This is a genomic window from Streptomyces griseochromogenes (assembly GCF_001542625.1).
Lineage (GTDB): Bacteria > Actinomycetota > Actinomycetes > Streptomycetales > Streptomycetaceae > Streptomyces > Streptomyces griseochromogenes.
In genome coordinates, this window is sequence record NZ_CP016279.1 from 10,159,575 (window position 1) to 10,214,787 (window position 55,213).

Genomic DNA, 55,213 nt, shown 5'->3' on the forward strand with positions numbered 1-55,213 from the left:
CCGGGTACGGCCCTCGACCACCGCCTCGGTGTCCGCGTACCGCTCGGCCGACCATCGCACCAGGCCCGGGATGGTGTCCCAGTCACTCATAGCAGCCCCCTACGCCGTAGCTGACTGACCGTCAGATTAGCTGTAACCTGACGGCCTGTCAGCACAGGAGGGGTGGGTTCGCCATGGCAGGAACCGGGTTGAAAGACGCCACCGCCATCGTCGGGATCGGGCAGACCGCCTTCGCCAAACGCCTTGCGGAGGACGAGAGGACACTCGCCTGCCGGGCCGTTCTCGCCGCGCTCGACGACGCCGGGATCGCCCCCGGCGAGGTCGACGCCCTCGCCTCCTACACCATGGAGGAGACCGACGAGGTGGAGCTCGCGAAGGCCGTGGGGTTCGGGGACCTCACCTTCTTCAGCAAGGTGGGGTACGGAGGTGGTGGTTCCTGTGCCACCGTGGCCCACCTCGCCGCCGCCATCGCCTCGGGGCAGGCCACCGTCGGTGTCGCCTGGCGGTCGCGCAAGCGGGGCAGCGGGGCCCGGCCCTGGAGCAACACCGCCGTCCAGCTGCCCACTCCCGGCCAGTGGACCCGGCCCTTCGGGCTGCTGAGGCCCGCCGACGAGATCGCCATGCTCACGCGCCGGTACATGCACGAGTACGGGGCCACCCGGGACCATCTGTTCAACGTCGCCCTCGCCTGCCGCAACCGGGCCAACCAGAACCCCGCCGCCGTGATGTACGAACGGCCGCTCACCCGCGAGATGTACATGACGTCGCGGTGGATCAGCGAGCCGCTGTGCCTCTTCGACAACTGCCTGGAGACGGACGGCGCGCTGGCCTGCGTGGTCGTCAGCAGGGAACGCGCCCGGGACTGCCGCCGGACCCCGGTCTACGTCCACTCCGCAGCCCAGGGGCTGCCCGCCCAGCACCACGGCATGGTCAACTACTGGAACGACGACCCGCTCACCGGCCCGGCCTGGACCGCAGCCCGGCACCTGTGGAAGCACGCCGACTTCACGCCCGAGGACGTGGACGTGGCGCAGATCTACGACGCGTTCACCGCGTTGATACCCCTCTCCCTGGAGGGATACGGCTTCTGCGGGAGGGGCGAGGGCGGGGCCTTCACCGAGCAAGGTGCCCTGGAGATCGGGGGGCGGCTGCCCGTCAACACCGGTGGCGGCGGGCTCTCCGAGGCCTATGTGCACGGCTTCAACCTCATCAACGAAGGGGTGAGGCAGCTGCGCGGCAGCAGTACCGCGCAGGTCCCCGGGGCCGCCACCTGTCTGGTCACGGCAGGCGAGGGCGTGCCCACCTCCGCTCTCCTGCTGAGGAGTTGATCCAGCATGCTGAATCCGGTCACGGACACCGACGGCGCGCCCTTCTGGGAGTACGCCGCCCAGGGCGAGCTGCGGGTCCAGGCCTGCGCCGACTGCGGCGAGGCCCGCTTCCCGCCGCGGCCCTGCTGTCCGCACTGCCAGTCCTTCGCGAGCGAGTGGCGGCCGGTCTCGGGGCGCGGGCGCGTGTGGTCGTACGTGGTGCCGCATCCGCCGCTGCTGCCCGACTACGCGGAGCAGGCGCCGTACAACGTCGTCGTCGTGGAGCTGGAGGAGCTGCCCCGGATACGGCTCGTCGGGAACGTGGTGAGCCGCGCCGGGGCGCCGCTCGGCTCCCTCGACCCGCGGCGCGTCAGGATCGGCGCCCGGGTTCAGGTGGTGTTCTGCGACGGACTTCCGCAGTGGGTGCTGTCGTGAGCGCGGTCCGGTTCTGCGCCGACAAGGACACCGGCGTCGCCGTCGTCACCCTGAACCGGCCCGAGCGGCTCAACGCCGTCGACGGGGACATGGCCAGGGAACTCGCCGGGATCTGGGGCGAGTTGCGGTTCGACGACTCCGTGCGGGCCGTCGTCCTCACGGGAGCCGGGGAGCGGGCCTTCTGCACCGGCATCGACCGGGACTTCGCCGTGCCGCAGCCGTCGTCGCCGTACATGCAGGACGATCCGCTGCTGACGGTCGGGCCGAAGGCGAACGACCTGTGGAAGCCGGTGGTGGCCGCCGTGCGGGGGATGGCCTGCGGGGGCGCCTTCTATCTGCTCGGGGAGAGCGAGTTCGTCGTCGCCGACACGACTGCGGCCTTCTTCGACCCGCATACGACGTACGGCATGGTCAGCGCGTACGAGTCCGTGCTCATGGCCCAGCGGATGCCGTACGGGGAGGTCGCGCGGATGATGCTCATGGGGAGCGCGGAACGGATCTCCGCCGAGCGCGCCCACGCCATCGGGCTGGTCTCCGAACTCACCGAACCCGGCGAGGCGTTGGACGCGGCCGTGCGCTGTGCCGCCGTCATCGCCGGATATCCGGCCGAGGGGGTGCAGGGGACCGTGCGGGCGCTGTGGGCGGCCAAGGAGGCGGCACGGGCGCAGGCGTTCGCGCAGGCACCGCATCTCATCGCGCTCGGGAATCTGCCCGCCGAGCGGCAGGCGGAGCTGTTCGCGGGGAGGCGGTCCGGGCAGTTCCGGGTGCGGTGAGCCGTCAGCTCGCGAGGGGGCGAACCGGTCGAAGCGGTGCACCTCGCGGAACGGCGCCCTGAACGTCATCTTTGCGTTCGCGGGCACCGTGACATGCGGATACACCGTAGCGGCCGGTGGCACCGCCTGGCGGGCGTTCGGCGGCGGGGGTAGCGTCAGGCGTGAGACGGCCGCCGTCTGGAGCCCTTCCGTTACAACCGGTACGACGGCCGTCACGTGTTCATGCCGTGCGGGCCGTGCCCGTTCCCTTCTCCGCGTCCAGCGCGTACACACACCGGTCCTTGCTGCACGCGTACACCACCCCGTCCTTGACGACCGGCGAGCCGGTGATCTCGCCTCCCGTGGCCAGCTTCCACCTGAGCCGGCCGTCGTCGGCCTTCAGCGTGTACAGCAGATGGTCGGTGGAGCCGAAGTGGATGCGGCCCTCGGCGACCGAGGGGGCGCCGACCACGTCGCCGCCGGCCTGGAAGCGCCACTTCGGGGTGCCGGTGACCGCGTCCAGGGTGTAGAGGCCCTTGCCGCTGCCCACGTGGACGTGTCCGGCCGCCACCAGGACCGGCTCGATGGAGGAGCGGGCCTCGGTGGCGATGCGCCAGCGGTCGCGGCCGTCGGTGGCGTCCAGGGCGTAGACCGTGCCGAGGTAGTCGGACAGGTAGACGCCGCCGCCGGTGACGGCCGGGCCCGGGGCGTAGGCCGGCGGGCACAGGAACACCGCGGGAGCCTCGAAGTGCCAGCGGACCAGGCCGCTCGCCACCTCGATCGCGAGGACCCGGGTGCCGGCGCAGACGTAGACGTAGCCGTCGGGGGCCGGGGTGATGCGGACCGGGACGCCGCCGCAGGAGGCCGCGTCGCCGATGGGGTACGACCAGCGCTCCTCGCCGGTGCGGGCCTCCAGGGCGCGCAGCCGGGCGTCCTGCCAGACGTAGACCGTGCCGTCGTGCACGGCGGGGCCCGCCTCAGGGGACTCGAAGTCGGTCTGGCAGCCGCTGATCTCCCACAGCTTCTGGCCGTTCGCGGCCTCCCAGGCCTGGACGCCGCCGCCGCGGGTGCCGGTGACGACCGTGCCGTGGTCGGCCTTCAGGGAGTACACCCAGGCGTCGGTGGACAGCCGCCACAGATCGGCGCCCCCGCGGGCGTCCAGGGCGAAGAGGGTGGGGCCGTCGGAGGCGTGGATACGGCCGTCCGCCACGGCCATCGACCAGGCGACGTCCCGCGTCTTGAAGCGGCGGCGGCCGGTGCCCACGTCCAGGGCGTGCACCTCGAAGGAGGTGACGTAGACCAGGTCGCCGTCGACGGACGGGGTGCCCCAGACGTCGTTGGACATGCGGAAGCGCCAGGGACGCCAGCCGGAGGCCGTCTCCGGGGGCAGCGCGGGTACGGGCGGTACGGCGGGGTCGGCGCCGTTGACGCCGGGGCGGGGGCGGGACCAGCTGGCGACCAGGCCGGCCTCCGGAGGGGGTGCCTTGACGGCGGCGGCGCGGGCGTCGGCGACGCGCGGGCCGGGGCCGATGGGCACCTGGGCGCCGGCCAGCCGGACCGGGCCGGTGTCGGGGGCGCCCACCGCGCCGACCGGTGCGGGGACCGGGACCGCGGGGTCGTAGGACGGCGGCGGGGGTACGGCCGCTCGGCCGCCGCTGCGCGGTCCTGGCGCGCTGGGGGCGGGCTTGGCGGCGGGGCGGCCGCCGCGGCGGGACTCGATGAGGGCGACCGCCTTCTCCGGCAGCCAGGCGGAAGCGGTGCCGCTGTCGTCGGATCCGGAGCCGAACAGGTGCGGGGCGAGCTGGGACTGGAGGTCGGCGGGGTTGGGCCTGCCGGTGGCCTCCATCTGCATGCAGGACTCGATCAGCGGGCGCAGTTCGTCCGGCAGGCCGGTGAGGTCCGGGCCCTCGCGGAGCAGCATGAAGACGGTCTCGACGGGATTGGCGCCGTGGAAGGGCGGGTGGCCGGTGGCGGCGAAGACCAGCATGGAGCCGAGCGAGAAGACGTCGCTGGCGCCGGTGACGCTGCGGGAGTCCTTGGCCTGCTCGGGAGACATGTAGGCGGGGGTGCCGACGGCCACGTTCGTCATCGTCAAACGGGTGTTCGAAACGCCGGAGGCGATACCGAAGTCGATCACCCGGGGACCGTCCTCGACCACCAGGACGTTGGACGGCTTCAGGTCACGGTGGACCAGCCCCGCACCGTGGATGGACTGCAGGGCTTCCGCGACGCCCGCCGCCAGCCAGCGCACGGCCTGGGCCGGGAGCGGCCCGCAGTCGTTCACTATTTCCTCGAGGGAGGGCGCGGGCACGTAGGCGGTGGCCAGCCAGGGCACGGCGGCGCGAGGATCGGCGTCGACGACGGCCGCCGTGTAGAAGCCGGAGACCGCGCGGGCCGCCTCCACCTCACGAGTGAAGCGGACACGGAAGAGCTGGTCCTCGGCCAGCTCGGTGCGGACCGTCTTGATCGCCACGCGCCGGCCGGATGCCGAGCGTGCCAGATAGACCAGCCCCATGCCGCCGGCACCCAGCCGGCCCAGCACCTCGAACGGCCCGATCCGCCGCGGATCGTGCTGCGTCAGCTGATCCACCACTTGCCTGCCACCTCCCCGTACGAGCCGCGCCACCCACATATGTACGCGACCGAAGTGCAGCGTCTCACCACCGCACCGCCTTGGCGGCACGCACCCTGATTCTTCCTGGCCGGGCGGCCGGTGGCGAACCCAGTGATAAATCGGGGTGTCTCATGCCAAATAGGTACGAATTTGTCCGAACAAGATTATTTCGTCATCGCGTCATCGCGCCCATCGCGCTCATCGCCGCAGCAGCGCGAACGACGCCCCCTGATTGTCGGTGACGACGGCCACTCGTCCGTACGACGTCTCAAAGGGTGGCACCTGGACCCGTCCGCCGAGCCGCCGCACGGCCCCGAGGGAGTCGTCGAGGTCCATGACCTGGAAGTGCGTGAGGAAGTGCGGGGGCATCTCGGCCGGGAAGACCTCGGAGACGACCGCGCGGCCGAAGTCGGGCTCGGCGTCGCGGCCGAACAGGGCCTCGTGGAAGAGGTCGCCGTAGAAGGCGTTGGCCCCGGCCGTGTCGCGGGTGTACAGCTCGACCCAGGCGAACGTGCCCGGCTCGTGCCACCGGCCGAATCCGGCGTGGCCGCCCGCCTGCCACAGGCCGAACACCGCGCCCTCGGGGTCGGCGGCCAGAGCGTGGACACCGAAGTCGTCCAGGGGCAGCGGGGCCGTGATGAGCTGCCCGCCGGCCGCGATGATCCGCCGGCCCAGCGCCTCGGCGTCCGGGGTCGCGAAGTACACCGTCCAGACGGTGGGCATCCGGCCGTCCGCCTTGCGGGCGAGCGTGGCGACGGGCTCGTCGTCCAGCCGGGCCCATACGGCCAAGCCGTAGGCCTCCCCCGGTTCGGAGAAGGTCCACCCGAAGAGCTCACCGTAGAACCGCTTGCCCGCCTCGACGTCGGGAAGCTGGGCGTCCACCCAGCACGGGACGCCCTCTCCGTACACCGATGCCCTGTTTTCGGCCATGCCGTCAAAGTAACCGCGCCGCCCGCACCCCGCAGACCAGCCACACCACCCCCGATGCACCCATGCACCCCATTTGCAGTCGGCCGAATCGCGCTCCGATCACCCGTCGGTAAGCTGACGGCATGACAGGACAAGTGCGTACCGTCGACGGCCGCGTGGCCGGCAGGCGTGGGCAGGCGACCCGGCAGAAGCTGCTCGACTGCCTCAGCGAGATGCTCAGCTCCTCCCCGTACCGGGACGTCAAGGTCATCGATGTCGCCCGGAAAGCGGGCACTTCGCCCGCGACCTTCTACCAGTACTTCCCGGACGTCGAGGGCGCCGTCCTGGAGGTCGCCGAGCAAATGGCCACCGAGGGCGCCGGTTTGACCGAGCTGCTCGAAGGGCGCAGCTGGGCCGGCAAGTCGGGCTGGCAGACCGCTCAGGAACTCGTGGACGGCTTCCTGGAGTTCTGGCGGAGGAACGACGCGATCCTGCGCGTGGTCGACCTCGGCGCGGCCGAGGGGGACAAACGGTTCTACAAGATCCGCATGAAGATCCTCAACTCGGTGAACAACTCCCTCGCCGACGCCATCGCGGAACTGCAGGCCAAGGGCAGGGTCGACAAGGACGTGAACCCGGCCGCGATCGCGGGCTCGCTGGTCGCGATGCTGGCGGCGGTGGCGGCGCACCAGAAGGGCTTCTCCTCCTGGGGCGTCAAGCAGGCCGAACTGAAGCCGAACCTGGCACTGTTGGTCCATCTGGGCGTGACCGGCAAGAAGCCTGCCAAGTAGCGGTAGCCGGCCTCTTCCGGCCCCAAGTCCTGTCTGGCAGGCGGTGGTTCACCAGTGGTGAGCCACCGCCTGCGCCGCTATGCGGGCAGCGGCCGGTCCCGCACCACATGCTTCATCACCAGCGTCGAGTTCAGCCGCTGCACCCCGGGCAGGGCCGCGAGCCGCTCGTCGTACAGCCGCTGGAAGGCGGCGAGGTCGGCGGTGGCCACCCGCAGCAGGTAGTCGGGCTCGCCGAACAGCCGCTGGGCGTCCAGGACGTGCTCCAGCTCGCTGACGGCCCGCTCGAACTCGACGACCGTGTCCCGGTCCTCCTGCCGCATGGAGACGAAGACCAGCGCCTCGAAGTTCAGCCCGAGCGCGGCCGCGTCCACCACCGCCCGGTAGCCCTGGATGGCTCCGGAGCGCTCCAGCTCACGCAGCCGCCGGTGGCAGGGCGAGACGCTCAGCCGCACGCGGGCGGCCAGCTCGGTGACGGTCAGCCGCCCGTCCTGCTGCAGCTCCGCAAGGATTTTTCTGTCTACGTCATCCATGAAGAAGATATTTGCTCAGAAACCGAGATCATGGGCAAACTTCGGGAACACTTTCGGGCCAATCACACCTAATGTCCCCACCATGGACTCGGGACTGCTCTTCTCCTTCCTCGCCGTGGACCTGCTGCTGGTGTGCGTGCCGGGCGCCGACTGGGCGTATGTGATCGCGACCGCCCTGCGCGGCCGCTCGGTGCCGCGCGCGGTGGCGGGTCTGGTCTCGGGGTACGCCCTGCACACGGCTCTGGCCACGGCGGGCCTGGCCGTGCTGGTGGCGGGCTCGCCCCGGCTGCTGACGGCGCTGACGGTGGCGGGCGCCGGGTATCTGCTGTGGCTGGGCTGGGGCGTGCTGCGCAGTCCGGCCGTCCCGGGGGCGGCGGACGAGACCCCGGACGCCGATCGCCGGCTCTTCCTGCGGGGCGCCACGATCAGCGGCCTGAACCCCAAGGGCCTGCTCCTCTACCTCTCGGTGCTCCCCCAGTTCCTCACCCTCAAGGGCGCCCACCTCCCCGTACCGGCCCAGACGGCGGCCATGGGCCTGCTCCACATGGCATGCTGCGCGGCCGTGTACCTCACCGTCGGCGCCCTCTCCCGCGCCCTGTTGTCGGCCCGCCCGGTGGCGGCCCGGGCGGTCACCCGCACCTCGGGCGCGGCGATGCTCGGAATCGGCGCGTTCTTGCTGGTGGAGCGGCTGGCTACGCTTTAGCTTCGCCGGGGCCGTCAATCGTCCGCGGGTCCGTTGTGGCTGGTCGCGCAGTTCCCCGCGCCCCTAGGGAGTCGCAGTGCCGTCGGCTTCGAGGAGCCGACGGCACTGCGACTCACGCCGAGGGTTACCTGCGCGTCAGCCGGAACACCCTGATCTCCCGCTCCACCCGGCCCTGATACGTGGCGTACGGCGGCCAGAACCTCAGGAGGGTCTTCCAGGCGGCGGAGCGTTCCCCGCCCTCCAGCAGGCGGGCCGTGACGGGGATGTCCCGGCCCTTCCAGTTGATCGAGGCGTCCGGCTGGGTGAGCAGGTTGCGGGTCCAGGCGGGATGGTCGGTGCGGCCGAAGTTGGAGCCGACGAGGAGCCAGGTGCGGCCCTCCTCTTCCGGCATGCAGGCGAGCGGGGTCCGGCGGGGCAGACCGCTGCGGGCGCCGGTGGAGGTGAGGATCACTCCGGGCAGCAGCTGGGCGCTGAGCAGCACCCTGCCCCGGGTGAGCCGGTGCACGGCGCGGTCCAGGGCCGGGATCGCGTGCGGGGCGACCTTCGCGAAGGCCCGGGTGGCGGACACCTTCTGCACGAACCGCACGCCGACGCCGGCCATCAGACCGCCACTTCCCCGCGCGTGAACAGCCGGGCGGTCTCGGCGGCCCGGTCCCTGAGCCGGTGCACCGGCCCGAACAGCAGCTCGTCCCCGGCCGCCCGCTTGAAGTACAGATGGGCCTCGTGCTCCCAGGTGAACCCGATCCCGCCGTGCAGCTGGATCGCCTCCCCCGCCGCACACCGCAGCGCCTGCAGCGCCTGCGCGAGCGCGAGCCCGCCCACCCTTTCGCCCTGTGTGGTCGCCCAGGCGGCGTAGTAGGCGGCCGAGCGAGCGGACTGCACCGCCACGTACACATCCGCGAGCCGGTGCTTCACCGCCTGGAAGGACCCGATGGCCCGCCCGAACTGCTCCCGCTGTCCGACGTACTCGACGGTCCGCTCCAGCGCCCGGTCCGCGGCCCCCACGGCCTCGGCGGCGAGCACGGCGGCGGCGGTGTCCCCGAGTGCGGTGAGGGCGGGAAGCACGTCCGTGTCGGCGGTGCCCAGCAACTCGGCGGGCACGTCCCTCAGTTGGACCCGTCCCTGCGGGCGGGTGGCGTCGAGGGCCGTCTGCCGGGTCCGTACGACCCCCTCGGCGTCCCCCGCGACCAGGAACAGCAGGGTCCGGGACCGCGCGTACCCGCCGGTGTGCGCGGCGACGAGGAGCAGCCCGGCACTGTGCCCGTCCAGCACCTGGTCGACCTGCCCGTACAGGCGCCACCCCGCCGTGGTGTGCCGGGCCTGCACGCCCCCGGCCCGGCCCCCGCCGGCCCACTGCCCGCCGTTGCCGCCGGTCAGCGCGAGGGCGGTGGCGAGGGCGGGGCCGGGGACGGCGAGGGTGGCGGTGCGGGTGCCCGCGGCGAGGTGGGGCAGCAGCCCGGCGCGCTGCGCCTCGGTGCCGAGGGCGAGGATCAGCGGGGCCGCGAGGACGGAGGTGGCCACCAGCGGGGAGGGGGCGAGGGCGCGTCCCGTCTCCTCGCAGGCGAGGGCGAGCTCGGTGGCCGAGCAGCCGACGCCGCCACAGGCCTCGGGGAGCGCCAGTCCCGGCAGGCCGAGCCGGTCGGCGAGCGCGGACCACAGGGCGGGGTCGTACCCGGCCGGGCTGTCGACGGCGGCCCGCAGCTCCTCGACGCCACAGCGTTTGTGCAGCAGCTCGCGCAAGGTGCGGCGGATCTCGTCCTGCTCGGCGGTGAGACGCGTGTCCATGGCTGATCCGATCCCTCCGAACCTGATCTGACGGACCGTCATGTTAGGGCGGACGGGGAGGGAAGCCCAGGGGCACGACACCTGCCGCGCGGCGTCGGATCTGATGTACCGTCAGATCTATGACGTCAGCGAGCAGGAAGGTCGCCGTGGCCGGGGTGGCCCTCTCCGACTGCGGCCGGGTGGACGACGCGACCCCGTACGCCCTGCACGCCCAGGCGGCCCGCCGTGCCCTCGCGGACGCGGGTCTGGACCGCGCCGTGGTGGACGGCTTCGCCTCGGCGGGCCTCGGCACGCTGGCCCCGGTCGAGGTGGCGGAGTATCTGGGTCTGCGCCCCACCTGGGTGGACTCCACCTCCGTGGGCGGCTCCACCTGGGAGGTCATGGCGGCGCACGCGGCGGACGCGATAGCGGCGGGCCACGCCGACGCCGTCCTGCTGGTCTACGGGTCGACGGCGCGGGCCGACATCAAGGCGGGCCGCAGGACGGGGAACCTCTCCTTCGGCGCGCGCGGCCCCCTTCAGTTCGAGGTGCCGTACGGGCACACCCTGATCGCCAAGTACGCGATGGCGGCCCGCCGCCACATGATCGAGCACGGCACGACCGTCGAGCAGCTGGCGGAGGTGGCCGTGCAGGCGAGGGCCAACGCGGCCCTGAACCCGGAGGCGATGTTCCGCGAGCCGATCACGGTGGACGACGTCCTGTCAGGACCGATGATCGCCGACCCCTTCACCAAGCTGCACTGCTGCATCCGCTCGGACGGCGGGGCGGCGGTGCTGCTGGCGGCCGAGGAGTACGTGCGGGACTGCCGTACCGCTCCCGTCTGGATCCTCGGCACCGGCGAGCACGTCTCCCACGCCACGATGTCCGAGTGGCCCGACTTCACGGTCTCCCCGGCGGCGGTCAGCGGACGGCTGGCCTTCCAGCGGGCCGGGGTGCGCCCCGAGGAGATCGACTTCGCGGAGATCTACGACGCCTTCACCTACATGACCCTGGTGACCCTGGAGGACCTCGGCTTCTGCGCGAAGGGCGAGGGCGGGGCGTTCGTGGAGAAGGGGCGGCTGCTGGTGCGCGGCGGGGAGCTGCCGGTGAACACCGACGGGGGCGGCCTGTCCGCCCAGCATCCCGGGATGCGGGGGCTGTTCCTGCTGGTGGAGGCGGTGCGGCAGCTGCGGGGCGAGGCGGGCGAGCGGCAGGTGCGCAGGGGGGACGGGGAGGTGCCACGACTCGCGGTGGTGTCCGGGACGGGGGGCTGGTTCTGCTCGTCCGGGACGGTGGTGCTCGGCCGGAACTGATCGGCCGGGGGACCGCGCGGGAAGACGCCTCGTGCCGGCCGGTGTTGTGCCGGCGACGGACGAGCCCCAGGAGGAATCCGAGATGGCGTTGACCCGCGAAGAGCGAGAGGCGTTCCTGGCCGAGGCGCACGTCGCCGCACTGGCGGTGGACTCGGGACCGGGACGGGCGCCCCTGGCCGTGCCGATCTGGTACTGGTACGAGCCCGGCGGGGACGTATGGATCATGACGGGACGGGAGTCCCGTAAGTACGGCCTGATCAGCGAGGCGGGCCGGTTCACGCTGATGATCGACCGGCTGGAGCCGACGATCAGGTACGTGTCGGTGCAGGGTCCGGTGGTCAGGACGACCCCGGCGACCGTCGACGAGCTGCGGAAGATCTCGGCCCGCTACCTGTCGGCCGAGAAGGTGGACGCCTATGTCGACTTCGCCTTGAAGAACCACGGGGAGCAGGTGGTGATCCACATGCGTCCGGAGCGGTGGGTGTCGTCGGACCTGGGCCAGGTGTGAGCATGAGGGAATGGGAACTGATCTCCACGCACTGCTGAGGTCGCTGCGGGTGTGGGACGCGGGGACGACGACGCTGCCTCCCTTCGACCCGGACACCGCCCCGCCGACGCCCCTGCTCCTGTTCACGAGCTGGTTCGAGGAGGCGGTGGAGGCCGGACAGCCCGAGCCGCACACGATGTCGCTCGCGACGACGGACGAGGAGGGCCGGCCGGACGTACGGATCGTGATGCTGCACGGCGCGGACGCGGAGGGCTGGTCGTTCGCGACGCACGTCACGAGCCGCAAGGGCCGGGCGCTCGCCGCCCGTCCGTACGCGGCCCTGGCCTTCTACTGGCCGGTGCTGGGGCGGCAGGTGCGGGTGCGCGGGCCGGTGACGTCCGCGCCCTCCGAGGAGAGCCAGGCCGATCTGCACGCCCGCTCGACGGGGGCGCTGGCAGCGGCGCTCACCGGACGGCAGAGCGAGGAACTGTCCTCGGTGGAGGAGCTGCGGCGGGCCTCGGAGGCGGCCTGGGAGAGGGCCCGGGAGAACCCGGCCGAGCCCTCGCCCACGTGGACGCTGTACCGACTGCGGCCGGAGGCTGTGGAGTTCTTCCAGGGGGACGCCGAGCGGCGGCACGTACGGCTTCAGTACCGGCGCGACGGGTTCGGCTGGAGCCGGCGGCTGCTGTGGCCGTGACGCCCGCCGTTCAGTCCCCGAACTCCCACTCCGCGAAGTCGGCCACGCCCCGGTACCCGATCCGCTGGTAGAGCCCGTTGCTCGTGGGGTTCGCGAGGTCGGTGAAGAGGAGGACCTCCGCCGTCCCCGACTCCAGGGCGACGCGGCTCACCTCGGCGGTCACCGCGCCCGCGTAGCCGTGGCCGCGCAGGTGCGCCGGGGTGTACACCGGGGCCACCCGCACCTGCCCCGCCGTTTCCGGAGTCACCCCGGCCATGGAGACGGGGGTGCCCTCGGGGGTCTCCCAGAGGGTGACCCCGCCGTGGCCGATGTGGGCGTCGGCCCATTCGCCCGGATCCCGGTTCAGGGGCTGTCCGACCGCGGCCATGAACGCGCCGTACCAGGACACCAGCAGGTCGCGGTCGGCCGGCCCGGCGACCCGCGCCCGGCCCTCGGGCACCGGCCGCGGGACGCTCAACTCGCCCAGCCGGTACAGCCGTTTGCGCTCGCGGATCCGGCCCCGCGTGCCGGTGCGGCGCTGCCAGGCCGCAGCGAAGGCGGCCGCCGTGTCCCGTTCGGCGGAGACGGCGGGGACCGGGTGGCCGAGGTCCGCGAGACGGGACGCGAGACCCTCGGCCTCCCGCGCGCCGAGCGGAGTGGGATGGACCGGGAAGGGCGGGGTGTGCATGAGCGTCGCCCGGACCGCGCCGCCCTCCTCCTCCAGCGTCCCGAAGAGCGGCGCCTGCTCGCCGTACAGCCGCAGCCCCCGCGTGCGCAGCGCCTGCGTCACCGTCAGCTGCACGGTATGCAGGTCCGGCCGGGAGCCGAGGAAGTCACCGGCGCGGGCGAGGAATTCGTCCAGGTCGTGGGTCAGATGCCAGGCTTCTGGATGCATGCCGCCATGATCGCGGTCAGCCGCCCGGCCTGAACACCGGTTTTCCCTCCCGGAACATCACCCGCAGCGGCATCCCGGCCACCAGGTCCCCCGCCCCGCACTCCACCAGCTCCGTCATCATCCGCGGCCCCTCGGCCAGGTCCACCACCGCGGCCACGTACGGGGTGCGGTCGCCGAAGGGCGGCAGGTCGTTGCGGTGGACCGTGGACCAGGTGTAGAGGGTCGCGCGGCCGCTCACCTCCTCCCAGACCACCTGCTCGCTCCAGCAGTGCGGACAGAACTCGCGGGGGTAGTGATGGGCCCGGCCGCAGGTCCCGCAGCGGCGGACCAGCAGCCGGCCGCTCGCCGCCGCCTCCCAGTAGGGGCGGGTGAAGGCGTCGGGCTCGGGGGCGTCGTGACGTGGCGCGCCCATCAGAACCACCCCAGCCAGGCGTCCAGCGACCAGGTCTGCCAGGACATGCCGAAGAATCCGACGAACGAGATCAGCGCCATCATCGAGTTCTGGCCCTGCTCCGCCCAGTCATGGATCATGAGAACGAAGTAGATCGCGTTCAGCAGCAGCCCGGCCGACAGCGCGATCGGGGACAGGAAGCCGAGGATCAGGCCGAGGCCGAGGGAGAGTTCGGCGTAGGCGACGACGTACGCCATCAGCTTCGGATGCGGCTTCACCATCGTCTCGAAGCCGGACCGTACCGACGCCCAGCGGTGTTTCTCCGCGATCCCCGCCGCCCAGGCGATGCCACTGCCGCGCTCGAACCAGGCCTTCTTGTCCTTGTGCCGCCAGCTCTCCAGCCACCACAGGCCGAGACCGATCCGCAGCACCGCCAGCCACTGAGCGCCGTCGAGCCATATCGAATCCATGGATCTGACGGTACGTCAGATAGTCGGTGAAGCCCACCTGTGAGTCCGCCTCGAATCGCACGAGGCGAATTCGTCAAGCGGATCACCAAAGTCACCGGATGCCGCGAGGACAGGCGAAGACCGCGCTGTTCGCGCACCGATTCCGACCATCCGAGGCAACTACGTCACCTGTCCCACTCACTCCTCCCACAGGCGTGATCAATCCGCAACCAATTCCGGTCTTGACCGAGACCCATCAACCGGGTGGGTGATTACGCTCCCGCTCATGGCCGTCTCCCGTCCTTCTCCCGTACACCTTTCCGCGACCCCCGCAGACCGCCCCGTCTACGTCATAGGCGCCGGTCCCGGCGGGCTCGCCGCCGCGTACGCGCTGCGCGCGCGGGGCATACGGGCCGTGGTTCTGGAGAAGGCCGACCAGGTGGGCGCCTCCTGGCGGCGGCACTACGACCGGCTCCACCTGCACACCACCCGCCGGCTGTCCGCCCTGCCGGGCCTCGCGATACCCCGCAGGTTCGGTCGCTGGGTGGCCCGGGACAACGTGGTGCGCTACCTGGAGAAGTACGCCGAGCAGCACGAGCTGGAGATCGTCACCGGTGTGGAGGTCTCCCTCGTCGAGCCCTCCCCGGACGGGGAGGGCTGGCTGCTGCACGCCTCGGGCGGCCGGGAGCTGACCGGCAGCGCGGTGGTGGTCGCCACCGGCTACAACCACACCCCGCGCGTGCCCGACTGGCCCGGCCTGGACGGCTACGGCGGGGAGTTCACGCACGCCGGCGCGTACCGGAACGCCGAGCCCTACGCGGGCCGTGACGTCCTGGTCGTCGGCGCCGGCAACACCGGTGCCGAGATCGCCGTGGACCTGGCGGAGGGCGGGGCCGCGCGGGTGCGGCTGGCCGTGCGCACCGTCCCGCACATCATGCGGCGCTCGCTCTTCGGCTGGGCCGCCCAGTACACGGGCGTGCTGGTACGGCGGCTGCCGGTGCGGCTGGTCGACCGGCTGGCCGGGCCGGTGGCGAAGCTCAGCACGCCCGACCTGTCCGCGCACGGGCTGCCGCGTCCCGGCACCGGGCTGTACAGCAGGGTGCGGGAGGGGGCCGTCCCGGTGCTGGACGTCGGCCTCATCGACGCGGTACGGAAGGGAAAGGTCGAGGTCGTGGCGGCCGTGGAGGCGTTCGAGGACGAGAAGGTGATCCTCGCCGACGGCGGCCGTATCTCGCCGGACGCCGTGATAGCGGCCACCGGGTACACGCGGGCGCTGGAGGATCTGGTCGGGCATCTCGGGGTGCTGGACGAGCACGGGAAGCCGGTCGCGCACGGAAGCCGTACCCCGGCGCAGGCCCAGGGCCTGTACTTCACCGGGTTCACCAACCCGATCAGCGGGATGTTCCGGGAGCTGGCGACCGACGCGGAGAAGATCGCCAAGGCGGTGGCCAGGAAGCTTTCGTAGCCGTACACAACTTTGCCGTGCCGAACCGTTCCTGACATTGCGTCAGTTCAGTAATCTGACAGTGCGTCAGTTACTTGGCAGTCATGACAGGAGCGGGCGGACGATGCTTGGATCAACCCACGGCACCCTCACCACCGACTCCCGCCGGGCCCGGGTCATCGCCTGCGGTGAGCAGCGGCCCGGACCCGTCGTCCACGATCAGGTCGACGACCTCGATGTCAGCGGACGGCCGCTGTACACGGACGTACCGGATCTGGCGCGGTTCTTCCGGCCCGAGTCGGTCGCCGTGATCGGCGCCTCGGACGCCGAGGGGCGGCCGAACACCGGGATCACCCGGCAGCTGCTCGCCTGGGCCGAGCGGGTCGGGGCGCGGGTGCATCCGGTGCACCCGGTACGGCCGTCCGTGTTCGGCGTCCCCTGCGTGGCCTCCGTCGCCGACCTGCCCGACCAGGTCGACCTCGCGGTGCTGCTGGTGGCGGACCCGCTGCCGGTGATCGAGGAACTCGCCGAGACCAAGGTGAAGTTCGCGGTGGCCTTCGCCTCCGGGTTCGCGGAGACCGGCACGGAGGGGGCCGAGGCGCAGGAGCGGCTCGCCCGGGCCGTACGGCGGTCGGGGCTGCGGCTGCTCGGGCCGAACACCAACCTGAACGCCTTCGAGCGCTTCCGGGAGGACCTGGACGGACCGTCGATCGCGCTCATCACCCAGTCCGGACACCAGGGCCGCCCCCTGTTCGCCCTTCAGGAACTGGGCATCCGGCTCTCCCACTGGGCGCCGACCGGCAACGAGGCCGACCTGGAGACCGCCGACTTCATCTCCTACTTCGCCGAGCAGCCCGAGGTCGGCGCCATCGCCTGCTACGTCGAGGGCCTCAAGGACGGCCGCTCCTTCCTGCTGGCCGCCGACCGCGCCGCCCGCCGCAAGGTGCCGGTGGTCGCGGTGAAGGTGGGCCGCACGGAGGCGGGGGCCCGCACGGCGGCCACCCACACCGGCAAGCTCACCGGCGCCGACGACGTCGTCGACGCGGCCATGCGGCAGTACGGCGTCGTCCGCGTCGACGGGCTCGACGAACTCCAGGACACGGCGGCGCTGTTGGCCAGGGCGCGGGCCCCGCGGTCCGACGGGGTCGTCGTCTACTCCATCTCCGGCGGCACGGGCGCCCATGTCGCCGACCTCGCCGCCGGGCGGGGGCTGCGGCTGCCGCGGCTGTCGCGGGACCGGCAGGCCGAGCTGCACCAGTGGATCCCGGAGTACCTGAACGTGGCCAACCCGGTGGACAACGGCGGGCATCCGGTCGGTGACCGGCGCGGCCGGAAGATCATCGACGCGATCCTGGCCGACCCGGAGGTCGGGGTGCTGATCTGCCCGGTCACCGGCCCCTTCCCGCCGCTGAGCGACAAGCTCGTACGGGACCTGGTCGACGCGGCGGAGGAGACGGACAAGCTGGTGTGCGTGGTGTGGGGGTCGCCGGTCGGCACCGAGCAGGCGTACCGGGAGGTCCTGCTCGGCTCCTCCCGGGTGGCCACCTTCCGCACGGTCGGCAACTGCCTCACCGCCGTGCGCGCCTGGCTCGACCACCACCGCTTCGTGGGCGACTACCGCTCCCCCTTCGACGAGGCCCCGCGCCTGCCCTCCCCCTCCTTCCGCAAGGCCGAGGCCCTGATGCGGCCCGGTCAGCAGCTCAGCGAGCACGGGGCCAAGCAGCTGCTGCGCGCCTACGGCATCCGGGTGCCGCGCGAGCAGCTGGTCACCAGCGCCGCGGCCGCCGTTCGCGCCGCCGCCCAGGTCGGCTACCCGGTGGTGATGAAGGCCTCCGGCGCCCAGATCGCCCACAAGACCGAACTCGGCCTGGTGAAGATCGGCCTCACCTCGGCCAGCCAGGTCCGGGACGCCTATCGCGAGCTGACCGACATCGCCCGTTACGAGGACGTCTCGCTGGACGGCGTCCTGGTGTGCCAGATGGTCGAGCAGGGCGTCGAGATGGTCGTCGGGATGACCCACGACGAACTGTTCGGACCGACGGTGACCGCCGGGCTCGGCGGGGTGCTGGTGGAGGTGCTGCGCGACGCCGCCGTACGCGTACCGCCGTTCGGCGAGGACCAGGCCCGGGACATGCTCGCCGAACTGCGCGGCCGGGCCCTGCTGGACGGGGTCCGGGGCCGCCCCCCGGCCGACCTGGACGCACTCGTGGAGGTGGTCCTGCGGGTCCAGCGCATGGCCCTCGAACTGGGCGGTCAGCTGGCCGAGCTGGACATCAACCCACTGATGGTGCTGCCCCGCGGGCAGGGCGCGGTGGCGCTGGACGCACTGGTGGTGTGCCGATGAGCGAGCCGGTACGGCACGAGGTCGGCGACCATGTCTCGTACGTCACCCTGGACCGGCCCGAGACCCTGAACGCCCTCACGCCCGGGGACCGCGACCGGCTGATCTGCCTGCTGGAGGAGGCGTCGGCGGACGCGGACATCCGGGCCGTCGTCCTCACCGGGACCGGTCGCGGGTTCTGCGCGGGCGCGGATCTGCGCGGCGGGGCGGGCGGCGGAGAGCGCGTCGCGGGCGACGTGTCCCGCACGCTCCGCCTCGGCGCCCAGCGGCTCATCGCCGCCGTACTGGACTGCGAGAAGCCGGTGATCGCCGCCGTGAACGGCACGGCGGCGGGACTCGGCGCGCACCTCGCGCTCGCCTGCGATCTGGTCCTGGCCGCCGAGTCGGCCCGCTTCATCGAGGTGTTCGTACGGCGCGGTCTGGTGCCGGACGCGGGTGGGGCGTATCTGCTCCCCCGGCTGATCGGCCCGCACCGGGCCAAGGAGCTGATGTTCTTCGGGGACGCGGTGCCGGCGGCGGAGGCGGAACGCCTCAGGCTGGTCAACCGGGTCGTCCCCGACGCCGAGCTGGAGAAGACCGCCCGCGAGTGGGCGACCCGCCTGGCCGCCGGCCCGACCCGTTCCCTGGCCCTCACCAAGCAACTGGTGAACGCCTCCCTGGACACCGACCGCACCACCGCCTTCGCCGCCGAGGCGTCCGCCCAGGAGATCAACATGACGACACAGGACGCCCGGGAGGGCCTGCGGGCGTTCGTGGAGAGGAGGGGGGCGGAGTTCGGGGGGCGGTGAGGCTCAGCCGGACCGCCGCAGGATCCACACGGTGCCCGCGTCCGGGTCGCCGTACCGCGCGAAGAGCTGGGGATCGTGCTCGGTGCCGGCGAACGCCCAGTGCGTGGCGTGGCCGCAGTCGAGCCGCAGCAGGATGCCGTCACGCCCGGTGTCGTCGGGCTTCCAGGCGCCTGAGCCGCCGCACATGGTGTAGTCCGAGAAGCCCGCATCGCTCTTCTGGTCGGCGAGCGGCAGCTTGGTGGCCTCGGCGTGGCCGTCCGGACGCAGCCGCAGCCGCGCACCGCTCGCGCCCTGCCAGACGCCGGCGAGCTGGGCGGTGGTGAGCCGCGGCGGCTCGTACCGCGGGATCAGACCGGTCACGGTGGCCGTCAGCCCGCCGCCGAGGACGAGAACGGCCAGGACGGGCGAGATGAGGGCGGCGCGTCCCCAGATGCCCCACTGCCGCCAGGTGCGCCTGCGGACGTAGGCGACCCACAGCGAGGGCAGAATGCCGAGGGCGGTCAGGAACGGGATGGTGAGGGCGGGCGAGTGCCCGGCGAGGGCGGCGAGGAGGCCCCACGCGATGCCCGGTCCGACCGGAGCCGCGAGGTGCCAGGCCCAGGTCCGACCGCCGAGACGACGGCGGCCGAACCGGGCGAGCAGCACCGAGGGCAGAGTCAGCGCGAGCGGCTGCGCCAGGGCCACGACCGGCGCCAGTACGGCCTCGGCGAGCAGGTAGACCAGCACGGCGAGCATGTTGTACCCGCCGCCGTAGTCGTCATTGCCGAGGTCGATGATCCACAGGAACACGGAGGCCGCCGGAAGCAGCGCCACACTCATGGCCGCCGCCGCACCGTAGTCCCGGAACGACCAGGTCAGGTCGGCGTCCCGGAGCCGTTCACGTATCTCTCCCCACCCCATGGGCGCAGAGCTTACGGAGTTCTCCTCCCCGGTCCACCCGGCCCTTCACATCTGACAGTCCGTCAGCTTCAATGAGTGATGTGATGGGACACGCAGGGGCAGCCGCGGCTGCCGTTCGCTGGCTGAGGTCGGCTCCGTCGCCGGGGCCCGTGGAGGCGCTGCCGCGCCCGGAGTTGCGGTGCGTCCGGGAGGACGATCCGGCGCCGCTGGACCACGCCGAGTTCCGGCGCGTGCTGGGGAACTTCGCGACGGGCGTCACCGTGGTGACGGCGCCGCCCTCGGAGGGTTCGGCCTCCCCGGCCGGCTTCGCCTGCCAGTCCTTCTCCTCCCTCTCCCTCGACCCGCCCCTGATCTGCTTCATGGTCGGCCGCACCTCCACCACCTGGCCGCGCATCGCCCGCGCCGGCGTCTTCTGCGTCAACGTCCTCGCCGCCGGGCAGGGCGAACTGTGCCGGGCCTTCGCGGTGAGCGGCGCGGACAAGTTCGCGGGGGTGGCCTACGACGCGGCCCCCGTCTCCGGGGCGCCACGCCTGGCCGGTGCGGTGGCGTGGATCGACTGCACGATCCACGCGGTGCACACCGGGGGCGACCACCTGATCGTCGTCGGCCGGGTGGACGCGCTCGGCGCGGAGGGGCCGGGAGAGCCGCTGCTCTTTCACCGGGGGCGGTTCGGGCAGCTGGGCGACGGCTGAGCGCGGCCCGCTCAGGAGACGGCGAGTGCGGGGGCCGTCCGGTTCCGTCTGATCACCAGCGCCATCAGCGCCGCCGCCGCGCACAGCGTGCCGGAGGCGTACCAGACCATGTCGTAGGAGCCGAAGACGTCGCGGGCCACGCCGCCGAGGAAGGCGACCAGGGCCGCGCCGATCTGGTGGGAGGCGAGCACCCAGCCGAAGACGATGGCGCTGTCCTCGCCGTACTGCTCGCGGCACAGGGCCAGGGTGGGCGGGACGGTGGCCACCCAGTCGAGGCCGTAGAAGACGATGAAGAAGATCATCGGGGGGTGGATCGCCGGGCCGAGCAGCATGGGCAGGAACAGGAGCGAGAGGCCGCGCAGGGCGTAGTAGACGGCGAGCAGGCGGCGCGGTTCGAAGCGGTCGGTGAACCAGCCGGAGGCGATCGTGCCGACGACGTCGAACACGCCGATCACCGCGAGCAGGGAGGCCGCCGCCGTCACGGGCATGCCGTGGTCGTGGGCTGCGGGCACGAAGTGGGTCTGGATCAGGCCGTTGGTGGAGGCGCCGCAGATCGCGAAGGTGCCGGCGAGCAGCCAGAAGGGACCGGTGCGCACGGCGGTGGCGAGGACCGTGAGCGTCCGGCGGGCGGCGCCCGTCACGGGTGCCGGCTTGGGCACGAACTCCTTGGCGCCGTACGGCTCGAGGCCCACGTCGGCGGGATGGTCGCGCAGCAGGAGCCAGACGAACGGGACCACGGCGAGGGCGGCCAGGGCGACCGTCACGGCGGCCGGGCGCCAGCCGTGGTCCTCCACCATCCAGGACAGCAGCGGCAGGAAGATCAGCTGGCCGGAGGCGGAGGCGGCGGTGAGGATGCCGCTGACCAGTCCGCGTCGCTCGGTGAACCAGCGGTTGGTGACCGTGGCCGCGAAGGCGAGGGCCATGGAACCCGAGCCCAGGCCGACCAGCAGGCCCCAGCACAGCAGCAACTGCCAGGCGGCCGTCATCCACACGGTCAGGCCGGAGCCGACGGCTATCACGGTCAGCGCGACGGCGACCACACGGCGGATGCCGAAGCGGTCCATCAGCGCGGCGGCGAAGGGTGCGGTGAGGCCGTAGAGCGCGAGGTTGATCGAGACGGCCGCGCCGATCGTGCCGCGCGACCAGCCGAACTCCTGATTCAGGGGGTCGATGAGCAGGCCGGGCAGGGAGCGGAAGGCGGCCGCGCCGATGATCGTGACGAAGGTGACGGCGGCGACGAACCAGGCGCGGTGCACGCCATGGCGCCCGACGGGCGGGACGTGGACCGGGGCTGCGTCATGTCTTGTCTGGGTCACGTCATAGAGGGTCCTGTTTCCGGTCATCCCCATCGAGTGGCCCGAAGGACAGCATTCGTTAGGATCGGGCCATGAGTGTCGGCCAGGAATTCCGCCCGCACCGGGTCGTCGTCCTCGCGCTGGACGGCCTGCTCCCCTTCGAGCTGGGCATCCCGCACCGGATCTTCGGACGCCCGAGGGACGCCGAGGGGCGGCACCTCTACGAGGTGGTGACGTGCTCGGCCCGGCCGCCGGGACCGGTCGAGACGGACGCCGACTTCACGGTGCACGTCCCGCACGGTCCCGAGGCCCTGGAGACGGCCGACACGGTGATCGTCCCGGCATCGTACGAACTCGGCCCGGTCTACGAGGAGGGCAGGCTGACCGAGGAGCTGGCCGCCGCGCTCGGCCGCGTCCGGCCCGGCACCCGGCTGGCCGCCATCTGCACCGGCGGCTACGTCCTGGCCGCCGCCGGACTCCTCGACGGACGGCCGGCGACCACGCACTGGGCGGACGCCGAGCGCTTCCAGCGGATGTTCCCGCGGGTGAAGGTGGACGCGGACGTGCTGTTCATCGATGACGGGGACGTGCTGACCTCGGCCGGAGTGGCCGCCGGGATCGACCTGTGCCTGCACATCGTGCGCCGCGACCACGGCACGGCGGTCGCCAACGACGTGGCCCGCCGCACGGTCGTCCCGCCCCACCGGGACGGCGGCCAGGCCCAGTACATCCACCGTCCGGTCCCGGACCCGCAGCTCGCCACCACGACCGGCGCCCGCGCCTGGGCCCTCGGCCGTCTGCACGAGCCGATCCAGTTGCGGGACATGGCCGAGCAGGAGGCCATGTCGGTGCGCACCTTCACCCGCCGCTTCCGCGAGGAGACCGGCATCAGCCCGGGCCAGTGGCTCACCCAGCAGCGTGTCGAACGCGCCCGCCACCTGCTGGAGTCCACCGGCCTCTCCGTCGACCAGGTGGCCCGCGACGCCGGCTTCGGCACGGCCCAGTCGATGCGCCAGCACCTCCAGCAGGCCCTCGGGGTGACACCGACGGCGTACCGGCGGACCTTCCGGACCGCGGTCGGCGGATCCGGCGAGCGGTACGGCGAGGTGGGGAGCCGGGGGTGAGGGCGGTGGCACCCCCCTGCCGGCTCAGAAGGTGAGCACCCCCCGCGCCACCCGCCCCGCCTCCGCGTCGGCCCGGGCCTTCTCGAAGTCCTCCACCGGATAGGTCGCCGTCACCAACTCGTCCAGGAGCAGGCGGCCTTGGCGGTACAGCTCGGCGTACAGGGGGATGTCCCGCTGGGGGCGGGAGGAGCCGTAGCGGCAGCCGAGGATCGCCTTGTCCAGGAACATGGAGGAGACGAGGAAGGACGCCTCGGCGCTCGCCCCGGGCACGCCGAGGAGGACGGCCTGGCCGTGGCGGTCGAGAAGGTCGATCGCCTGACGGATCAGTTCCACCCGGCCGACGCACTCGAAGACGTGGTCGGCGCCGGTCGGCAGGAGGTCGCGGACGCCCTCCGCCGAGGTCAGGAAGTCGGTCGCGCCGAACTGCCGGGCCACCGTCTCCTTCGCCGGATTGGCGTCCACGGCCACGATCCTCAGGGCCCCGGCGATACGCGCGCCCTGCAGGACGTTCAGCCCGATCCCGCCGGTGCCGATGACCACCACGCTGTCCCCGCGGTCCACCCGCGCCCGGTTGAGGACCGCGCCGACGCCGGTGAGCACCCCGCAGCCGATCAGCGCCGCCGCCCGCAGCGGGATGTCCTTCGGGATCGGCACCGCCTGCACAGCCCTGACGACCGTACGTTCCGCGAAGGCCGAGTTGGAGGCGAACTGGTACACCGTCCGCCCGCCCCGGGTGAAGGGCCGCTGCGGGCGGCCGATGGCCTTGCGGCACATCGTCGGGCGGCCCCGGTCGCACTCCGCGCACGTGCCGCAGTTGGCGAGCGTGGACAGGGCCACGTGGTCGCCCGGGGCCACATGGGTCACGCCCGCGCCCACGGCCTCGACCACGCCCGCGCCCTCGTGGCCCAGCACCACGGGCACCGGGAAGGGGATGGTGCCGTCCACCACCGAGAGGTCGCTGTGGCACAGTCCGGCCGCCGAGATCGCCACCAGCACCTCGCCGGGCTCCGGCTCCCGTATCGTCAGGTCGTCCACCACCTGGACGTGCTTGCCGTCGAACACCACGCCACGCATCACTGGGCCCCCTTCGGCTCCCTCGGCAGGCCGAGCACCCGCTCGGCGATGATCGTGCGCTGGACCTGGTCCGAGCCGCCGTAGATGGTGTCGGCCCGGGAGAAGAGGAACAGGTGCTGGTCGGGGTCGAGCTCGTACGGCGTCGACGGCGACCAGTCCGCGGGACCCGCGGAGGCCGCCGCGCCTCGCGCCTGGACCGCCAACTCCCCCAGCCGCTGGTGCCAGTTCGCCCACAGCAGCTTGGCCACGCTCGGCGCGCCCGCGTCGCCGCGGCCGCCGAGGGTGCGCAGGGCGTGCCAGCGCATGGTGCGCAGTTCGGCCCACTGGCGCACGAGCCGGGCGCGTACGACGGGGTCGTCGACGGCGCCGGTGCGCCGTGCGGTCCGAACGACCTGCGCCAGCTCCTCGGCGAATCCGATCTGCTGGGCGAGGGTCGACACCCCGCGCTCGAAGCCGAGCAGGCTCATCGCCACCCGCCAGCCCAGTCCCGCTCCCCCGACGACGTGCTCCACGCGCGCGTGTGCCCCGTCGAAGAAGACCTCGTTGAAGTCGCTGGTCCCGGTCATCTGGCGGATGGGCCGGACCTCGATACGGCCCGGCTGGTCCATGGGGACGAGCAGGAAACTGAGGCCGCGATGGCGGCGGGCGTCCGGGTCGGTCCGGGCCAGGACGAAGCACCAGTCGGCCTCGTGGGCGAGCGAGGTCCAGATCTTCTGCCCGGTGATCCGGTAGGACGACCCCTCACGCACGGCGGACGTGCGTATGCCCGCCAGATCGGACCCGGCACCCGGCTCGCTGTACCCCTGGCACCACAGCTCCTCCCCGGCCGCGACGGGCGGCAGGAACCGGGCCTTCTGCTCCTGGGTGCCGTGGGCGATGAGGGTGGGGGCGAGCAGGTTCTCCCCGATGTGCCCGGACCGCGGCGGCGCCCCCGACCGGGCGTACTCCTCGGCCCAGGCGACCTGCTGGGTGAGCGTGGCGGTCCGGTTCCCGTACCCGGACTCGCCCCAGCCGAGCCCGATCCATCCCGCCCGGCCGAGGGTACGTTCCCAAGTGCGTCTGTCCGTCGCGCCGTTGGCATGATCTGCCAGCCAAGCACGGACCTCGGTCCGGAACGCCTCGTCCTCAGCGGCGAATTCAAAGTCCACAGGGTCTCCTCCTGGCGCCGGGTGCGTGCACTGACCTGAGGGGCGCGGGGCCGCATCGATCAGCGGCTCCGCCGCGGGGCGCGGCCGGCCACGGAAGACCCGCGGCCGCCACACGACGACACGCGCCCGAGCTACCGGGCGTTCGGCCGTGCCCCTCCCCGCGCCGCCCTTTCCATCGCCTCCAGCTGGGACAGCATGGGCATCGGATCCACCCCCACAGCCCCGGGCAGCACCTCCGCGACCCGTTCCGGCGTCCAGGACCCCTCCCCGTGGACCGCACGGAGTTCACGAGGCTGGGCCCACACCGCGATCTTCGGCCCGGCGCTCGTGTACACCTGCCCGGTGATGTCCTGCTCCTTCGCGGCGTCGGACAGCAGGTAGACCACCAGCGCGGCCACGTCCTCCGGTTCCCCGATCTCCTTCAGCTCCGTCGGGACGCCCGCCGACATCCTCGTACGGGCCACGGGGGCGACCGCGTTGGCGGTCACCCCGTACTTGTGCAGCCCCAGAGCCGCGCTGCGGACCAGCGAGATGATCCCGCCCTTCGCGGCGCTGTAGTTGGCCTGCGAGACGGAGCCCTGGTGGTTGCCGCTGGTGAAGCCGATGAGCGTGCCGGACTTCTGGCGGCGCATGACGGCCGAGGCGGCACGGAAGACGGTGAAGGTGCCCTTGAGGTGGGTGGCGACCACCGGGTCCCACTCCTGCTCGGACATGTTGAACAGCATGCGTTCGCGCAGGATCCCGGCGACGCAGACGACCCCGTCGAGACGGCCGTACGAGGACAGGGCCGTGTCCACGACCCGCTGTCCGCCCGCCATCGTGGAGATGTCGTCGGCGACCGCGACCGCCTCGCCGCCCGCCGCCTCGATCTCCTTGACGACGGCCTCGGCGACCGCGCTCGTCGGCGCGGTGCCGTCGGCCGCCACGCCGTAGTCGTTGACGACGACCTTCGCGCCCTCGGCCGCCGCCGCGAGCGCGACCGCCCGCCCGATGCCCCGCCCGGCGCCCGTCACGGCGACCACCTTGCCTGCCAAGAAGTTCCCCACGTCCGGCCCCTTCCCGCGATTTCTGACGGACCGTTAGATTTTATGGCCCGTCAGATGTGCGGACACAAGCCCCGGGGAGGCACCGATGTCACTGCCCGCCGAGTTCCACGACATCGCCGAGCGCGTGAACAACTGGGGGCGCTGGGGGGCCGACGACGAGATCGGCACCCTGAACCTGATCACCGACGAGGTGGTGCGCGAGGCCGCGGCCTGCGTGCGCACCGGGCGCAGGGTGCCGCTCGCGCTGCCGCTCCAGCAGGACGGGGTGCAGACCGGGATGATCCCCGGGCGGGTCAATCCGCTGCACGCGATGGTGCAGATCAACCAGGAGCTGTTCGGGCCGGGCACGGTGGCGTGCAGCGACGACGCGGTGACCATGGGGCTGCAGGCGGGCACCCACTGGGACGCGCTGACCCATGTCTCGCACTCCGGGAAGCTCTACAACGGCCGGCCGGCGCACTCGGTCACCGCGCACGGCGGCGCGGAGTTCGCCGGCATCGACAAGGCGCGGCACATCGTCTCGCGCGGGGTACTGCTGGACGTGGCACGCGCGCGGGGCGTGGACCGGCTGGCGGGCGGGCACGCGGTCACGCCGGAGGACCTGGCGGCGGCCGAGGAGTTCGGCGGGGTGCGGGTGCGGGCGGGGGACGTGGTCCTGGTGCGGACGGGGCAGGTGCAGGTCTGTCTGGCCGGGGACAAGCACGGGTACGGCTATCCCTCGCCGGGGCTCTCGGTGCGCTGCCCGGAGTGGTTCCACGCGCGCGATGTCGCGGCGGTCGCGAACGACACGCTCACATTTGAGATATTTCCGCCCGAGATCGAGAATCTATGGCTGCCCGTGCACGCCCTGGATCTGGTGGAGATGGGGATGCTCCAGGGCCAGAACTGGAATCTCGAAGAGTTGTCCACAGCCTGTGGAGAAGAAGGGCGGTACGCGTTCCTGCTGTCGGCGATGCCCGAGCCGTTCGTCGGGGCGACGGGAACGCCGGTGGCACCCGTGGCCGTCCTGTGAAGTCCGGTTGGCGGCGCGCCCCCTGTATGCGACTTCACGCCGCCATCCGGTGCGACCCACACTCGACGAGGGTCGCCGTCACCCGCACCCTCGCCGTCCCCTCGCGGCGAATCGTTGCCCACAAGCGTGTTCAAACAGTCACACGCCGTCAACACCGGTACGGGGGTTTATTGCTTTCGCCCCGTTCATACGGACCGCGCACGGGTGCATCCCCGGCGCACCTCCGCACCGGGGGTCTACACCGCTTCGAATGCGAGGTCCTCGTACGCGGACAGACCGCCCCCGTACGCCACCGCCGCGCCCTCCCGGGCCTGCGAGCAGCGGTCCAGTTCGCACCAGATGCTCTTGCCGGAGCCCTCGGGGCTCCAGCCCCAGCGGTCGGCGAGGCAGTCGACGAGCGCCAGGCCCCGGCCGCCGGTGGCGTCACCGCCGGCGCAGCGCGGGACGGGGGCGCGGGAGCTGGTGTCGGCCACCTCCAGCCGCACCGTGGCCCGCGCGGCCGTCTCCGCCTCGGCCGCCGCCTCCGCCACCGCCTCCTTCGCCACCCCGGGCAGGAACAGCCGCAGCAGCGCCGGACGGCCGGTGTGCACCACGGCGTTGGTCACCAGTTCGGAGACGAGCAGGACCAGGGTCTCGGCCAACGGCTCGTCGGCCCCTATCCCGAGCCCCGCGAGGCGCGACCGGGCCCAGCTCCTGGCCCGTCCCACCTCCGCGGGGTCGGGCCGGATCTCCAGCTGCACTTGAAGCACCTGCACCGCTCACACCATCCGAACCGGCGGACACACGACCCCACGCCGAACGAACGCCGCGACACAGGCCGCGGCGAGCAGCACGACGAGGGCCACGATCGTAGCCATTTTCTGCATGGCCAGAACAATGGCCAGAGCAAGGGTCACAGAACGTGATTCCCTTGCGAGACAGCATGGTTGACGTACAGTCACCCCAACAAGCGCTTCGGGCATATTCCAGCGCGAAGGAGTACGCGCGCACCATACTGTGCGACGCGCATGCCGGGGAGTCGAACAGGCGGGAGTACAAGCCCTCACCGCCCTACGAGCAGCGGCGCGCACCGCGCGGTCCGGGGACGCCCCAAGGGCACCACCGGCACGGCTCGTGCTCGCAGCCACTCGCATCTCACACAAGGTACCGGAGGGGGCACCCGACTCCAGGACGTGACGAGTCACGCGAAGGACACAACCCGGTATCGACGCTCTGTGATTCCGGTATGCCACAATCCGCGACACCCCGGTCCGGTGCTGCGCGAGCGGCCCAGCCCAGAGCGCTGCCGCGCGCTCAGGCCGCCAGATCGGCGGCGAGGACTTCCTCACTCTGCGTACTCCCGCCGCCACGCCGGGCCCGCACCCAGGCCCGTTTGAGATGCAGATGGACTTCCGCCTCCCAGGTGAAACCCATGCCGCCGTGCACCTGGAGGCAGTCGCGGGCCCCGCGCACGGCGGCCTCGTCGGCGAGCAGCCGGGCGGCGGCGATGTCGGCCGGGTCGGCGGTCACGGCGGCCGCGTAGACGGCGGCGCGGGCCGTCTCGGCGCGCACCAGCAGGTCGGCGCACAGGTGTTTGACCGCCTGGAAGGCCCCGATCGGCTGCCCGAACTGCTCACGCGCCCGGGCGTGTTGCACGGCCAGCTCGCACGCGCGTGTGGCCGTGCCGAGCTGTTCGGCCGCGGTGAGCAAAGCGGCCACCGGATCCGGCGCACCGGCGCCCACGCCGGGAACCCCGGGAACCCGGTGCAGGGGCGTCAGCGGGTCCACCGAGCGCACCGGCAGGGCCCCGCGGGCGTCCCCGCACACGGTGTCGGCCGCGTCCAGCCACTCCGCGAGGGGGCCGTCCACGCGGGCCACCACGCTCTCCCCGGTGGCTGCCCCGGGTACGGTCCCGGCGGCGAGGTGGGTGGCCAGCACGGGCCCCGGGAGCAGCGCGCGGCCGGTCTCCTCGAAGACCAGCACCGCCTCAGGCAGGCCGAGGCCGACCCCGCCCTCCTCCTCCGGCAGCCGCAGCGCGAACAGGCCCGCCGCGCCCAGCTGCCGCCACAGGTCCCGGTCGAGGTGTCCCGCGCGGGCCACGGCCGCCCGCAGCGCGCCGGCGCCGAACCGGCGCTCCAGCAGCTGTCGCACCCCGGTCCGCAACGCCCGCTGTTCCTCGGTGAGTCGGAAACGCACGGTCACCGTCCCTTGGGCAGGCCGAGGATGCGCTCGGCGACGATGTTGCGCTGGATCTGCGAGGTGCCGGCGGCGATGGTGTACGACAGCGAGGAGAGCCGGTCGAGGACCCAGGGCCGGTCCAGGTCGAGGCTGTCCGGGCCGAGCACCTCGGCGGCGGCGTCGTACAGCTCCTGACGGGCGTGCGAATACCGGAGTTTGAAGACCGACCCCCCGACGCCCGGCACTCCGCCGCTCGCCTCCGCCTCGCTCACGTTCCACTGGGTCAGCCGCCACAGCGCCCGGAACTCGGCGTTGAGCCGCCCGAGCCGTCCGCGCAGCACCGGATCGTCCCAGCGGCCGTTCTCCCGTGCGGCGCGGGCGAGTTCGCCGAGCACCCGGCGGCAGGCGACGACCTCGCCGACGAAGGCCGTACCGCGCTCGAAGGAGAGCGTCACCATGGTCACGCGCCAGCCGTCGTTCTCCGCCCCGACCCGGTTGGCCACCGGCACCCGGACCTCGTCCAGGAACACCTCGGCGAACTCGGCCGACCCGGCGAGCGTGCGCAGCGGCCGTACGGTGATGCCGTCGGCGTCCATGGGCATGGCCAGCCAGGTGATGCCCCGGTGCCTGGGCGCCACCGGGTCCGTGCGGACCAGCAGTTCGCACCAGTCGGCGACCTCGGCGTGCGAGGTCCAGATCTTGGACCCGCTCACCACGTAGTCGTCGCCGTCCCGCCACGCGCGCGTGCGCAGCGCGGCGAGGTCGGAGCCGGCGTCCGGCTCGCTGAACCCCTGGCACCACACCTCGTCCCCGCGCAGGATCGGCGGCAGCCAGCGCGCCCGCTGCCCGGCGCTTCCCTCGGCGGCGATGGTCGGCCCGGCATGCAGCAACCCGACGAAGTTCGCGCCCACATAGGGGGCGCCCGCCTTCTCCGTCTCCTCCAGGAAGATCAGCCGCGTGGTCGGAGAGGCGTCCCAGTGGACGTCGGCGTACCCGGCGTCGTACAGCATCCGCTGCCAGCCGAGGTCGTAGGCGCGGCGGCCGGGCCAGTCGTCCGGGGACGGCTTCGCGGGCAGGGCGGGCAGCACCTTGGCGAGCCACTCGCGCAGCCGGACCCGGAACTCCTCCTCCTCGGGCGTGTACGAGAGGTCCATTACGTGTCGAGGTCCAGGTCCAGCATGCGGATGGCGTTGCCCCGCATCAGCTTGTACACGGTCTCCTCGTCCAGCCCCTTCACATGGTCGAGGGCGACCTCCTTGGTGTGCGGGAAGGTCGAGTCGACGTGCGGGTAGTCGGTCTCGAAGGTGGCGTTGTCACGGCCGACGACGTCGATCGAGGCGACTCCGTGCTTGTCGCGGAAGAAGCAGCAGAAGATCTGCCGGTAGTAGTACGTGGACGGCGGCTCCGGGATCAGGTCGCGCACCCCGCCCCAGGCGCGGTGCTCCTCCCACACGTCGTCGGCGCGTTCCAGGGCGTACGGGATCCAGCCCATCTGCCCTTCGGAGTAGGCGAGTTTGAGGGCCGGGAACTTCACCAGCACCCCGCTGAACAGGTAGTCCATCATCGAGGCCATCGCGTTGTTGAAGCTGAGCGAGGCCTGGACGGCGGGCGGCGCGTCCGGCGAGGCGGCGGGCATCTGCGAGCTGCTGCCGATGTGCATGTTGACGACCGTCCCCGTCTCCTGGCACACCGCGAAGAACGGGTCCCAGTAGCCGGAGTGGATCGACGGCAGCCCGAGATGGGTGGGGATCTCGGAGAAGGTCACGGCGCGCACCCCGCGCGCGGCGTTGCGCCGGATCTCGGCGACGGCCAGGTCCACGTCCCACAGCGGGATCAGGCACAGCGGGATCAGGCGCCCACCGCTTTCCCCGCACCACTCCTCCACCATCCAGTCGTTGTAGGCGCGCACGCACGCGAGGGCGACCTCCTTGTCGTGCGCCTCGGCGAAGGTCTGCCCGCAAAAGCGCGGGAAGGTGGGGAAGCAGAGGCTGGCCTCGACGTGATTGAGGTCCATGTCCTTCAGGCGCTCGACGGGATCCCAGCAGCCGCGCCGCATCTGCTCCCGGGTGATCCCCTCCAGGGTCATCTCGTCGCGGTCGAAGCCGACGGCGGCGATGTTGCGCTTGTACGGGAACTTCAGGTCCTCGTAGATCCACCAGTCGGTCGGCCGGCCGTCCGGGTCCATGGTGATCTGGTACTTCCCGCCGACGTACGCCAGCTCCCCGATCCCGGCGGTCAGCGGCTTGGGGCCCCGGTCCCGGTACCTGGCCGGCAGCCAGGTCTCGAAGAGATGGGCGGGCTCGATCACATGGTCGTCGACGCTGATGACGCGGGGCAGTTCGGTCATGGATCCCCACCTATCGATCTGATGGACCGTCAGATTCTCCTCTTCAGCAGGCTAGCCCCGCACCCCTGGACCGACAAGGCACGCGGGCCTACGCTCTGCCGCAGATCTGACGTACCGTCAGCTACGCAGGGGGTCGACGACGTGAACGACACCGCACATGCCCTGAGCGCCACACGCACCCTGTGGGAGCTGGTGGACCGCCGGGCCCGCCTGACCCCGGACCGGCCCGTCCTGCTCCAGGACGACCGCCGGCTGTCCTTCGGCGAACTGCGCGCGCGGGCCGAGCGGGTCGCGGCCGGCCTGTACGGCATGGGCGTGCGCCCCGGCACGGTGGTGGCCTGGCAGCTGCCCACCCGCATCGAGACGGCCCTGCTGTCCTTCGCGCTGGCCCGCCTGGGCGCCGTGCAGTCCCCGGTCATCCCCTTCTACCGGGACCGCGAGGTCGGCTTCGCGCTGCGCGAGTCCAGGGCCGAGTTCTTCGCCGTACCGGGCGTCTGGCGCGGTCACGACCACACGGAGATGGCCCGGCGGCTCGGCGCGAAGGGCGTCTTCGAGGCGTACGACGACCTGCCCGACGGCGATCCGTCCGTCCTGCCCGCTCCCCCCGCCGAAGGCACCTCGGTCCGCTGGATCTACTGGACCTCGGGGACGACCTCCGACCCCAAGGGCGTGCTGCACACCGACCGCTCCCTGATCGCGGGCGGCTCCTGCCTCGCCCACGCGCTGCGCCTCACACCCGAGGACGTGGGCTCGATGGCGTTCCCGTACGCGCACATAGCGGGACCGGACTACACGGTCATGCTCCTGCTCTACGGCTTCCCGGCGGTGATGTTCGAGCAGTTCGCGCTGCCGGACGCGCTGGAGGGCTACCGGCGGCACGGGGTGACGGTGGCCGGCGGCTCGACGGCGTTCTACTCGATGTTCCTGGCCGAGCAGCGCAAGCGGCCGGGGACGAAGCCGATTCCCTCCCTGCGGCTGCTCGCGGGCGGCGGGGCCCCCAAGCCGCCCGAGGTCTATCACGCCGTCGTACGCGAGATGGGCGTCCAGCTCACCCACGGCTACGGGATGACCGAGGTGCCGATGATCACCATGGGAGACCCCCGGGACACGCCCGAGAACCTCGCGACGACCGAGGGACGCCCGCCCGAGGGGATGGAGGTACGGATCGTCGCCGGCGAGGTGCGGCTGCGCGGCGAGGCCGTCTGCCAGGGCTATCTGGACCCGGCCCAGACGGCCACCGCCTTCGACGAGGAGGGCTTCCTGCGCACGGGCGACCTGGGACACCTGACCGGCTCCGGGCACCTGGTGCTCACCGGCCGGCTGAAGGACGTGATCATCCGCAAGGGCGAGAACATCTCCGCGAAGGAGATCGAGGACCTGCTCGCCGCACATCCGGCGGTGGGGGACGTGGCGGTGATCGGGCTGCCGGACGCGGAGCGCGGGGAGCTGGTCTGCGCGGTGGTCGAACGGCGGCCGGGTGCCGGTGCGTTGACCCTGGCCGACGCCGTCTCCCACCTGCGCTCGGAAGGGCTGTCCGTACACAAGCTGCCGGAGCGGCTGGAGGTGATGGACGCCCTCCCGCGCAACGAGACCCTGCGGAAGGTGCTCAAGTACAAGCTGCGGGAGCGGTTTTCGGGGCCGGTCAGCGGATGAGGGACTCGGGACCGAGGCGGCCCCACGCCACGAAGGCACACAGGGCGAGATAGGCCAGGTCCACCGGCATGAACCTGGCCTCGTGGCGCCGGATGCGCACGACCGCCGCACCCAGCATGATCACCGCCAGGCCGAGCGCGGCCGGCGGCACCAGGACCGGTGCGACGTCGAGCGCGGCGGGCAGGACCAGACCCACCGCGGCCAGGGTCTCAAGGGCTCCGATGGCCTTGACCGCGCCGGCGCCGAAGTCCTCGGCCCATCTCGCGCTGGGTCCCAGGGCGACCAGCTTCTCCTTCCGGATGAGCACTTTGGCGCCACCGCCGAGCAGGTAGGCGACGGCGAGCAGTCCGGTGACGATCCACAGAGCGAGGTTCATGCGGTCTCTCCTTGCGGGGTTCGCGCCCCTTGGCGTCGTGCGCTGTCGTCCCTCTGGGACAAGGCACCCCTGCAAGCTGTGACAGGACGCCTCGGATAACCTGCGGACGTCGTACGGATCTTCGACCGAGCCGGCGAGGAGGAGGTCCCGTGCCGGGATCAGCGAACGGGACGGACGGGGCCGGATACCGGCCGCTGCTCTTCTCCATCGCCTACGGGATGACCGGGTCCGTGGGCGATGCCGAGGACATCGTGCAGGACGCGTTCCTCGGCCTGACCCGTGCCCGCCGGGCGGGCACCACGATCAACGATCTGAAGGCCTACCTGACCACGTCGGTGACCCGGCTGGGCATCAACTACCTGGGTTCGGCGCGGGTACGGCGGGAGACGTACGTGGGCGACTGGCTGCCCGAGCCGGTCGTCGTGTCCGCCGAGCGGCCGGGCCCCGCCGAGCACGCCGAGCTGACCGACTCGCTGTCGATGGCGTTCCTCGTCCTGCTGGAGACCCTCTCCCCGGTGGAGCGGGCGGTGTTCATGCTGCGCGAGGTGTTCGGGTACGGCTACCCGGACGTGGCGAGGATGACCGGCAAGTCCGAGGCGAACTGCCGGCAGATCTTCGCCCGCGCCAGAAAGCGCGTCGCCCCCGCGGGACGGCCGGCCGGCGGCGCGCCGCCCCCGGCACGGCGGGCCGAGGGCGAGGAGCTCGCCCGCAAGTTCTTCGACGCCGCGTCGGGCGGCGACATGGAGGCGCTGCTCGGCATGCTCGCGCCCGACGTGGTGTTCCACGGGGACGGCGGCGGCAAGGCGCGTGCGATCGGCAGGGCGGTGGCCGAGGCACGGCGCGTCGCGCAACTGCTCGTCGGCGGGTTGCGCCGGCTCCGGCTGGTCGGCCTCTCCCTGCGGCCGGCCCAGGTCAACGGCCGGCCGGGCGCCGTGACGTACGACGCCGAGGGGCGCGTGGCCAGCGTGATCGGACTCGACATCGCCGACGGTGTGATCCACGCGATCCATTCCGTGTCCAACCCTGACAAACTCGCCCATGTCGGTCCGGTGTCGGACATCGCGCGGCTGCCGGAGAAATAGCCCAGGCCGGTCCGTCGCCCGGCAGGCATCGGCCCGCCGCCGCCCGGACAGTCCGTCGGTTTCGCTGCGACCGGCACGACGGACGGGCGAGGATTGCGGTCATGGGATTGTCGACCGCGTTCACGGAACTGTTCGGCCTGGAGCATCCGATCGCCCTGGCCCCGATGGGCGGATCGGCCGGTGGCGCCCTGACTGCGGCGGTCTCGCGGGGCGGCGGGCTCGGCCTGCTGGGCAGCGGGAACGGCGACGAGGCCTGGCTGGCCCGCGAACTGCCCGTCCTGAGCGGCGAAGTCGCCGGAAGACCGTGGGGCATCGGCTTTCAGACGTGGGCGGTCGACGACGGCACGATCGCGCGGGCACTGGAGCACGGTCCGCGGGCGGTGATGCTGTCCTTCGGTGACCCCGGTCCGTTCGTGGAGCGCGTCCGTGGCGCGGGCACCACGCTGATCATTCAGGTCACCGACCTGGAGGAGGCCCGAAGGGCGGTGGATCTGGGCGCCGACGTGATCGTGGCGCAGGGCACCGAAGCCGGCGGGCACGGGGCCCGGCGCGGGCGGTCCACACTGCCGTTCGTGCCCGTCGTGGTGGACCTGGCGGCACCGGTGCCGGTGCTGGCGGCCGGCGGGATCGCCGACGGCCGCGGCGTGGCGGCCGCCCTGGCGCTGGGTGCCGCCGGAGCGCTGCTCGGCACCCGCTTCCAGGCCACGTCCGAGGCCCTGGTCGCCCCCGCGACCGCCCGGGCGATCGTCGAGGGACGCGCGGAGGACACCGAGCGCAACAGGGTGCTGGACATCGCCCGCGGCTCGCGGTGGCCGGCGGAGTACACCGCGCGCACCCTGGGCCACCCCTTCCTCGACCGGTGGCGCGGCCGGGAGGACGACCTCACGGCCGCCCCTCATGCCCGGCGGGAGTACCAGGACGCCCTGGCACAGGGCGACATCCCCGCGCTGCCGCGGTGGGCGGGCGAAGCCGTGGACCTCATCGACGACCTGCCGTCCGCGGCCGATCTGGTGGGCACGCTGGCCGCCCGGGCCGAGGAGGCGCTGGCCCGAGCCGGCGGACGCTGACCGCGATCGCGGGCCGGACCGCCGCCCGGCCCTACTCGGGAACGGTGAAGTACCGCGCGAACGCGGGAACGACCTCGGTCTCGCCGACCCTGTCGTCGCCGTCGGTGTCGAGTGCGGCGGCGGTCGCCCGGGCGATGTCCTCCTGTACGTGGAAGACGCGCAGGACGCGCGCGGTGTCGGCGACGGTGGCACGGCCGTCCCCGTCCGGGTCGGCCACGGCGAGAGCCGCGTGCAGGAAGGGGCGGGCGATCTCGGCGAAGCGGTCGGGGTTGTCGCGCAGGCGCTTGACCGCGCCGGTGACGAACTCCTCGCGGGTGATCCGCTGGTCACCGTCCCGGTCCGCGATGCCCGCCATGCCCTGCCAGAACGCCTCCGCCCCGGCGTACAGCGCCTGGCCCTTGTCGGACCGGGCCGGCACGGCGAACTCGGCGAGCAGGGCCTTGGCCGCCGCGTTGAAGTCCTCGCGGTCGATGTAACCGTTGCCGTCCTGGTCGAACGTGGCGAACCGGGCGGCGATCCTGCGTTCGTACTCGGTGCTGACCATGTCTGTTCGGACCGCCTTACTTGACGTGGGGACTGCTCCGGGGTGGAGCGTACGTCGGGGGTGGCGGGGATACGGCGGGAAAGCGGCGGTTGTGCCAAGACCGGGGGAATTCTGCGACAACCTTGTGGCAACGGCCTGGACGGTGCTATGCGGAGAGCGGGCCGGCCTCGTCGTCGGCGGCGGCGTCGACGTCGGGGCGGACGTCGAAGAGGCGGCGGACGCCGAGCGCGCCGAGGACCCGGTTGACGTGCGAACCGTCGTCCGCGCCCTGGTCGGGCAGGATCAGCCGCAGCCGGCCCTGGCAGGAGCGGATCAGCCGGCGGGCGGCGACGAGGACGCCGACCCCGCTGGAGTCGCAGAAGAAGACCTCGGAGAGGTCGAGGATCAGGCTGTGATGCCCCTCCGCGACCACGTCGTGCACCCGCTGACGCAGCACCGGCGAGGTCATCAGGTCCAGCTCCCCGGACACCTGGAGCACGGCCCACTCGCCCCGCTCGACGCCGGTCACCTTGAATGCCACGGCCATGCCCCTCCGCTCGCCGGTATCCCGGAACCGCCCGGAAACGGAAGCAGTTCCTACGTTTCCTTCCGCGCGGCTGCCCAGCGGCGGTTCCCTGAAACTTCGGCGAGCAAACCGCAGGCGATCGGCAAGGGTCTTGTTTCGGTCACCCTCGATCGGGTTCGATCGGAGATGGACGCCGATGGGCACCTGTTGGGTGAAGGATATGTGAAGAGACCCCTATCACCTGCGGCGCCTCGGGGAGCGCACATTGACACAAAGGAGCGTGCGCTGTCAGAGGCGCCGACTACATTCGAGATGACGGTGCAGACACGCCGAACGGGCCGGACGAGGGCGAAGGGAGGGGCAGCATGGCGCAGAAGGACGTACCGCCCCGCTGGGACCGCAAGATGCAGCAGCGGCTCGCACACGGTGAAGCCGCCGCGCTCGGCGAGATGTACGACCGTTTCGCCTCGCTCGTGCACAGTCTCGCCCACCGCGTCCTCGGGGACGAGCGGGCCGCCGACGGCGTCACCCGCGAGGTCTTCGCCCATCTCTGGGAGAACCCCGACACCTACGACCCCAAGCAGGGCCCGCTGCGCTCCTGGGTCGCGGCCGTGACCCACCGGCTGGCCGTGCAGCGGCTGCGCGCCACCGAGACCGCCGCGCTCCCGCAGGGCGAGAGCGGCGCCACGGAGGAAGTGGAGAGCAAGCTGCGCCGCGCCTCGGTCGCCGCCCGCGCCGACTACATCGTCCACTCCATGCCCGCCCCGCTGCGCGCCGCGCTGGAACTGGCCTACTTCCAGCGCCGCGACTACCGCCAGACCGCCGTCGACCTCGGCGTCACCGAGGACGAGGCCCGCCGCCGGCTCCGCCTGGGCCTGCAACTGCTGTCCACCGCCCATGACGTCGGGACGCCGCCGGGATACGGGGGTGCGGTGTGAGCGGGGCGGGAAACCTCGGGGCACACGACGGGCCTGACGGGCACGGCGAGCACCACAGGGACGACGGCCGGGACGAGCACGAGTCCGGGGGCGCTCCGGGCGCGGACTCCGGTGCCGGTGACCGCGCCGGGGGCGCCGGTGACAGTGGCGTGCCGCCGGGCGCCGGCGGACCCGATCCGGGCAGGACGCCCCGCATACCTCTCCCCCGCGCCCCCGTCGAGGACAGCGGACAGCCGCTGCCGGACCTCGCCGACCTGGGCGGCCTCGCGCCCGTGCCGCTCGATCTGCCGCACGACGTCCTGAAGTCGCTCCTCGGCGCATGGGCGCTGGCCGCCTGCTCGGCGGCGGAGGCCACGGCCGTCGAGGAGCACCTGGGCCACTGCGGGTCCTGCGCGGACGAGGCGCTGCGGCTGCGCGAGGCGGTCGGTCTGCTGCACCAGCCCGAGAGCCTCGACCTGGACCCGACGCTGCGCACCCGGGTCCTGGAGAGCTGTCTGAGCCGCCGGCCGCCGCGCATTCCGGTGCCCGAGTGGGCGGCTCCGTACGACGCCGAGACCGCGCGACTGGACGCGCTGCTGCAGGACTTCGGGGACGCCGAGTGGCATGCGCCCGTGCGGCTGCGATGGTTCGAGGCCGACACGGCGACGAGCCGTCGTACCACCGTGGCCGGGGTGATCGCGCATCTGCTGTCGGTGGACGGGCTGGTCGCGGTGGCACTCGGTCTGGAGGATCCGCTGGCCGAGATCTTCGAGAGGGACGAGAGAGGCGAGACCGCCGAGCGGGACGTGGCGGGGCCCGCCGGGCGCACCGAGGCGTTCTGGCGGACGTCCCACTTCCCGCCGACACGCTCGGTGCGGGGGCCGTGGCGGGAACAGAGCCACAACCTCGTACGGACGGCGTCCTTCACGGACAGCGGTGCCGGGGAACTCACGGTGTCGTACGGCGACTTCGCACTGCCCCTGCACGACGCGATGCTGGACCGCGCCTTCGAGTGCTGGGTGCACGCGGAGGACATCGCGGAGGCGGTGGACTACCCGTACGACCCGCCCGCTCCGCGTCACCTGAACAAGATGATCGACCTGGCGGCCCGGATGCTCCCGGCCGCACTCGCCGAGCGACGGCGGGCCGGGCTGTCCGCGCCCGGGAAGGCCCCGCATCTCGTGCCGGCGGGGTCACCGGGCCGGAGCCTGCGGCTGGAGATCGAGGGGGCGGCCGGCGGGCACTGGCTGATCCCCCTGGACTCACCCGGGGCGGTGGGCTCCGCGGAGTTCGAGGTGGCCCATGTCGCGCTGGACGGCGTGGAGTTCTGCAAGCTGGCCGCAGGCCATGTGCCGCCGGAGGAGGCCGCGGCCGGGCAGGTCGGTGACCGGGAGGCCATCAGGGACGTACTGTTCGCGGCGGCTTCGTTGAGCCGGATGTAGGGGAGGGTTGCGGCTTAACGGGCGGCTGCGGGTGTGTGGGGGCCGTTCGCGCGGCAAACCGGACACAACCCGCAGGCGCGCGAGCCGAGAAAGCCCCCGCCCCTCAGGCGAACACCACCGTCCGCCGCCCATTGAGCAGAATCCGCCGCTCCGCATGCCACTTCACGGCCCGCGCCAGCGCCTGGCACTCCACATCGCGGCCGATGGCGACCAGCTGGTCCGGGGTCACATCGTGGCCGACCCGCTCGACCTCCTGCTCGATGATCGGCCCCTCGTCGAGATCGGCGGTGACATAGTGCGCCGTCGCACCGATCAGCTTGACGCCCCTCGCATGCGCCTGGTGGTACGGCTTCGCGCCCTTGAAGCTCGGCAGGAAGGAGTGGTGGATGTTGATGATCCGGCCGCTGAGCCGCTTGCACAGGTCGTCGGAGAGGACCTGCATGTAGCGGGCGAGGACGACCAGCTCGACGTCCTCCTCGCGGACCAGCTCGAGAAGCTGCGCCTCGGCCTCGGACTTGTTGTCCTTCGTGACCGGAATGTGGTGGAAGGGAATGTTGTACGAGCCCACCAGCTCAGCGAAGTCCGTGTGGTTCGACACCACGGCCGCGATCTCCACGGGCAGCGCGCCGATCCGGGCACGGAACAGCAGGTCGTTCAGGCAGTGGCCGAACTTGCTGACCATCAGGACGATGCGCATCTTCTCGTCGGCCCGGTTGATCTGCCAGTCCATGTGGAAGGAGTCACCGATCGCCGCGAAGCTCGCCCGCAGCTTGTCCACCGTCACCGGAGCCTCCGCCGAGAAGTGGACCCGCATGAAGAACAGTCCGGTGTCGCGGTCGCCGAACTGCTGACTGTCCTCGATGTTGCAGCCGGTCATGAACAGGTAGCTCGACACGGCGTGCACGATGCCCTGCTTGTCCGGGCAGGAGAGGGTGAGGACGTACTGGTCCGCCAGGGCGGCGGCGGGCGCGGACTGCTCATTCATGCGCTACAGGTTCCCACACCTGAATCGCGCCGTGGGCAGTCGTCCCGCAGGGCGGGACGGGCGGGCACGGCCTGCGTACCGGGCGCCGGCCGTGAGGAGCCCCGCCCCTGCCTACGCGGTCCGCGTCAGAATGCGCAGCACTTCCAGACTCTTCGGCGGCGTGTCCGACTCCTCCCCGTCGCTCGCCGCGAGGCGTATGTGCGCGTCCCGCGCCGCCCGCACCGCCTCCGGCCACCCGTGGTGGTCGAGGTAGGCGGCGACCGGCGCGTCCGGGCCGACCTGGTGCATGATCCGCAGCACCCGCAGCACGGCCGTGTCGACGAGCGCCGCCTCCTGCGAGTCCCGGAATATGGTTCCGATGTATTTCTCCGCCGACCAGTTGTCCAGCCAGGTGTCCTCCACCAGCCGGTACACGGCGTCGGTGACGTCACCGTATCCGTCCACGCCGGCCAGCCAGACGTCCCGCTGGAACACCGGATCGGAGAGCATGTGCAGCGCGGAGCGCACATTGCTGCGCCAGCGCCACCACGGCATGTCGTTCAGTGGCATGCCGCCCATGGTGGAGGAGCGACGGCCGCGACGGGAAGAGTTCTCCGAACCTTGCACGGTCATCGATCGTACGTTCTCTGCCGCAGCAGTCTCACCAGCCCCCGTAATTCACCTCGATGTCACCTCGGGTTGAACCACGGTCACTCTCTGGTTAGCGGTGTGAGGGAATCGTGCGTGTCCATGACCGGCAGGCGACGCATCACTCGTACCATCCTCCGAACCTTCTCCCGGCCCGTCAGAGGCACCGCCCTGTACGCGGGTGCACTGGCCGCCTGTGCGTCGCTCACCGCCGGATGCGGGGCCATCCCCGGTGCCACGGGGGGCTCCGGGGACGACCCGATCAAGGTCATGACCTGGGCGCCGGAGAACACGGACGCCACCAACAAGCCCGGCATGCCCGCGATGGCCCGCGCCTTCGGCAAGTGGATCAACGCCCACGGCGGTGTCAACGGCCGCAAGCTCGAGGTCCTGACCTGCAACGACCACAACGACAGCGTGGGCGCGGCAAAGTGCGCCCGGTGGGCGGCGGCCGAGGACGTGGTCGCGGTCGTCGGCTCCTACAGCCAGTTCGGCGACTCCTACCTCGCCCCGCTGGAGAGCTCGGGCATCCCCTACATCGGCGGCTACGGCGTCACCAACGAGGAGTTCACCGGCCCCATGTCGTACCCGGTCAACGGGGGCCAGCCCGCCCTCCTGGCCGGTCTCGGCAGGGCACTGGCCGGCACCTGCGGCCCGGTCTCCCTGGTCCGCCCCGACAGCATCGCCGGCGACCAGCTGCCCGCGCTGCTGGACTCGGGTCTGAAGGCGGGCCGGCACCCGGCCGCCAACGACCAGCTCGCGGCCGAGGACGCCACCGAATACAGCGTGCAGGCCGACCAGGCACTGCGGTCCGCGACCAAGGACGTGACCCGCAAGGGCTGCGTGGTGCCCGCACTCGGCGACCGCACCGACACCTTCATGGACTCCTTCCGGCGGGCCCGCGACAGCTTCCCCTCGGTGCGCACGGCGACCGTGCTGGGCAGCGTCGACCAGACCGTGATCAACGCGACGGGCGGGGCGTCGGGGCCTTACGAGGGGGCGTACATCACCAGCTGGTACCCGGTGGCGTCCGACCCGCGCTGGGCCCCGATGAAGAAGGTGATCAGCGAGGAGGCCTTCGGCGACAACCGCATCGACCCCGCGGACGCCGGAGTGCAGACCACCTGGATCGCCTACACCGTGCTCAAGGCCGTCCTGGACAAGATCGGCGCCGGCGAGGTGAGCGCCGACACCGTGCGGCACACCCTCGACGACGGCCTCGACGTGTCCACCGGCGGCCTGACCCCGACGCTGCACTGGCCCTACGAGGGCAAGCTCGCCGGGGTCGGCTTCCCGCGGCTGGTCAACGCCGACGTCACCCTCCAGATGGTCCAGGACGGCCGGCTGGTCGCCGCGAAGAAGACCGCCGGCTCGGGCATCAACGGGATCACCGACATGACGAGCACCCTGGAGAGCGCGGACCTGGACTGACCGGCCTCCCGGCGCCCGCCGTCCTCACAGCTGGGTCGGCTGGCGCTGGGTCAGGCCGTACTGCTTCGCGATGGTGTTCCACAGCGCGGCGGCCTTCACCTTCTGCGCGCTGGCGGTGCCGCTCTCCCGGTTGCCCGCCTGGGCCTGGCCGGTGGCGCGGGCCTGCCCCTTGTGACAGCCCTTCCTGCCGCCGCCGACCTGGTCGGCCCAGGCCGCGTAGTGGTTGTCGGCCGCCGCGGAGGCCTGCCAGGCCTTGGTGAGGGCGTCGGTCAGCTCTGCGTTACCCGGAAGCTTGTCGACGGACAGCCGGCCGAGCCGGGTGACCAGGCCGGAGCGCTGCTTGGCCGCGTCACGCAGGTCGGAGGCGGACTGGTCCAGGCTGTCGCAGCGCTTGACGTTCGCCACCGCCTGGATCACCGAGGCACGGCTGCTGCCGCTGTCGGAGAGCAGCTTGTCCAGGGCGACCGCCTGTTGCTTCGCGGGGTCGGCGGCCGAGGCGGAGTCCTGGGTGGCCGGGCCGGAGGCGGCGACCGTCTTGCTGTCGTCGCCCTTGTCCCCGCCACCGCCGCTGAGCAGCGCACCGGCGCCGACTCCCACGACGATGATGCCGATGCCGAGGGCGGCGATCAGCGGCACCTTGGACCTGCCGCTGCCTCCCCGGCGCCCCTCGTCCTCGTCCAGCGGCGGGCTGTACGACGGCTGGGCCGGGCCCGGGTAGGCGTTCGGCTGCTGGACGCGCGGCATCTGCTGGGTGGCCCCGGCCGGGCTCTCGGCGCCGCCCGGCCCACTGCGGAAGAGGTTGTCGAACTCGGCCGGCGGCTTCCGCTCCGCGCCCTGCGCCTGGCCGGTGTACGGCGGGATGTACTGCGTGGCCTGGGCGTCGGGGTGGGCGGCCGGGGCGGACGGCTGCTGCGCGCGCCCCAGGTACCGCGTCTCCTCCGCGGCGCTCTCGGGCGGCAGCGCACCGGGCATCACCGGCGGGATGTACTGCGTGGCGCCCTCGGGGGCGGAGGCAGCCGGGACCGGGGGCAGGTACTGGGTGGCGCCCTCGGCCGCGGAGGCAGCCGGGACGGGCGGGAGGTACTGGGTCGCCCCCTCGTCCGCGGGTGCGGCCACCGGGGCCTGCGCGGGTATGCCGCCGCCCGCCGGGGGAACCGGCGGGAGGTACTGGGTCGCGCCCTCGGCCGCCGGAGGCGGCGGGGCGCCGTGCGGTGCGCTCTGCGCCGGGTAGGCGTCCGGCACGGCCGGCGGCAGGGGCGCCTGGGCGGCGGGCGCGGGCGGCGCCTGGTACTGCTGCTGGTACGCGGCCGGGTCGCCGTACGCGGGCTGCGGGCCGCCGTACTGGGGCTGCCCGCCGCCGGAGCCGTAGGCCTGGCCGCCGTACGGCGCGGCCGGTGCGCCCTCCGGGGGCAGCGGGCCGGGGCCGTTGCCGGACGCGGGCTGCTGTTCCGCGGCGCCCCACTGCTGGGCGGGCGCCGGGGGCCAGCCCTGGTCGGGCTGGGGCGCCTGCTGCGGGCCGGGGCCCCAGGGGCCGCCCCATGCCTGGCCGCCGGCCGGTCCGGCGGGGGCCGGAGCGCCCGTCAGGCCGGGCACCAGCGGCTCGCCTCCGTCGGAGGGCAGCACGATGCCTTCGCGCGCGGGCCGCGCCGAGGGCTCCTCGCCCTGTCCACTCTGCGTCACCGGGACTCCTACGAATGGGGGACCTTCGGAATCGTCGGCTCACGCTACCGGGTCCCCCGAGCGGGGTGCCACGCGGTCAAGGGCGCGATCTTGTTCCCTGTGACAGTGGTAACAAACCGCCCCGTGGTGCGCCGTCCGCGGTGTCCGCCGCGCGTCCGAGAGCCGTTTCCCGGCCGTTCACGCACTCACGGGGCTGGTGTTCAGGCGGCCTGCTGGAGATCGAGACGGGCCCCGAACTCCCGCACGACCGTCTCGTCCCGGAAGGGCTCCAGGCGCTGCTGGAGATCCTCCAGATACTCGGCGCCCCGGTTGGAACGGAGCGTCTCCAGCAGCTCCACCGCCTTCAGACCGGTGCCGCAGGCCTGCTCGATCTCGCGCTGCTGCACCTGGGCCGTGGCGAGCAGCACATAACCGATGGCCCGCCGGCGGGCCCGGGACTCGGGGTGCCCGGCCAGCGACTGCTCGGCGTACCGCGCCGCCGCCTCGGCCTGGCCCAGGTCGCGGTGGCAGTGCGCCAGCTCGTCGGCCAGATAGGCCTCGTCGAAGTGCGCGATCCACACCGGGTCGTCCGCGGAGGCCGCGTCCGCGTGTTCCATCGCCTCGACCGCCCGCCCCGAGGCGTCCTGCGCGGCCCGGGCATCGCCGAGCAGGGCGTGCCCGCGGGCCTCGGCCGCGTGGAACATCGCCTCCGCGCGCGGGGTCACACGCCCGCGCGCCCCCTCCTGCGCGGCACGCGCCAGCTGGGCGATCTCGCGTGGGTTGCCGAGCTGCGCGGCCAGGTGGCTCATGGAGGCGGCGAGGATGTAACCGCCGTAGCCGCGGTCGCCGGCCGCCTGGGCGAGGCGCAGGGACTGGATGTAGTAGCGCTGCGCGAGCCCCGGCTGCCCGGTGTCCACCGCCATGTATCCGGCGAGCTCGGTCAGCCGGGCCACGGTCGCGAAGAGGTCGCGGCCCACCGCCTCCCGGTACGACCCCGCGAGCAGCCCGGAGACGACGCTGTTGAGGTAGTGCACGACGACCGGGCGCACATGTCCGCTGCCGAACTGGTGGTCGAGGTCCACCAGCGCCTGGGTCATGGACCGCACGGCGGCCACGTCGGACTGGCCCACGCGCGGGCCCGCCTGCCGGGCCACCTGGGCGTCCGGCGCCGAGATCAGCCAGTCGCGGCTGGGCTCGACCAGCGCGGAGGCGGCGACGGAGGAGCCGGACAGGAAGTCCCGCCGGCCCACGTCGCTGCGCCACAGCTCGCAGACCTGCTCGATGGCCCCCAGTACCGTCGGCGAGAACTGGAGACCGACCCCCGAGGCGAGGTTCTTGCCGTTGGCCATGCCGATCTCGTCGATCGTGACCGTACGGCCGAGCTTGCGCCCGAGCGCCTCCGCGATGATCGCCGGGGCCCGGCCCCGCGGCTGCTGGCCCCGCAGCCAGCGGGCCACGGACGTCTTGTCGTAGCGCAGGTCGAGGCCGTGCTCGGCGCCGCACATGTTGACCCGCCGGGCCAGCCCGGCGTTCGAGCACCCCGCTTCCTGGATGAGTGCTTGCAGCCGTTCGTTCGGCTGCCTCGCGACGAGAGGCCTTGCGGCCATGTGCTACCCCCTGCGTTGCGATCCCCTGGATCGTGAAGACCCGGCCGGAAGGATCCGGTCGTGAAGATCACTGCCCAGCTGACATACCGTCAATGCGTGACATGTGCGGTTTGCCGGGGTAAAGGTGATGCCTCCCCCTTCCTGGCTACCCAGCCCAGGCCCCGCTTCCTCCCGCGCGCCCCCACCCATGCACCCATGCGCCCCACTTGCGGAACCGATGCTCCTCCCCCGCGCGCGCTACAGCCGTAACTCCAGGTGAGTGCGGGAGTTGAGTTCAGCGTGGAAGAGACGATCGCGAGCACCGAAATCGCACAGATTCCGCAGCAGCGCGGCGAATCGCTGCTGGAAACCGCCGTGCGCTACGCCGAGGAGCGGCACTGGGACGTGTTCCCGGGCAGCTGGCTGGAAGCCGTCGACGGGGTGCAGCGCTGCTCGTGCGGCGATGCCTCCTGCCCTGCGCCGGGTGCGCATCCCACGCGCCCCGACTGGGCGACGCAGGCGACCGGCAGTGCGACCGTCGCCCGCCGGATGTGGCAGAAGCAGCCGACGGCGTCGATCCTGCTGCCGACGGGGCGCACGTTCGACGCGCTGTCCGTCCCGGAGAGCGCCGGGTTTCTGGCGCTGGCCCGGATGGAGCGGATGGAGCTGACCCTGGGTCCTGTGACGCTCACTCCCGACCGGCGGATGCAGTTCTTCGTGCTGCCGGGGGCCTCGGCGAAGGTTCCGGATCTGGTGCGGAAGCTGGGCTGGTCGCTGGCCTCGCTGGATCTTGTGCCGTTGGGTGAGGGCGGTTACGTGGCCGCTCCTCCCACTCGGTTCGGATCGCGTGGTGCGGTGCAGTGGGCCTGCCGGCCCACCCCCGCGAATCGGTGGCTGCCGGATGCGGAGGAGTTGATCTCGCCGTTGGCCTATGCGTGCGGCCGGGATCGCTGACGTGCGCCCACGCGGCGGAGCCGCATAGCAGGCACACTCCCGCGCCCCTGAAGGACATTTCCGCCGCCGTAGGGTTCTCGCATGACCGAAGCGGCAGTGCGGATACGGGGCCTCTGGAAGCAATTCGGGCAGCAAGTCGCCGTGGGCGGGATCGATCTCGACCTGCCCGCCGGGAAGTTCATCGGGCTCGTCGGGCCGAACGGGGCCGGGAAGACCACCACGCTGTCCATGGTGACCGGGTTGCTGCGGCCCGATCAGGGGTCCGTCGACGTCGTCGGGCATGACGTGTGGCAGGACCCGGTGGCCGTCAAGGCGCGGATCGGGGTGCTGCCCGAGGGGCTGCGGTTGTTCGAGCGGCTCTCGGGGCGGGAACTGCTCGGGTACTCGGGGCGGCTGCGCGGGCTGCCCGGCGCCGAGGCCGACAAGCGGGCCACCCAGCTGCTGGACGTGCTCGACCTCGCGGGGTCGCAGCACAAGCTGGTCGTGGACTACTCGACCGGCATGCGCAAGAAGATCGGGCTCGCGGCCGCTCTCCTCCACAACCCCGAAGTGCTCTTCCTGGACGAGCCGTTCGAGGGCGTCGACCCGGTCTCCGCGCAGACGATCCGGCGAGTCCTGGAGCGGTACACCGCCTCCGGCGCCACCGTCGTGTTCTCCTCGCACGTGATGGAACTTGTCGAGTCCCTGTGCGACTGGGTGGCCGTCATGGCGGCGGGACGCATCCGGGCCACCGGGACCCTGGCCGAGGTGCGCGCGGAGCATCCCACGCTGCAAGAGGCGTTCCTGGAACTGGTCGGGGCGCGCGAGCGGGATGCCGGGGCCGATCTGGACTGGCTGGGCGGCGGTGCCGCCCGATGACGAGCGTGACCTCCACCGTCGTACGGCTGAAGCTGTCCCTGCTGCGGGGCGGCCTCAGACAGTCGGCCGGCCGGCGGACCGCGTTCCTCGCCTCGGCCCTCGTCGCCCCGCTGTTCGCACTGCTCCAGCTGCTGGGACTGCTGGCGCTGCGCGGGCACGCGCACGCCGAGGCCGTGGCCGTGCCGGGTGCGGCCGTGCTGGCGCTGGGCTGGGCGGTGATGCCGCTGTTCTTCCCGAGCGGTGACGAGACGCTGGACCCGACCCGGCTGGTGCTGCTGCCGCTGCGGCCCCGCCCGCTGGTCCGGGCGCTGCTGGCCGCCTCGCTGATCGGCATCGGACCCCTGTACACGCTGCTGGTCCTCGCGGGCTGTGCCCTGTCGGTGGCGCACGGAGCCGCGGGATACGCCGTCTGCGTCGTCGCCGTCACCCTCGCGCCGCTAGTCTGCGTGGCGCTCGCGCGGGCCGTCGCCACCGCCAACGTACGGCTGCTGACCAGCAGGAAGGGACGCGATCTCGCCGTACTGAGCGGGCTGGTCGTCGCCATCGGGATGCAACTGGTCAACTTCGGTGCGGGCCAGCTGGGTTCGGGGGGCCTCGGCCGGCTGCAGCCGGCCGCCGACGTGCTGTCCTGGGTGCCGCCCGCGTCGGCGGTGGCGGCCGTACGAGCGGCGAGCGAGGGATCGTACGGCACCGCTGTCGGCCAACTCGCCGTGACGGTGGCCGCGCTCGTGGGACTCCTCGCCGTGTGGGCGCGGACGCTGACCCGGCTGATGACCTCGCCCGACGCGTCCACCCTCCCGACCGCCGGCACCGGGGCCCGGGACCGCTCCTCGGCCGGGCTCGGCCGGCTGCTGCCGGCCGGGCGCACGGGTACGGTCATGGACCGCGCCCTGCGCTACATCTGGCGCGACCCGAAGACCAAGGCCGCGTGGGTGACCTCGCTGGCCATCGGCCTGATCGTCCCGGTGTACAACGCGGTGCAGGGCACCGGCTCCCCCTACTTCGTCTGCTTCGCCGCCGGGATGCTCGGCATCCAGATGTACAACCAGTTCGGACAGGACACCTCCGCCTTCTGGATGGTGGCCCTGACCATTTCCTCCTCCCGCGACGCGTACGCCGAACTGCGCGGGCGGGCGCTGGCCCTGCTGGTGATCACCCTGCCCTACACCGCGCTCGTGACCGTGTCGACCACCGCGCTGCTGGGCGACTGGGCCCGGCTGCCGGAGGTCCTCGGGCTGTCCCTCGCGCTGCTCGGGGCGATGCTCGCCACCGGCGCCTGGGCCTCGGCCAGGTTCCCGTACTCCATCCCGCAGGAGGGCCACAAGAACGTGGCCCCCGGACAGGCCGGCCTCGCCTGGATCTCCGTCTTCGGCGGCATGATCGCGGCCGCCCTGCTCAGCTCCCCCGTCATCGCCGCCACCATCTGGCTGAACGTCAGCGCGGACGGCGACGCGTGGAACTGGGTGCTGCTGCCGGTGGGGGCGGGGTACGGGGCGACGATCACGTACCTGGGCCTGAAACTCGCGGCACCGCGAACGGCGGCGCGCCTGCCGGAAATCCTGGCGGCGGTGAGCAAGGGCTGACGGCACTTCTCAGTGCGGGGACCTTTCAGCGCAGGGCACCCTCAACTCACCCAGGGGCGCGGGGAACTGCGCGACAAGCCACGACGCACCCGCACCCGCCAACGCACAAAAAACCCCGCAGACGAGAAGGCACTCACACCCCGAGCACCGCGTCAAGAAACGGCTCGACAGCCCCCCGCCAAGCCGACGGCTGGTCATAGTGCACAAGGTGCCCCGCGTCGGACACCTCCGCATACTCCCCACGCGGCAGCACCCGCACCATCTCCTGCGCCTCGGCCCGCCCCAACTCCCCGTCCAGCCCGCGAACGACCAGCGCGGGACACCGAACCTGCGCCAACTCCTCCCAGTGCGCGTCGTACACCCAGCTCTCCCGGGTCGCGAGCATCTGCTCCGGCTCGAAGACGGGGCGCCAGCCGTCGGCGGACTCGTGCATCACCTCGGCGTAGAAGGCGCCGCGCGCGGGGCTCGGGCGCTCCACCCACGGATCGTCCTCGCCGAACCACTTGCGGACGTCGGCCAGCGTGGCGAAGGGGACGGGCCAGGACCGGAACCACTCGGCCCACTCGCGCTGCGAGGCCGCGCCGAGCGCGGAGGCCCGCATGTCGCAGATGATCAGGCCGCGCACCAGATCGGGGCGTTTCGCGGCGAGCTGCCAGGCGGTGAGCGCGCCCATGGCATGGCCGATGAGGACGGCGGGGGCGAGACCGAGCTGTTCGAGGGCGGCCTCGGCGTCCTCGACGTAGGCCTCGCGGGTGTAGGCGGCCTGTGGAGGCTTGTCGCTCCGGCCGTGGCCGCGCTGGTCGAGCGCGAGGGCGCGACGGCGCTCGGCGAGCCAGCGGGCGGTGGACGCCCAGTGCGAGGCACGGCCCATCAGGCCGTGCAGTAACAGCACGCCCGGAGCCCCGGGCTCCGCCTCCGGTTTGGGCGGGTCCACGAACTCCCAGGCGGCCAGGCGCACCCCGCCCGCTCCCGTCACATCGATACGCCGTGCCATCGGCCTGGCACCCCCCAGCTCCGCCTGCCTCGTACCGGTGTACTGCCGTTGCTGTCGCCGTGATCGCCGTTCTTGCCGTTGTCGCCGTCGTACTGCCGCCGCAGAATATCGAATACCTATTCGAGAATGCTGCCTCTGCGGACAACACCCCTCATTCGAGTGACACCCCTCAAGGAATGATCGCCGCCGCCGAGGGGATCTTTCTGGCGGGAGGCGGACCGCTCGGGGAAAAACGGTCCGAAGGGGATGACCCTGAGAGCTCGGGGCTCCGGGTCAGCACAGGGGAGGACAGGCCCCGGCGCCACACGGCGCCGGGGCCCTCTCATGCTCAGCGCTTGGCGACGAACACATGCGAGGCGACGTCCGCCTCCAGCTCGGCCGCCTCGCCGCCGCTGCCCACCAGCACCCCGCCGGCCGACTCCGTCACGCTCACCACCGAGCCGGGCTGCACACCCGCCCGCCGCAGCGTGTACATCAGCTGCGCGTCCGTCTGGATCGGCTCGCCGATCCGGCGGACCACGACCGTCTTCCCGTCGGAGCCCGGGTCCAGGTCGGCCAGCGACACCATGCTCTCGTCCAGGAACGGATCCGCGCCGTCCTTCTCGCCCAGTTCCTCCAGGCCCGGGATCGGATTGCCGTACGGCGACTCGGTCGGGTGCCGCAGCAGCTCCAGCACGCGACGCTCGACGGCCTCGCTCATCACGTGCTCCCAGCGGCACGCCTCCGCGTGCACCTGCTCCCACTCCAGGCCGATCACATCGACCAGCAGACACTCCGCGAGACGGTGCTTGCGCATCACACGCGTGGCGAGCCTGCGGCCCTCGTCCGTCAGCTCCAGGTGCCGGTCGCTGGCCACGGACACCAGGCCGTCGCGCTCCATCCGCGCCACCGTCTGGCTCACCGTCGGCCCGCTCTGGTCGAGCCGCTCCGCGATGCGGGCGCGCATGGGGACGACGCCTTCCTCTTCCAGTTCGAGGATGGTGCGGAGATACATCTCCGTGGTGTCGATCAGTCCGGACATACGTGCCCCTCGGTTACCTCTGCCGGAAGCCCGGCGCGTGCGCTGGCCCTGGCACCAATTCTGCCGTACCCCACCGACAAGCGGGCGCTACCGGGAAAACGGGGAGCCACGGCGATCCCGTCGACTGCGCACCGTATACGGCCGGTCGCACCCACGCGACGGACCGGCCGTATTGACACCGCATTGGTCCAGACCGCAGGGTGATCCGCGACACAGACGATGCGAAGGGGCACCGCATGAGCGACGGCACGCCTGCCGACCTGTTCTTCGACGCCGCCATCGGCCTGCTGCAACGGGTCCGCGAGGAGGAGGCCGAGACGATCAGCGCGGCCGGCACCCTGCTCGCCGACACCGTCGCGGCCGGCGGCCGGCTGTTCGCCTTCGGCGCCGGGCACTCCTCCCTGGCCGCCCAGGACGTCGTCTACCGGGCCGGCGGACTCGCCCTGATGAACCTGCTCGCCGTTCCCGGCGTCGTCGGCGTCGACGTCACCCCGGCCACCCTCGGATCCGCCCTCGAACGCGTCGACGGACTCGCGAGCGCCGTCCTGGACACCTCCCCGATCCGCGCCGGCGACGCCCTCGTGATCATCTCGCTCTCCGGCCGCAACGCCCTGCCCGTGGAGATGGCCCTCAACGCCCGCGCCCTCGGCGTGAAGGTCATCGGCGTGACATCGGTGGCCTACGCCTCACAGACCAGGTCCCGGCACTCCTCGGGCACCTTCCTGAAGGACCACTGCGACATCGTCCTCGACTCGAAGATCGCCGTCGGCGACGCGGAACTCACCCTCGACACCATCCCGGCCCCCTTCGCCCCGGCCTCCACGGTGGTCACCGCCGCCCTGATGCAGGCCGTCATGGCCACCACGGCCGCCACGCTCGCCGACCGCGGCATCGAGCCCCCGCTGCTGCGCTCCGGCAACGTCGACGGCGGCCACGACTGGAACGGACGGGTCATGGAGGAGTACGGGGACCGGATCTTCTACCAGCACTGAGCCGGACGCGCCGCCGCTACTCCCCGGCCTTCTCCCTCAGCACCGCCGCCAGGTCCAGGGCCGCCGCGATCCGTACGGCGACGTCCTCCGCGTAGGCCGCGTCCGCACGCTCGAAGCGGCTGCGGCCGGCCCCGCGCAGGAAAGTGACCACACCCAGCGTCCGGCCCCGGCTGCGCAGCACGGCACACAGGGCCCGCACGGAGTCACCGGGCCACTGCCGGGCCAGCGCCCACTCCCGCGCCCGCTCGGCCGGGACGGACCCCGCGTCCGCGCGCACGGTCGCGGCCCGCACGACACAGCTCAGCGCCGGATGACCCTCCTCGTAACGCACGGGCAGCCCGGCCGCGCCGGTGAGCACACTCGGCCCGGGCGTTCCGGCGGGCGTGGCGGCGAGCCGCACCAGCCGCACCGGAACCGCGTCGTCGCCCTCCGCGCGCGAGCCGCCCGCCAGACGATCCAGCAGGGCGTGGTCGGCGAAGCCGGCGAGAGCGAAGTCCAGATGGACGACGGCCGCCTCCGCCGGGTCCTCGCACTCGGCGGCGGCACGGGCCGCGCGGTGCAGCTGGTTGCCACGGAAGCGCAGCAGGGCCGCCTCCTGCTCGCCCTGCTTGCCCTCGGTGACGTCCTGGAACAGCCAGCCCACCCCGAGCGGTACGGGCTCCTCGGCGAGCGGCGAGGCCAGCCGCACGAACCCGCTGCGCCAGCAACGCCGCTTCTCGCCCTCGGCCGTGCGCACCGTCACCCACATCTCGGCCGGCGCCGGCGGCGCGCCCTCGGCCAGGACATGGGTGAGCGCGCCCTCCAGCTCCTCCACGCCCTGCGCGAGCAGCTCGCCGAGCGGCCGCCCGAGCGCGGACGTACGCCCGATGCCCAGGGCCCGCGCCGCGTGCGCGTTGACGACGGCGGGCCGCAGATCGGCGTCGACCAGGACCACACCCCAGGACGCGTCCTCGAACAGCGCCTCGCTCAGCGCGATGGACCGCTCCAGATCGATCTGCGCGTGCACCTCACTGAACGCGCAGTACACACCGGCCGGCTTCCCGTCCGGCCCACGCACGGCGGCCGACTGCGTCCGCACCAGAACCCGCCCGCCGACCTTCGTCACGAGGGCGAACTCATGAACCTGCCGGCCGGGCGCGTGCATCGCCGACATCAGACGCTCCTGCACGTCCTCGGCGTCGGCACTGCGCACCGCCCACCCCGCGAACCCGTGCCGCCCCACCGCCTCGGCGGCGGTCCAGCCGAGGATCCGCTCGGCCTCGCGGTTCCAGTGCGTGACCACCCCGTCCGCGTCGAAGGCGCACAGCGCCGCGTCCATGCCGTCCAGCAGCGCGGCGAGCAGATCGGAGCCGCCGGACTCCTCCGGACCGTCGTCAGAGCCGTGCGGACCGTCCGGCTCGGGCTCGTCCGGCCCCAGCTCGTCGGTGGTCCCACTCCGCCGGGAAGCACTCACCTGGACCCCCTGCAGGCTGCGTCGGCGCACCTACGGCGCTCAGTTCGCTCACTCGCCTTCATTCAACTGGAACGTGACGCAGCCCACATCCTGTTCCCGCAGATTGCAGCAATCAATGCCCGACACCGCGGCTCGGATCCTCGAGCACGACATCTCCGAAAAACAGTTGAGCCGGTCCCGGCGGCTTCCTAGGGTGTGACTTACGCCGAAAGGAGGTGATCGGGTAAATGAGTGAAACCCGGACGCGCGAGGTGGCTGCGGGCTAGCGGCCTGCCACCACACCATGTGCGGTGCCGGACCAGCGTGTGTGACAAACACGCAGCCGGCCTAACCCAACGCAGTCACCCGACCCGCGAGCTCGCCGGTACGTCCGGCCGGCTCCCCCGCCGATCAGGCGGAGGAACCGAGCTCGCGGGTCGTCTGCGTTCAAAGACGGCTCAGCGCCCTCAGGGGCTCAGGCGCTCCACGTCCCATCCCCCGTCCGGCCGAACCAGATACCGCAGCCGGTCGTGCAGCCGATTCTCGCGCCCCTGCCAGAACTCGACCGTCTCCGGCACGATCCGGAAACCGCCCCAGTGCGGCGGCACCGGCACCTGCTCCCCCTCCGGGTAGCGCGCGCCCAGCTCGGCATAGGCGGCATCCAGCCCGTCCCGGGACGCGATCACCGAGGACTGGGCGCTGGCCCACGCGCCCAGCTGCGAGCCGTGCGGGCGGGTGCGGAAATAGGCCGCCGTCTCGTCCCGCCCGGTGCGCCGGGCGACACCCGTCACGATCACCTGGCGGGCGATCGGGTGCCAGGGGAAGAGCAGCGAGACGTGCGGGTTGACGGCCAGCTCACGGCCCTTGCGGGAGTCGAAGTTCGTGTAGAAGACGAAGCCGTCGGTGTCGTACTGCTTCATCAGCACCGTGCGCGAGCTGGGCCGGCCCGACGCGTCCGCCGTGGCGACGACCATCGCGTTGGGCTCGTAGATCATTCCGTGCACGGCCGCCCGGGCGGCGTCCTCGAACCAGCGGGAGAATTGGTCCATCGGGTGCGCGGCGAGATCCCTCTCGTCGAGCCCCTGGGACCGGTACTGCTTGCGCATGGCGGCGGGATCGACGGACGGGTCGAGGCTGAGTTCGCGGTCGGTCACGCCGTCATCTTGCCCGTATCGAACGCGTGGCACTCAGTGTCGTATGGGCTGCCCAATCATGGCACTCGGGGTTATCGTGCTGCTTCCCCCGCGGATTGGGTGACCACCGGTCGATCGGGGCATCACCGGGGTGACCGCCGCCGACACTTTCACGAGGAGCCGCCTGATGTCCGACTTCGTACCCGGGCTCGAGGGAGTCGTCGCGTTCGAGACGGAGATCGCCGAACCCGACAAGGAGGGCGGCGCCCTTCGCTACCGCGGCGTCGACATCGAGGACCTGGTCGGGCACGTCTCCTTCGGGAACGTGTGGGGACTGCTCGTCGACGGCGCCTTCAACCCCGGACTGCCGCCCGCCGAGCCCTTTCCGATCCCGGTCCACTCCGGCGACATCCGTGTGGACGTCCAGTCCGCGCTCGCCATGCTGGCCCCGGTCTGGGGCTTGAAACCACTCCTCGACATCGACGCGTCCCAGGCCCGCGACGACCTGGCGCGCGCCGCCGTCATGGCGCTGTCCTACGTCGCCCAGTCCGCACGCGGGCAGGGGCTGCCGATGGTGCCGCAGCGGGAGATCGACAAGGCGAACTCGGTCGTCGAGCGGTTCATGATCCGCTGGCGGGGCGAGCCGGACCCGAAGCACGTCGCGGCCGTCGACGCCTACTGGACATCGGCCGCCGAACACGGCATGAACGCCTCCACCTTCACCGCGCGCGTCATCGCCTCGACCGGCGCGGACGTCGCCGCCGCGCTGTCCGGGGCCGTCGGCGCCATGTCCGGTCCGCTGCACGGCGGTGCTCCCTCCCGGGTCCTCGGCATGATCGAGGAGATCGAGCGGACGGGGGACGCCGAGGCGTACGTCAAGCAGGCACTCGACCGCGGCGAACGGCTCATGGGCTTCGGGCACCGCGTGTACCGGGCCGAGGACCCCCGTGCCCGCGTACTGCGCCGCACCGCCCGCGAGCTGGGCGCG

General features: G+C 72.3%; 54 protein-coding genes (2 of these 54 only partly in view). 25 read left to right on the forward strand and 29 right to left on the reverse strand.

Annotated elements, in window-relative coordinates; translation table 11 throughout:
- Positions 1–90, reverse strand: partial view of a FadD3 family acyl-CoA ligase gene (locus AVL59_RS44295; protein ID WP_067315715.1) — the 5' end (the start) only. It extends 1,518 nt beyond the left edge of the window; only the first 90 of its 1,608 coding nucleotides appear in the window; it begins with the start codon at positions 88–90; its stop codon lies off the left edge, out of view.
- Between the two features lie 83 nt (positions 91–173).
- Between AVL59_RS44295 and AVL59_RS44300 the strand changes: the two genes are divergently transcribed.
- Genes AVL59_RS44300 through AVL59_RS44310 form a run of 3 tightly spaced genes read left to right on the forward strand, consistent with a single transcriptional unit; the run spans position 174 to position 2,515 of the window.
- A complete protein-coding gene (locus tag AVL59_RS44300) occupies positions 174–1,328 on the forward strand; it encodes a lipid-transfer protein (RefSeq protein ID WP_067315717.1) in 1,155 nt (384 codons plus the stop codon).
- Between the two features lie 6 nt (positions 1,329–1,334).
- Entirely contained in the window at positions 1,335–1,742 is a 408-nt protein-coding gene (locus AVL59_RS44305; protein ID WP_067315720.1) for a Zn-ribbon domain-containing OB-fold protein, read from the forward strand.
- On the forward strand, positions 1,727–2,515 hold the full coding sequence (locus tag AVL59_RS44310; protein WP_067315723.1) for an enoyl-CoA hydratase/isomerase family protein: 789 nt from the start codon (positions 1,727–1,729) through the stop codon (positions 2,513–2,515). The genes AVL59_RS44305 and AVL59_RS44310 overlap by 16 nt, the downstream gene beginning before the upstream one ends.
- Before the next feature lie 220 nt (positions 2,516–2,735).
- Here AVL59_RS44310 and afsK read toward each other — a convergent pair whose 3' ends face one another.
- Together afsK and kbpA are read right to left on the reverse strand one after the other, a co-directional pair.
- A complete protein-coding gene (gene afsK / locus AVL59_RS44315; protein WP_067315725.1) occupies positions 2,736–5,087 on the reverse strand; it encodes a protein serine/threonine kinase AfsK in 2,352 nt (783 codons plus the stop codon).
- Between the two features lie 219 nt (positions 5,088–5,306).
- Positions 5,307–6,038 (reverse strand): AfsK-binding protein KbpA, encoded by a 732-nt coding sequence (kbpA, locus tag AVL59_RS44320; protein ID WP_067315728.1) that lies wholly within the window; start codon positions 6,036–6,038, stop codon positions 5,307–5,309.
- Positions 6,039–6,172: 134 nt separating this feature from the next.
- On the opposite strand from kbpA, the gene AVL59_RS44325 reads away from it, so the two are divergent.
- The gene (locus AVL59_RS44325) at positions 6,173–6,808 is read left to right on the forward strand and encodes a TetR family transcriptional regulator (protein WP_067315731.1); all 636 of its coding nucleotides are present in this window, start codon (positions 6,173–6,175) and stop codon (positions 6,806–6,808) included.
- Between the two features lie 77 nt (positions 6,809–6,885).
- Here the strand turns inward: AVL59_RS44325 and AVL59_RS44330 are convergent, their stop codons facing one another.
- Positions 6,886–7,338 (reverse strand): Lrp/AsnC family transcriptional regulator, encoded by a 453-nt coding sequence (locus AVL59_RS44330; protein ID WP_067315734.1) that lies wholly within the window; start codon positions 7,336–7,338, stop codon positions 6,886–6,888.
- Between the two features lie 82 nt (positions 7,339–7,420).
- Between AVL59_RS44330 and AVL59_RS44335 the strand changes: the two genes are divergently transcribed.
- Entirely contained in the window at positions 7,421–8,041 is a 621-nt protein-coding gene (locus AVL59_RS44335; RefSeq protein WP_067315737.1) for a LysE family translocator, read from the forward strand.
- Between the two features lie 124 nt (positions 8,042–8,165).
- Here AVL59_RS44335 and AVL59_RS44340 read toward each other — a convergent pair whose 3' ends face one another.
- A complete protein-coding gene (locus AVL59_RS44340) occupies positions 8,166–8,642 on the reverse strand; it encodes a nitroreductase family deazaflavin-dependent oxidoreductase (RefSeq protein WP_067315740.1) in 477 nt (158 codons plus the stop codon).
- On the reverse strand, positions 8,642–9,826 hold the full coding sequence (locus AVL59_RS44345; RefSeq protein ID WP_067315743.1) for an acyl-CoA dehydrogenase family protein: 1,185 nt from the start codon (positions 9,824–9,826) through the stop codon (positions 8,642–8,644). Before AVL59_RS44345 ends, AVL59_RS44340 begins: the two co-directional genes overlap by 1 nt.
- A gap of 119 nt (positions 9,827–9,945) precedes the next feature.
- Between AVL59_RS44345 and AVL59_RS44350 the strand changes: the two genes are divergently transcribed.
- The 3 genes from AVL59_RS44350 (at position 9,946) to AVL59_RS44360 (ending at position 12,302) form a co-directional block, all read left to right on the forward strand.
- Positions 9,946–11,118 (forward strand): thiolase C-terminal domain-containing protein, encoded by a 1,173-nt coding sequence (locus AVL59_RS44350; protein ID WP_067315746.1) that lies wholly within the window; start codon positions 9,946–9,948, stop codon positions 11,116–11,118.
- A gap of 82 nt (positions 11,119–11,200) precedes the next feature.
- Positions 11,201–11,626: a pyridoxamine 5'-phosphate oxidase family protein gene (locus AVL59_RS44355; protein WP_067318505.1), complete on the forward strand. Its 426-nt coding sequence runs from the start codon at positions 11,201–11,203 to the stop codon at positions 11,624–11,626.
- Positions 11,627–11,636: 10 nt separating this feature from the next.
- Positions 11,637–12,302, forward strand: coding sequence for a pyridoxine/pyridoxamine 5'-phosphate oxidase (locus AVL59_RS44360; RefSeq protein ID WP_067315754.1), 666 nt, complete (start codon positions 11,637–11,639; stop codon positions 12,300–12,302).
- Between the two features lie 10 nt (positions 12,303–12,312).
- Here the strand turns inward: AVL59_RS44360 and AVL59_RS44365 are convergent, their stop codons facing one another.
- The 3 genes from AVL59_RS44365 to AVL59_RS44375 are packed head-to-tail and all read right to left on the reverse strand — an operon-like array spanning position 12,313 to position 14,037.
- A complete protein-coding gene (locus AVL59_RS44365) occupies positions 12,313–13,176 on the reverse strand; it encodes a GNAT family N-acetyltransferase (RefSeq protein ID WP_067315757.1) in 864 nt (287 codons plus the stop codon).
- Between the two features lie 16 nt (positions 13,177–13,192).
- Positions 13,193–13,588: a Zn-ribbon domain-containing OB-fold protein gene (locus tag AVL59_RS44370; protein ID WP_067315760.1), complete on the reverse strand. Its 396-nt coding sequence runs from the start codon at positions 13,586–13,588 to the stop codon at positions 13,193–13,195.
- Positions 13,588–14,037 (reverse strand): DoxX family membrane protein, encoded by a 450-nt coding sequence (locus AVL59_RS44375; protein WP_067315763.1) that lies wholly within the window; start codon positions 14,035–14,037, stop codon positions 13,588–13,590. Before AVL59_RS44375 ends, AVL59_RS44370 begins: the two co-directional genes overlap by 1 nt.
- A gap of 265 nt (positions 14,038–14,302) precedes the next feature.
- On the opposite strand from AVL59_RS44375, the gene AVL59_RS44380 reads away from it, so the two are divergent.
- The 3 genes from AVL59_RS44380 (at position 14,303) to AVL59_RS44390 (ending at position 18,589) form a co-directional block, all read left to right on the forward strand.
- Positions 14,303–15,481, forward strand: coding sequence for a flavin-containing monooxygenase (locus AVL59_RS44380; protein ID WP_067315765.1), 1,179 nt, complete (start codon positions 14,303–14,305; stop codon positions 15,479–15,481).
- A 103-nt stretch (positions 15,482–15,584) separates the two neighbouring features.
- Positions 15,585–17,804 (forward strand): acetate--CoA ligase family protein, encoded by a 2,220-nt coding sequence (locus tag AVL59_RS44385; RefSeq protein WP_067315768.1) that lies wholly within the window; start codon positions 15,585–15,587, stop codon positions 17,802–17,804.
- Entirely contained in the window at positions 17,801–18,589 is a 789-nt protein-coding gene (locus AVL59_RS44390; RefSeq protein WP_208870552.1) for an enoyl-CoA hydratase/isomerase family protein, read from the forward strand. Before AVL59_RS44385 ends, AVL59_RS44390 begins: the two co-directional genes overlap by 4 nt.
- A gap of 3 nt (positions 18,590–18,592) precedes the next feature.
- Here the strand turns inward: AVL59_RS44390 and AVL59_RS44395 are convergent, their stop codons facing one another.
- Positions 18,593–19,489 carry a hypothetical protein gene (locus AVL59_RS44395; RefSeq protein ID WP_067315774.1) on the reverse strand — a complete coding sequence of 299 codons (897 nt, stop codon included), beginning with the start codon at positions 19,487–19,489 and terminating at the stop codon, positions 18,593–18,595.
- An 83-nt stretch (positions 19,490–19,572) separates the two neighbouring features.
- On the opposite strand from AVL59_RS44395, the gene AVL59_RS44400 reads away from it, so the two are divergent.
- Positions 19,573–20,181 carry a flavin reductase family protein gene (locus AVL59_RS44400; RefSeq protein ID WP_067315777.1) on the forward strand — a complete coding sequence of 203 codons (609 nt, stop codon included), beginning with the start codon at positions 19,573–19,575 and terminating at the stop codon, positions 20,179–20,181.
- Between the two features lie 11 nt (positions 20,182–20,192).
- On the opposite strand, the gene AVL59_RS44405 is transcribed toward AVL59_RS44400, so the two are convergent.
- Entirely contained in the window at positions 20,193–21,497 is a 1,305-nt protein-coding gene (locus AVL59_RS44405; protein ID WP_372450400.1) for an MFS transporter, read from the reverse strand.
- 71 nt (positions 21,498–21,568) lie between these two features.
- Between AVL59_RS44405 and AVL59_RS44410 the strand changes: the two genes are divergently transcribed.
- Entirely contained in the window at positions 21,569–22,600 is a 1,032-nt protein-coding gene (locus AVL59_RS44410) for a GlxA family transcriptional regulator (protein ID WP_067315780.1), read from the forward strand.
- 24 nt (positions 22,601–22,624) lie between these two features.
- On the opposite strand, the gene AVL59_RS44415 is transcribed toward AVL59_RS44410, so the two are convergent.
- The 3 genes from AVL59_RS44415 to AVL59_RS44425 all read right to left on the reverse strand — a co-directional run bounded on the left by AVL59_RS44415 (position 22,625) and on the right by AVL59_RS44425 (position 25,868).
- Positions 22,625–23,674, reverse strand: a complete 1,050-nt coding sequence (locus AVL59_RS44415) for a Zn-dependent alcohol dehydrogenase (protein WP_067315783.1) — start codon at positions 23,672–23,674, stop codon at positions 22,625–22,627.
- The gene (locus AVL59_RS44420) at positions 23,674–24,822 is read right to left on the reverse strand and encodes an acyl-CoA dehydrogenase family protein (protein WP_067315786.1); all 1,149 of its coding nucleotides are present in this window, start codon (positions 24,820–24,822) and stop codon (positions 23,674–23,676) included. The genes AVL59_RS44415 and AVL59_RS44420 overlap by 1 nt, the downstream gene beginning before the upstream one ends.
- 131 nt (positions 24,823–24,953) lie before the next feature.
- Positions 24,954–25,868 carry an SDR family NAD(P)-dependent oxidoreductase gene (locus tag AVL59_RS44425; RefSeq protein ID WP_067315788.1) on the reverse strand — a complete coding sequence of 305 codons (915 nt, stop codon included), beginning with the start codon at positions 25,866–25,868 and terminating at the stop codon, positions 24,954–24,956.
- 85 nt (positions 25,869–25,953) lie between these two features.
- Here AVL59_RS44425 and AVL59_RS44430 point away from each other — a divergent pair, with 85 nt between their 5' ends.
- Positions 25,954–26,880, forward strand: coding sequence for a cyclase family protein (locus AVL59_RS44430; protein WP_067315791.1), 927 nt, complete (start codon positions 25,954–25,956; stop codon positions 26,878–26,880).
- Positions 26,881–27,116: 236 nt separating this feature from the next.
- Here AVL59_RS44430 and AVL59_RS44435 read toward each other — a convergent pair whose 3' ends face one another.
- The 4 genes from AVL59_RS44435 to AVL59_RS44450 all read right to left on the reverse strand — a co-directional run bounded on the left by AVL59_RS44435 (position 27,117) and on the right by AVL59_RS44450 (position 31,384).
- Positions 27,117–27,620 (reverse strand): ATP-binding protein, encoded by a 504-nt coding sequence (locus AVL59_RS44435; protein WP_067315793.1) that lies wholly within the window; start codon positions 27,618–27,620, stop codon positions 27,117–27,119.
- Between the two features lie 553 nt (positions 27,621–28,173).
- Entirely contained in the window at positions 28,174–29,055 is an 882-nt protein-coding gene (locus tag AVL59_RS44440; protein WP_067315795.1) for an acyl-CoA dehydrogenase family protein, read from the reverse strand.
- A 2-nt stretch (positions 29,056–29,057) separates the two neighbouring features.
- Complete coding sequence (locus AVL59_RS44445) at positions 29,058–30,191, reverse strand: acyl-CoA dehydrogenase family protein (RefSeq protein WP_067315797.1); 1,134 nt, start codon at positions 30,189–30,191, stop codon at positions 29,058–29,060.
- Positions 30,191–31,384 (reverse strand): amidohydrolase family protein, encoded by a 1,194-nt coding sequence (locus AVL59_RS44450; protein WP_067315800.1) that lies wholly within the window; start codon positions 31,382–31,384, stop codon positions 30,191–30,193. Before AVL59_RS44450 ends, AVL59_RS44445 begins: the two co-directional genes overlap by 1 nt.
- A gap of 141 nt (positions 31,385–31,525) precedes the next feature.
- Here AVL59_RS44450 and AVL59_RS44455 point away from each other — a divergent pair, with 141 nt between their 5' ends.
- Positions 31,526–33,037, forward strand: coding sequence for a class I adenylate-forming enzyme family protein (locus tag AVL59_RS44455; protein ID WP_067315803.1), 1,512 nt, complete (start codon positions 31,526–31,528; stop codon positions 33,035–33,037).
- On the opposite strand, the gene AVL59_RS44460 is transcribed toward AVL59_RS44455, so the two are convergent.
- Positions 33,027–33,413 carry a DoxX family protein gene (locus tag AVL59_RS44460; protein ID WP_067315806.1) on the reverse strand — a complete coding sequence of 129 codons (387 nt, stop codon included), beginning with the start codon at positions 33,411–33,413 and terminating at the stop codon, positions 33,027–33,029. The genes AVL59_RS44455 and AVL59_RS44460 overlap by 11 nt on opposite strands.
- 149 nt (positions 33,414–33,562) lie before the next feature.
- Between AVL59_RS44460 and sigJ the strand changes: the two genes are divergently transcribed.
- Together sigJ and AVL59_RS44470 are read left to right on the forward strand one after the other, a co-directional pair.
- Positions 33,563–34,495, forward strand: coding sequence for an RNA polymerase sigma factor SigJ (gene sigJ, locus AVL59_RS44465; RefSeq protein ID WP_099053231.1), 933 nt, complete (start codon positions 33,563–33,565; stop codon positions 34,493–34,495).
- A 101-nt stretch (positions 34,496–34,596) separates the two neighbouring features.
- Positions 34,597–35,562, forward strand: a complete 966-nt coding sequence (locus AVL59_RS44470) for an NAD(P)H-dependent flavin oxidoreductase (protein WP_067315809.1) — start codon at positions 34,597–34,599, stop codon at positions 35,560–35,562.
- Between the two features lie 31 nt (positions 35,563–35,593).
- On the opposite strand, the gene AVL59_RS44475 is transcribed toward AVL59_RS44470, so the two are convergent.
- Positions 35,594–36,106 (reverse strand): EF-hand domain-containing protein, encoded by a 513-nt coding sequence (locus tag AVL59_RS44475; RefSeq protein WP_067315812.1) that lies wholly within the window; start codon positions 36,104–36,106, stop codon positions 35,594–35,596.
- Positions 36,107–36,251: 145 nt separating this feature from the next.
- Positions 36,252–36,632 carry an STAS domain-containing protein gene (locus tag AVL59_RS44480; protein ID WP_067315816.1) on the reverse strand — a complete coding sequence of 127 codons (381 nt, stop codon included), beginning with the start codon at positions 36,630–36,632 and terminating at the stop codon, positions 36,252–36,254.
- A 344-nt stretch (positions 36,633–36,976) separates the two neighbouring features.
- Between AVL59_RS44480 and AVL59_RS44485 the strand changes: the two genes are divergently transcribed.
- Both AVL59_RS44485 and AVL59_RS44490 read left to right on the forward strand, forming a co-directional pair.
- Positions 36,977–37,549 carry a sigma-70 family RNA polymerase sigma factor gene (locus tag AVL59_RS44485; protein ID WP_067315818.1) on the forward strand — a complete coding sequence of 191 codons (573 nt, stop codon included), beginning with the start codon at positions 36,977–36,979 and terminating at the stop codon, positions 37,547–37,549.
- The gene (locus AVL59_RS44490; protein ID WP_372450399.1) at positions 37,546–38,970 is read left to right on the forward strand and encodes a zf-HC2 domain-containing protein; all 1,425 of its coding nucleotides are present in this window, start codon (positions 37,546–37,548) and stop codon (positions 38,968–38,970) included. The genes AVL59_RS44485 and AVL59_RS44490 overlap by 4 nt, the downstream gene beginning before the upstream one ends.
- Positions 38,971–39,073: 103 nt before the next feature.
- On the opposite strand, the gene purU is transcribed toward AVL59_RS44490, so the two are convergent.
- Both purU and AVL59_RS44500 read right to left on the reverse strand, forming a co-directional pair.
- On the reverse strand, positions 39,074–39,955 hold the full coding sequence (purU, locus tag AVL59_RS44495) for a formyltetrahydrofolate deformylase (RefSeq protein WP_067315821.1): 882 nt from the start codon (positions 39,953–39,955) through the stop codon (positions 39,074–39,076).
- Positions 39,956–40,066: 111 nt separating this feature from the next.
- Positions 40,067–40,567: an SCO4402 family protein gene (locus tag AVL59_RS44500; protein WP_067315824.1), complete on the reverse strand. Its 501-nt coding sequence runs from the start codon at positions 40,565–40,567 to the stop codon at positions 40,067–40,069.
- Between the two features lie 117 nt (positions 40,568–40,684).
- Between AVL59_RS44500 and AVL59_RS44505 the strand changes: the two genes are divergently transcribed.
- A complete protein-coding gene (locus tag AVL59_RS44505) occupies positions 40,685–42,013 on the forward strand; it encodes an ABC transporter substrate-binding protein (protein ID WP_079147288.1) in 1,329 nt (442 codons plus the stop codon).
- 24 nt (positions 42,014–42,037) lie between these two features.
- On the opposite strand, the gene AVL59_RS44510 is transcribed toward AVL59_RS44505, so the two are convergent.
- Together AVL59_RS44510 and AVL59_RS44515 are read right to left on the reverse strand one after the other, a co-directional pair.
- Complete coding sequence (locus tag AVL59_RS44510; protein WP_067315827.1) at positions 42,038–43,693, reverse strand: hypothetical protein; 1,656 nt, start codon at positions 43,691–43,693, stop codon at positions 42,038–42,040.
- Between the two features lie 200 nt (positions 43,694–43,893).
- Positions 43,894–45,279: a transcriptional regulator gene (locus AVL59_RS44515; RefSeq protein WP_067315830.1), complete on the reverse strand. Its 1,386-nt coding sequence runs from the start codon at positions 45,277–45,279 to the stop codon at positions 43,894–43,896.
- A gap of 279 nt (positions 45,280–45,558) precedes the next feature.
- Between AVL59_RS44515 and AVL59_RS44520 the strand changes: the two genes are divergently transcribed.
- The 3 genes from AVL59_RS44520 to AVL59_RS44530 all read left to right on the forward strand — a co-directional run bounded on the left by AVL59_RS44520 (position 45,559) and on the right by AVL59_RS44530 (position 48,653).
- The gene (locus AVL59_RS44520) at positions 45,559–46,212 is read left to right on the forward strand and encodes a bifunctional DNA primase/polymerase (RefSeq protein ID WP_067315832.1); all 654 of its coding nucleotides are present in this window, start codon (positions 45,559–45,561) and stop codon (positions 46,210–46,212) included.
- A gap of 81 nt (positions 46,213–46,293) precedes the next feature.
- On the forward strand, positions 46,294–47,070 hold the full coding sequence (locus AVL59_RS44525) for an ABC transporter ATP-binding protein (protein ID WP_067315834.1): 777 nt from the start codon (positions 46,294–46,296) through the stop codon (positions 47,068–47,070).
- Positions 47,067–48,653 (forward strand): transporter, encoded by a 1,587-nt coding sequence (locus AVL59_RS44530; protein WP_067315837.1) that lies wholly within the window; start codon positions 47,067–47,069, stop codon positions 48,651–48,653. The genes AVL59_RS44525 and AVL59_RS44530 overlap by 4 nt, the downstream gene beginning before the upstream one ends.
- A gap of 133 nt (positions 48,654–48,786) precedes the next feature.
- Here AVL59_RS44530 and AVL59_RS44535 read toward each other — a convergent pair whose 3' ends face one another.
- Both AVL59_RS44535 and AVL59_RS44540 read right to left on the reverse strand, forming a co-directional pair.
- Complete coding sequence (locus tag AVL59_RS44535) at positions 48,787–49,647, reverse strand: alpha/beta fold hydrolase (RefSeq protein ID WP_067315839.1); 861 nt, start codon at positions 49,645–49,647, stop codon at positions 48,787–48,789.
- A gap of 328 nt (positions 49,648–49,975) precedes the next feature.
- The gene (locus AVL59_RS44540) at positions 49,976–50,668 is read right to left on the reverse strand and encodes a metal-dependent transcriptional regulator (protein ID WP_067315842.1); all 693 of its coding nucleotides are present in this window, start codon (positions 50,666–50,668) and stop codon (positions 49,976–49,978) included.
- 236 nt (positions 50,669–50,904) lie between these two features.
- On the opposite strand from AVL59_RS44540, the gene AVL59_RS44545 reads away from it, so the two are divergent.
- On the forward strand, positions 50,905–51,660 hold the full coding sequence (locus AVL59_RS44545; RefSeq protein ID WP_067315844.1) for an SIS domain-containing protein: 756 nt from the start codon (positions 50,905–50,907) through the stop codon (positions 51,658–51,660).
- Positions 51,661–51,676: 16 nt separating this feature from the next.
- Here the strand turns inward: AVL59_RS44545 and AVL59_RS44550 are convergent, their stop codons facing one another.
- Both AVL59_RS44550 and pdxH read right to left on the reverse strand, forming a co-directional pair.
- Complete coding sequence (locus AVL59_RS44550) at positions 51,677–53,113, reverse strand: PAS domain-containing protein (protein ID WP_067318514.1); 1,437 nt, start codon at positions 53,111–53,113, stop codon at positions 51,677–51,679.
- Between the two features lie 446 nt (positions 53,114–53,559).
- A complete protein-coding gene (pdxH, locus tag AVL59_RS44555; protein ID WP_067315847.1) occupies positions 53,560–54,246 on the reverse strand; it encodes a pyridoxamine 5'-phosphate oxidase in 687 nt (228 codons plus the stop codon).
- A gap of 166 nt (positions 54,247–54,412) precedes the next feature.
- Here pdxH and AVL59_RS44560 point away from each other — a divergent pair, with 166 nt between their 5' ends.
- Positions 54,413–55,213 carry the 5' portion of a citrate synthase 2 gene (locus tag AVL59_RS44560; RefSeq protein WP_067315850.1) on the forward strand. Its footprint extends 300 nt past the window's final position, so only the first 801 of its 1,101 coding nucleotides appear in the window; it begins with the start codon at positions 54,413–54,415; its stop codon lies beyond the right edge, outside the window.

Bases quoted from the DNA above. Each gene is read 5' to 3' on its own strand.
- AVL59_RS44505 (WP_079147288.1), top strand. From the start codon at position 40,685: ATGACCGGCAGGCGACGCATCACTCGTACCATCCTCCGAACCTTCTCC.
- AVL59_RS44545 (WP_067315844.1), top strand. From the start codon at position 50,905: ATGAGCGACGGCACGCCTGCCGACCTGTTCTTCGACGCCGCCATCGGC.
- AVL59_RS44475 (WP_067315812.1), bottom strand. From the start codon at position 36,106: ATGGTCAGCACCGAGTACGAACGCAGGATCGCCGCCCGGTTCGCCACG.
- AVL59_RS44380 (WP_067315765.1), top strand. From the start codon at position 14,303: ATGGCCGTCTCCCGTCCTTCTCCCGTACACCTTTCCGCGACCCCCGCA.
- AVL59_RS44385 (WP_067315768.1), top strand. From the start codon at position 15,585: ATGCTTGGATCAACCCACGGCACCCTCACCACCGACTCCCGCCGGGCC.
- AVL59_RS44400 (WP_067315777.1), top strand. From the start codon at position 19,573: ATGGGACACGCAGGGGCAGCCGCGGCTGCCGTTCGCTGGCTGAGGTCG.
- AVL59_RS44330 (WP_067315734.1), bottom strand. From the start codon at position 7,338: ATGGATGACGTAGACAGAAAAATCCTTGCGGAGCTGCAGCAGGACGGG.
- AVL59_RS44390 (WP_208870552.1), top strand. From the start codon at position 17,801: ATGAGCGAGCCGGTACGGCACGAGGTCGGCGACCATGTCTCGTACGTC.
- AVL59_RS44460 (WP_067315806.1), bottom strand. From the start codon at position 33,413: ATGAACCTCGCTCTGTGGATCGTCACCGGACTGCTCGCCGTCGCCTAC.
- AVL59_RS44485 (WP_067315818.1), top strand. From the start codon at position 36,977: ATGGCGCAGAAGGACGTACCGCCCCGCTGGGACCGCAAGATGCAGCAG.
- AVL59_RS44430 (WP_067315791.1), top strand. From the start codon at position 25,954: ATGTCACTGCCCGCCGAGTTCCACGACATCGCCGAGCGCGTGAACAAC.
- AVL59_RS44350 (WP_067315746.1), top strand. From the start codon at position 9,946: ATGACGTCAGCGAGCAGGAAGGTCGCCGTGGCCGGGGTGGCCCTCTCC.
- AVL59_RS44340 (WP_067315740.1), bottom strand. From the start codon at position 8,642: ATGGCCGGCGTCGGCGTGCGGTTCGTGCAGAAGGTGTCCGCCACCCGG.
- AVL59_RS44360 (WP_067315754.1), top strand. From the start codon at position 11,637: ATGGGAACTGATCTCCACGCACTGCTGAGGTCGCTGCGGGTGTGGGAC.
- AVL59_RS44345 (WP_067315743.1), bottom strand. From the start codon at position 9,826: ATGGACACGCGTCTCACCGCCGAGCAGGACGAGATCCGCCGCACCTTG.
- AVL59_RS44365 (WP_067315757.1), bottom strand. From the start codon at position 13,176: ATGCATCCAGAAGCCTGGCATCTGACCCACGACCTGGACGAATTCCTC.
- AVL59_RS44530 (WP_067315837.1), top strand. From the start codon at position 47,067: ATGACGAGCGTGACCTCCACCGTCGTACGGCTGAAGCTGTCCCTGCTG.
- AVL59_RS44410 (WP_067315780.1), top strand. From the start codon at position 21,569: ATGAGTGTCGGCCAGGAATTCCGCCCGCACCGGGTCGTCGTCCTCGCG.
- purU (WP_067315821.1), bottom strand. From the start codon at position 39,955: ATGAATGAGCAGTCCGCGCCCGCCGCCGCCCTGGCGGACCAGTACGTC.
- kbpA (WP_067315728.1), bottom strand. From the start codon at position 6,038: ATGGCCGAAAACAGGGCATCGGTGTACGGAGAGGGCGTCCCGTGCTGG.
- AVL59_RS44415 (WP_067315783.1), bottom strand. From the start codon at position 23,674: ATGCGTGGCGTGGTGTTCGACGGCAAGCACGTCCAGGTGGTGGACGAC.
- AVL59_RS44500 (WP_067315824.1), bottom strand. From the start codon at position 40,567: ATGACCGTGCAAGGTTCGGAGAACTCTTCCCGTCGCGGCCGTCGCTCC.
- AVL59_RS44395 (WP_067315774.1), bottom strand. From the start codon at position 19,489: ATGGGGTGGGGAGAGATACGTGAACGGCTCCGGGACGCCGACCTGACC.
- AVL59_RS44375 (WP_067315763.1), bottom strand. From the start codon at position 14,037: ATGGATTCGATATGGCTCGACGGCGCTCAGTGGCTGGCGGTGCTGCGG.
- AVL59_RS44445 (WP_067315797.1), bottom strand. From the start codon at position 30,191: ATGGACCTCTCGTACACGCCCGAGGAGGAGGAGTTCCGGGTCCGGCTG.
- AVL59_RS44355 (WP_067318505.1), top strand. From the start codon at position 11,201: ATGGCGTTGACCCGCGAAGAGCGAGAGGCGTTCCTGGCCGAGGCGCAC.
- AVL59_RS44480 (WP_067315816.1), bottom strand. From the start codon at position 36,632: ATGGCCGTGGCATTCAAGGTGACCGGCGTCGAGCGGGGCGAGTGGGCC.
- AVL59_RS44335 (WP_067315737.1), top strand. From the start codon at position 7,421: ATGGACTCGGGACTGCTCTTCTCCTTCCTCGCCGTGGACCTGCTGCTG.
- AVL59_RS44515 (WP_067315830.1), bottom strand. From the start codon at position 45,279: ATGGCCGCAAGGCCTCTCGTCGCGAGGCAGCCGAACGAACGGCTGCAA.
- AVL59_RS44525 (WP_067315834.1), top strand. From the start codon at position 46,294: ATGACCGAAGCGGCAGTGCGGATACGGGGCCTCTGGAAGCAATTCGGG.
- AVL59_RS44540 (WP_067315842.1), bottom strand. From the start codon at position 50,668: ATGTCCGGACTGATCGACACCACGGAGATGTATCTCCGCACCATCCTC.
- AVL59_RS44470 (WP_067315809.1), top strand. From the start codon at position 34,597: ATGGGATTGTCGACCGCGTTCACGGAACTGTTCGGCCTGGAGCATCCG.
- AVL59_RS44370 (WP_067315760.1), bottom strand. From the start codon at position 13,588: ATGGGCGCGCCACGTCACGACGCCCCCGAGCCCGACGCCTTCACCCGC.
- AVL59_RS44305 (WP_067315720.1), top strand. From the start codon at position 1,335: ATGCTGAATCCGGTCACGGACACCGACGGCGCGCCCTTCTGGGAGTAC.
- AVL59_RS44535 (WP_067315839.1), bottom strand. From the start codon at position 49,647: ATGGCACGGCGTATCGATGTGACGGGAGCGGGCGGGGTGCGCCTGGCC.
- AVL59_RS44300 (WP_067315717.1), top strand. From the start codon at position 174: ATGGCAGGAACCGGGTTGAAAGACGCCACCGCCATCGTCGGGATCGGG.
- AVL59_RS44450 (WP_067315800.1), bottom strand. From the start codon at position 31,384: ATGACCGAACTGCCCCGCGTCATCAGCGTCGACGACCATGTGATCGAG.